This is a genomic window from Micromonospora sp. CNZ285, assembly GCF_004637285.1.
Window position 1 is genome coordinate 1,468,777 of the sequence record NZ_SPQD01000001.1, and the last position, 57,671, is coordinate 1,526,447.

Genomic DNA, 57,671 nt, shown 5'->3' on the forward strand with positions numbered 1-57,671 from the left:
AACTGATCACGATCGGTCGCCCGCCAGCGCGTCGACGAGGCGACGGCACGAGCCGGCCAGGTTCCAGCGCTGCGCCAGCTCCAGCAGCCGGTCCGGGTCGGCGGGAGACGCCGGCAGTGCCGGGTCCAGCTCGGGCAGCGGCACGTCGGTGGCGACCCGGACCACCTTCGGTGCCACGGCCAGGTAGTCGCGGGCGGCGTCGAGCTTGGCCCGCAGCCCCGGCGCGAAACCGGAGCGGGGGTCGTCGAGCGCGGCCAGGATGCCGTCCAGCCCGCCGTAGCGGTCGATCAGCCGGGCGGCCGTCTTCTCGCCGACGCCGGCGACGCCGGGCAGCCCGTCGCTGGGGTCGCCGCGCAGCGCCGCGAAGTCGGCGTACCGGTCGGCCGGCACGCCGTAGCGGGTGCGGACCGCCGCGTCGTCGCAGTCGTCCAGCTTGGCCACGCCCCGGCCGACGTAGAGCAGCCGCACCGGGTGCGCGTCGTCGACGAGCTGGAACAGGTCGCGGTCGCCGGAGACCACCTCGACCGGGCCCGGCTGGGTCACCGCGAGCGTGCCGAGCACGTCGTCGGCCTCGTAGCCGGTGGCGCCCACGGCGGGGATGCCGAGTGCGTCCAGCACCTCCAGGATCATCGGCACCTGCGGGGACAGCGTGTCCGGCACGACCTCGCCGCCCTCGGGCGCGACCCGGTGCGCCTTGTACGACGGCAGCAGCTCCACCCGCCACGCCGGCCGCCAGTCGTGGTCGAGCGCGCAGATCATCCGGTCGGGCCGGCGGGTGCGCACGAGCTGGGCGAGCATGTCGAGGAAGCCGCGCACGGCGTTGACGGGCTGGCCGTCGCCGGTCTTCGCGGCCGACTCGGGGATGCCGAAGTAGGCGCGGAAGTAGAGGCTGGGGGAGTCGATCAGGAGGATCGGCTGTCGGTGTGCCACGGCGACAAGCCTTCCACAGCCCTGTGACGGGATGGGGGAGGCGACCGCCGGACCGGAAACCCGGGCGCGCGACGGGCGTGGCATGAGCAGACTGGCGGGGTGAGCTTCGTACCCGGCCTGACCCTGGCCCGCCGGTTCCACGACGAGGTGGTGGGTCCGCTGCTGGCGCGGCGGCTGCCCGGCCTGCCGTACGCCGCCGGTCTGCTCGACGGCGGTTCCGAGCTGCTCGGCCTCGACACGCCCCGCTCCACCGACCACGACTGGGGTCCGCGTACCCAGGTCTTCGTGGGCAGCGCGCACGACGTGGCGCCGGTACGGGCGGTGCTGGACGCGGAGTTGCCGGCGCGGTTCCTCGGCTGGCCGACCCGGTACGCGGGCGGCCCGGAGGCGCGGCTCGGCACGGTCCACGCCGACGGCGACCGGCACGGCGTCACGGTGGACGAGCTGGGCGGGTGGCTGCGGGAGCGGCTCGGCGCCGACCCGCGCGCCGGGCTGACGGCGGCGGACTGGCTGGCGACGCCGACGCAGCGGCTGGCCGAGCTGACCGGGGGAGCGGTGTTCCACGACGGGCTCGACGCGCTCACCGCCGTCCGCGCCCGGCTCGCCTGGTATCCGGACGACGTGTGGCGGCACGTGCTGGCCGCCGGATGGCAGCGGGTCGCGCAGGCCGAGCACCTGGCCGGCCGGTGCGCCGAGGTGGGGGACGAACTCGGCAGCCGGGTCGTGGTCGGCGGGCTGACCCGGGACCTGATGCGCCTCGGCCTGCTGCTGCGCCGCCGCTGGCCCCCGTACGCGAAGTGGCTCGGCACGGTGTTCGCGGCGCTGCCGGGAGCGGCGCCGGTGGTGGACGGGCTCGCCGCCGCGCTCGGCCCGGGTGAGTGGGCGGCCCGGCAGCCCGGCCTGGTCCGGGCGCTGGAGACGGTCGCCGGCTGGACCAACGACACCGCGCTGGCGGCGCCGGTGGACCCGGCCGCGCGGCCGTTCCACGGCCGGCCGTTCCTGGTGCTGCACGCCGGCCGGTTCGTCGAGGCGCTGCGCGCCGCGATCACCGATCCGGAGCTGCGCGACCGGCCGCCGGTGGGCGCGGTGGACCAGTACGTGGACAGCGTGGACGTGCTCACCCACGCGGACCGCGCCCGCCGGGTGGCCGGGGCGGTTGTCGGCCCGCCGGGCGGGGCCTAGACTCCGATTCGAGTCGCATCGATCCGCGACTGTCTATCTCGTCTCCGAGGGTCCGGGCCGCCCCTCGCAGGCGCCTCGCCGGCGAGGACGCCGCTCGTGCGGCGTTCCCACCACCGAGGAGAACAGCATGCTGTCCAGAATGAGCAGACTCCGGCTGCTCGGCGCGGCGCTCGCCGCCGCCGGGCTCGCCGCCGGAGCGGCGCTCGCCGTCCCCGGGCCGGCCTCGGCCGCCGCGCTGACCGAGGTGACGAACTTCGGCGCCAACCCGAGCAACCTGCGCATGCACCTGTACGTCCCGGACACCGTGGCGGCCCGTCCCGGGCTGCTCGTGGTGAACCACTACTGCACCGGCAGCGGCCCGGCCATGTACTCCGGCACCCAGTTCGCGTCGCTCGCCGACCGGTACGGCTACATCGTGGTCTACCCGTCGGTGACCCGCAGCAGCAAGTGCTTCGACGTGTCCTCGCCGCAGGCGTTGCGCCGCGACGGCGGCAGCGACCCGGTGGGCATCAAGTCGATGGTGGACTACGTGCGGCAGCGCTACCCGGTCGACTCGCAGCGGATCTTCACCACCGGCACCTCGTCCGGCGCGATGATGACGAACGTGCTGCTCGGCGACTACCCGGACGTGTTCCGGGCCGGCGCCGCGTTCGCCGGTGTGCCGTTCGGCTGCTTCGCCACCACGAACGGTTCGGAGTGGAACAGCGAGTGCGCCAACGGTCAGGTGCTGAAGACCCCGCAGCAGTGGGGTGACCTGGTGCGCAACGCGTACCCGGGGTACACCGGCCCGCGTCCGCGGATGCAGCTCTGGCACGGCACCAACGACGAGACGCTGCGCTACCCGAACTTCGGCGAGGAGATCGACCAGTGGACGAACGTGAACGGGCTGAGCCAGACGCCCGCGTACACGGACAGTCCGCAGCCCGGCTACACCCGTACCCGCTACGGCGGTACGGGCGGCACCGCGACCGTCGAGGCGATCAGCATGCAGGGCGTCACGCACAACCTGCCGGTCGACGCGGCGCAGGCCATCCGCTTCTTCGGCCTGGACTCCACCACGCCGCCGCCGACCACGCCGCCGCCCACCACGGCGCCGCCCACCACGGCGCCGCCGACCACGCCGCCGCCGTCGGGGGCCTGCCGGGTCGGGTACGTGGTGAACGCCTGGAACAACGGCCTGACCGCCGCGGTGACCATCACCAACACGTCCAGCACGGCGATCAACGGCTGGAACCTCGCGTTCACGCTGCCGGCCGGTCAGACGATCACCGGGGGCTGGAACGCGACGTACAGCCCGTCCAGCGGCGCGGTGACCGCCCGCAACGTGTCCTACAACGCGTCCGTCCCGCCGGGCGGCTCGGTGGACATCGGCTTCCAGGCCACCCACACCGGCAACACCGGTAGGCCCGCCTCGTTCACGCTCAACGGCAGTGCCTGCACGACCTCCTGATCCGCCGGGGTGGCGGCGTCCCGGACACGGTGACGCCGCCACCCCCCCGGGCACGCCGGGCATGGGTGCCGCCCCGGCGGGTACCCGTGCCGGACGGACACCGGCGGGAACCGAAGGAGCGGATATGAAGGTCCGAAGCTCCCTGCGCGCGCTCAAACGCAAGGCCGACTCGATCGTGGTCCGGCGCCGGGGAAAGCTGTTCGTCCTCAACAAGTCCGACCGGCGGCAGAAGGCCCGGCAGGGCTGAGCCCGATGGCCGGCATCCTGATCACCGGGGCCGGCAGCGGGCTCGGCCGGGGCACCGCGCTCGGGCTGGCCCGGGTCCGCCGGTCGTTCGAGGTGAACGTGTTCGGCCACAGGAGATGATCGACGAGATGGTCCGGGTGGTGCCGGCCGGGGAGCACCCGTACCGCACCGCGTACCCGCCGTCGCTGCGCGACCAGCTCAGGGAGTTCGAGACGCAGGTGTGGGACGCGACGTCGTGACGGCGGCGGCCGGCACGTCGTCCACCTCGGCGCGCCCGGCCAGGCGGGCCAGCGCGGAGGCGGCCAGCGGGCGGTAGATCCGTACCGAGTCGGCGAGCGCGGAGAAGTGCGAACCCGAGTTGTCGCCGTGGTAGCGGGTGGCGATCTCCACCTGCTCGACCGGCAGCCCGGCGCGGACCAGCCGCAGCAGCACCGCCATCTCGTACTCGAAGCGGTCACCGGGGATCGTGGTGAGCCAGCCGAGCAGCGCGGCCGGATAGGCACGCAGCCCGGTCTGGGTGTCACGCACGTCCCGGCCGGTCGCCAGCCGGAACGCCACCCGGGTCGCCGCGTTGCCGAACCGGCTGCGCGCCGGGACCTCCCCGTCGAACGCGCGGACGCCGAGCGTCGGCGTCGCGGTGGCGCGCATCCGGTCCGCCACGGCGCACACGTCGGGCACACCGTGCTGGCCGTCGGCGTCCACACAGATCACGTCGCGTCCCGGGTGGTGCGTCGAGGCGTACCGGAAGCCGGTGCGCAGCACCACGCCCTTGCCCCGGTTGACCCGCCGGCGCAGCACGGTCGCGCCCCGGGCGCGGGCCGCGTCCAGCACCCCGGCGGCGGCCGGGCCGCTGCCGTCGTCGACGACGAGCACGTCCGCCCCGGGCAGGGCGTCCCGCAGGTCACCGACCAGCGGCGGCAGCCGGTCACCCGGTCGGTACACCGGCACGAGCACGATCACGGGACCTCCCGGGTGGACTCGCCCGCCGGCACGGCCCGCCGGGTCGATCGAGGACGCTCGTACCCCGGGCGCGCGGCGGTGAATCACCGCCGGGGCGTGAGGCGTCCGATCCGCTCGGCCGCGCGGGTCAGCGCGCGCTCGCGGCGCAGCGACGCCTCCGGGGTACGCACACCGAGGAGGCCGATCCGGCTGAACGCCCGGGCGGCCCGCTCCCGCCGGACGGGCACCGGGTCGGGCGCGGTCACCGGCACGTCGGCCAGCGCCGGGCCGGACAGCCCGAGCACGCGCGCGGCGAGCAGCCGGACGCGGGGCAGGTGCCACGGGTGGGAGACCAGCCCGAGCGGGCGCCGCGCGGTGAACTCCGCCGCGCCCAGCAGGCCGTCCTGGACGGTGTGCGCCAGGTTCTGCAGCGTGGTGCGGGAGCGGGTCTCGGCCGCCGACCGGGCGTACGCGTCGAGCCCGGCCTCGCGCGCCAGCGCCCGCATCAGCTCCGCCTCCCGGTAGCCGGCGGGCGGGCCGGGCGCGCCGGCCGGGCCGTGCGGCCAGCCGCCGGTGAACACCACCCGGGCGTCCGGCGCGCGGCGGAACGCCTCGGCGTGCGCGCGGACGTAGGCCACCGCGGCCTCGGTGCGCGCGACGCTCTCCGCGGTGAGCCGGTAGCCGTCGTCGCCGGCCACCACCCCACGGCCGAAGACCAGCAGCACGGTGGCGGGAGACGTCATCCCTTCACGGTACGGCGCGGATCACTCGTCGTCCGGCGGCCAGGGTGGCGTGCCGACGCCGGTGATGCGGACGCCGCCCCACGGGTCCACCTCGGCCAGCCGGGCCCGGGCGACCCGTTCGCCGATCCGGACCTCCACGTCGCGGCGGCCGGAGCGCAGCAGCCGGACCAGGCGCGGTTCCGGCTCGACCCGCCCGGCCCAGTGGTAGCGGCCGTCGACCGGCTCGAACCGCCCGCCGCCGTGCAGCCGGACCGTGGTGCCGGCGATCTGGGCCGTGCCCTCCCAGGTCACCTGTCGATCCGTTCGTGCGCGCGGGTCAGCTCCGGTGGCAGGTCCGCGCCCCGGCGGACCCCCTCGATGCCGCTCCACAGCAGCGTGGTCAGGTATTCGGTGAGCGCGGCCCGGTGGATCGGCTGCCCGTGCGTGGTCCACCAGTCGCCGACCGCCTGCACGAACCCGACCAGCCCGTACGCCCACGGCTCGGCCGGGCCGGCGTCGAGGCCGAGCGCGCGCAGCCGGTCGCCGATGACCCGGGCCAGCCCGGTCGCGACCTGCCGGCTGGTGCCTGTCACCACCTGCTGGATGCCGGGATGCCCGGACTCGTGCACGAGGAACCGGTACAGCGACGGCTCGTACTCGACCACGCTCAGGTACGCGTCGATGGTCGCCTCGACCAGCGCGCGCTCCTCGCGTACCTGCTCCACGGCGGGGGCGATGGCGGCGACCACGCGCGCCGCGACCACCTCGCTGACCGCCAGCCAGAGCTGCGCCTTGTCGGCGAAGTAGCGGTAGAGCACCGGTTTGCTGACCCCGGCGGTGGCGGCGACCTGGTCCATGTCGACGCTCGGGCCGTGCTGCAGCAGCGCCTGCACGGCGGCCGCGATCAGTTCCTGCCGCCGCTGTTCGCGGTGGTCGGCCCAGCGGTCGCGCCGCCCGCCGGAGCGGGGTGCGGCCGGCTCCCGGGGGGCGTCGGGGCCATTGACATCGGTGGTGGTCCGTCGCATGCTACCACTCGTAACAGTTACTCGAAGTTACGTCAATATGGAGGGGTCATGGCCGGATTCCCGCGCGAGGCGGTCGCCGACCGCCTGCTCTCCGCCTCGGTACGCACCAGCTACGACCCCGTGGTGGACATCGACTGGTCGGCGCCACCGGTGCCCGGCGCGTACTGGCTGCCGCCGACGCGCAGCAGCCTCTACGGCACGTCCCTGTGGGACGGACTGACCGAGGACCAGCGGGTCGAGCTGACCAAGCACGAGGTCGCCAGCGCCGCCGCCGCCGGGATCTGGTTCGAGACGATCCTCATGCAGATGCTGATCCGGCAGTACTACGACGCCGATCCGACCAGCCGGCACGCCCAGTACGCGCTCACCGAGGTCGCCGACGAGTGCCGGCACTCCGTCATGTTCGGCCGGCTCATCGAGGCCACCGGCGCGCCCGTCTACCGCGCCGAGCCGGTCGACCACCTGCTCGGGCGCTGGCTCAAGTCCACAGCGACCGGTCCGCAGATGTACGCGGCCATCCTCATCGCCGAGGAGATCCTCGACTCGTTCCAGCGCGAGATCATGGCCGACGAGTCGTTGCAGCCGCTGATCCGGATGGTGTCGCGCATCCACGTGGTGGAGGAGGCCCGGCACGTCCGCTTCGCCCGCGACGAGCTGACCCGCCAGGTCGAGGCCGCCGGGCCGGTGGCGCTCGCGTACGCGCGGCTGGTGATCGGCCGGGCCGCGTACTCGATCACGCGACGCCTGGTGCACCCGCGGGCGTACGCGGCGGTCGGGATCGACCCGGCGGCCGGGCGGGCCGCGGCGCGCACGAACCCGCACTGGCGGGCCACGCTGCGCTGGTCCGCGCAGCGGATCGCCGACCACCTGACCGACCTGGGCCTGGTCGCCGGGCCGGGCCTGGTGCTGTGGCGCCGGGCCGGGCTGGTGGAGGGCTGACCGGCGGCGACCCGAAGGGGAAAGGACCGCCGCCGGCCGCCCGGTCAGGAGGTGGGGAAGTCGTCGGCGGTACGGATCCGGTCGCGCATGTACGCGCCGGACTCGGTGAGCACCGACGTCCCGCTGAACGAGCCGGACGCGCAGGTGCCCGGCCGGAGCGCCGCCGAGCCCTCGGGGGCGTCGGAGAACGTCCAGTTCGCATAGCTGATCTTCAGCCGGTCGAGCAGGTCGAGCCAGGCGTTGCTGCTCGCGGTGTCGACGGCGCCGTCCCCGGTGTAGGTGACGGTGCCGAACTCGGTGACGAACAGCGGCAACCGGCTCGCCGCCCGCTGCACCTCGTTGCGGTAGTTGTCCTTGTGCGACGCGGCGTAGAAGTGGAACGTGTACATGATGTTCTGCGCCCGCACCGGGTTGTCGACGATCTCGTCGGAGTTGGCGCCGTCGGAGACGCCGAGCGAGGACCAGCCCCGGGTGCCGACGATGACCACCGCGTCCGGGTCGTTGGCCCGGATCACCGGGATGACCTGCTCGGCGTAGTTGCGGATGGTCGACCAGCTCACCCCGTTCGGTTCGTTGGTGATCTCGTAGATCACGTTCTTCTTCGCGGCGTTGCGCGCCGACACGGTGGCGAAGAACGTCTTGGCCCGCTCCAGGTTGTACATCGGGTTACCGGGCGTCAGCGTGTGGAAGTCGATCAGCGCGTACATGCCCCGCGCCTCGGCCTTGTCCACGAGCGTGTTCACCTGGTTGGTGAAGCCGGCCGGGTTGGTCTCGTAGCCCTGCTCCTGCACGTACATCGAGACGCGCAGCAGGTCGGACCGCCACTCGTTGGCGAGCACGTCGAGCGAGGCGTCGGTGTAGCAGTTGGCGAACCACTGCAGTCCGTGCGTGCTCATGCCGCGCAGCTGGATCGGTCGCCCGTACTGGTTGCAGAGGTTGACGCCGCACACCTGGAGCTGGCCGTTGATCGCCACCGGCGTGGTGCCGGTCGGCGGCGGCGGGGTGGTGGGCGGGGGAGTGGTCGGCGGCGGCGTGGTCGCGGGCGGCGGGGTGCTCGTGCCGCCGGTGCAGACCGTGCCGTTGAGCGTGAACGACGTGGGGTTCGGGTTCGACCCGGTCCACGAGCCGTTGAAGCCGATCGTGGTGCTCGCGCCGGTGCCGAGCGTGCCGTTGTAGTCCAGGCTGCGCGCGGTGACCGCCGAGCCGCTCTGCTGCCAGGTGGCCGACCAGCCCTGCACGACGCGCTGGCCGCCGTCGGGGAAGGTGAAGCCCAGCGTCCAGTTGCTCACCGGATCGCCGAGGTTGCGCACCGCCACGTTCGCGGTGAAGCCGCCGGGCCAGGAGTTGGTGGTGTAGGTGACGGCGCAGCCGGTCGCCGCCATCGCGTCGGGCGAGGGCAGGACGGCCACCGCCGCCAGGGCGAGCGCGCCGACCGCGCCGCCGGCGAGCAGATGCCGCCGGGACGGGCGGGGAATCGAGAACATACGGGAAGGTCCCATCGCTGGATGGTGATCGGACGGTGCCCGTCGTGAACCTGCCCGGAAAGTCCGACGCGGCGGCCTGGGGGAGCGCTCCCACGGCCGAGCGTAGAGTTGGATACCGATGCGTGCAACCGCCGCCGGTCAGCGCCCGCCGCGGCGCCCGCCGTAGAGCCGCAACGCGTTGCAGACGTCGTACACACCCGGCACGTCCCACGCCAGCTCGGCGGCGACCAGGCGCGTCTGCGGGTCGGCCACCAGGCCGGCGAGGATGACCACCCGGTTCTGCACGGTCACGGTGATCTGCTGCCGGCGGGTGGTCCAGTCGGCGCTGAGCCGCTGCGCGACGAGCGACGCGAGCCGGGTGTCCGCGTCGTCGGGCTCCGGCCCGCCGCCGGTGTACGGGAACTCGGGGTACGGCCAGGGCATCACCACGGGGAGGGCTCCTTCTGTTCGGTCAGGACCGGCCGCCGGGTTGCGGGGCCCGGCGCCGGGGCGCGGCCGTCGACGACGGTGAAGACGCCGTCGAGCCGCATGGTGTGCAGCACGGTGAGCACGAACCGCGACGGCGACAGCAGACACAGTTGCCGGCCGTCGCGCCGGGCGTCCTGGTGCGCGCGCACCAGCAGGCTGAGCCCGGCGGAGTCGATCACCTCCAGGCCGGACAGGTCGACCAGTTCCATGTCGTCGCGGAGGGAACGCTCGGCGAGGGCACGGCGGACCGCTGTGGCCGGGTCGACGTCGTGCGCTGCCGGGGTGCCGGCGACCTGTTCCAGATCGTCCATGCCCAGGCCGTCGTCGGCGATGACCGCCCGGGTGCTGCACCGGGGACAGTGGTGCGGTCCGGACGCGAACGGGGAGCCGACCCAGTCGTGCTCGAACACGAGCGTCCACACCACCTCGGCGTCGGGCAGCGTGGCGCCGGTGCCGGTGACGCTGTCGCCGCAGCCGTCGCAGATGAGCATCATCAGGTGGTCCGCGGGTACGACAGTCACACCTCCTCCTTCCGCCGGCCGCCCGCACCGGGCGGCGTCTGGCCCTCCGGCTCCGGCCGGCCCGCGGCGACCACCGCCAGCACGACCGCCACGGAGGCGAAGCCGGTCTGCACCATCAGCGGCAGCACCGGCGATCCGTCGGTGCGGTGGTCCACCAGGCCGACCACGATCGCGCCGAGCAGCGCGGCCGCCACGCCGAGCGCGAGTGTCAGCCACACCGGGACGGCCTTGCGCCCCGGCAGGACGAGACGGCCCAGCCCGCCGACGGCCAGACCCACCACGAGCGCTCCGACGAGCGTGCTGCCGGTCACCACTCCTCCTCAGCGAGATGCGGACGCGACCCGGGCCCGGCCGCGCGCGGCCGGACGGGGCGTGTCGACGACGGGTACGGCACCGAGCCCGGAGTTCTCCAGGATGCGCCGGATCCGTGGATGTGGATTACTCAGCGTGAGCAGGCCGCCCTGCCGCGCCAGCCGGCGGTGCACGTCCAGCAGCAGCGCGACGGCGGCGGGGTCCACATGCCGGCACCCGGCGAGGTCGACGGTCAGCTCGCGGGGCCGTAGCGCGAGGATGCGGTCCAGCACGTGCGCGACCTCGGACAGCCCGGCGAGGTCCAGCTCGTCGGTGATGTCCACGCGTACGTGCGGCACGGCGGACTCCGGCGGGGACGGCAGGCTGGCAGGCATCGGGTCGCTTCCGTGACGGGATCGGGTCAGACCCCACTCTGCGCAGGGATCTTGGAGGTCACCGGACGGTTGTATGACGGTTCGATGACAAAAACCACGAACGGCCCACGCGATTGGGCGACCCGTGCCGGGCCGGTCATGATGCCCATATGACGGCCGTACTGGTGATCGAGGACGACGACCGTATCCGGCTCGCGCTGCAGCTCGCCCTCGAGGAGGAGGGCTACGAGGCCGACGGCGCGCCGACCGCCGAGGACGGGCTGCGCCGGCAGCGGGAGAAGCCGGCGGACTACGTGCTCGTCGACCTCATGCTGCCCGGCATGAACGGGTTCGACTGCATCCGTCAGCTGCGCCGCGACGACGACGTACCGGTCGTGGTGATCAGCGCCCGCGACGACACCCACGACATCGTCGCCGCGCTGGAGGCCGGCGCCGACGACTACGTGGTTAAGCCGGTCGCGATCAAGGAGCTGTCCGCCCGGCTGCGGGCGCTGCGCCGGCGCGTCCGCACGGTGGCCGGGCCGGTGCCCGCCCAGTTCTTCGGCGACCTGGAGATCAGCGCCGAGGCCGGCGAGGTGCGGCGCTCGGGTCAGCCGGTGGCGGTCACCCGCACCGAGTTCCGGCTGCTCTGCGAGCTGGCCGAGCACGCCGGCCGGGTCCTGTCGCGCCAGCAGCTGCTCAGCCGGGTCTGGGGCTACGAGACCGGCGACGAGCGGCTCGTCGACGTGCACGTGGGCCGCCTGCGCCAGAAGATCGAAACCGACCCGGCCAACCCGCGCCACCTGGTCACCCTGCGCGGCCTCGGCTACAAGCTCCAGCGATGACCCGGCCCGGCCTGCGCGCCCGGGTCACCGCGGCGTTCGCCGTCGGCGCGTTGCTGCTGTCGGCGCTGATGGCCCTCTTCTCGTACGACCTGACCCGGCGCTCGCTGCTCGACGAGCGGGAGCGCACCGCGGTCCGGGCCGCCTACTACGACGCCGCGGTGGTCCGCTCCGGCCTGGACACCGGCACCCCGGACGTGGTGGCCGTGCTGCGCTCGCTCGACACCGGCAGCACCCGCCGCCCGCTGCTGCACCTGCCCGACGGCTGGTACGCCCGGACCGCCGACGTGGGCGCCCGCTCGGTGCCGGTGGAGTTGCAACGGATGGTGGCCGACGGCAAGCCGGCCGTCCAGCGGATCCGGCTCGACGGGCAGCCCGTGCTGCTGGTCGGCGTGCCGCTGCCCGGCGCGCTCGGCTACTACGAGCTGACCTCGCTGCGGGAGGTCGAGGAGACGTTCCAGGTGGTGGGCCTGGCGCTGATCGCCGTGGCGATCATGGTCGCCGGCGCGGGCGCGGCGCTCGGCTGGTACGCCACCCGGCACAGCCTGCGGCCGCTCACCGCGGTCGCCGACGCGGCGGAACGGATCGCCGCGGGCGACTTCGCGACCCGGCTCGACTCGACCACCGATCCCGACCTCACCCGCCTGTCCAGCTCGTTCAACGAGATGGTCGACAAGCTGGTGCACCGCATCGAGCGGGACCGGCGCTTCGCCGCCGACGTGAGCCACGAGCTGCGCTCGCCGTTGCAGACGCTGGCCGCCGCCGCGAGCGTGCTCACCCGCCGCCGGGAGCACCAGGACGAACGCACCGCGACGGCGGCGGGCCTGGTCGCCGACGAGGTGACCCGGTTCCAGCGCCTGGTCGACGACCTCATCCAGCTGGCCCGCACCGAGCAGCCGGCCCACCGCGAGACGGTCGACGTGGTGGAGCTGGCCCGGACGGTCTGCCGGGAGCGGTCGCTGCCGGAGAGCCTGGTGAGGCTCGACGGCGACGCCCCGCGCCTGTGGTGGGTCGACCGGCGCCGGTTCGCCCAGACGCTGCTGAACCTGGTGGAGAACGCCGAGCGGTACGGCGGCGGGCCGGTCGCGGTACGCCTCGCCGGGCGCGACGGCGTGGGTGTGCTGGAGGTCGACGACGCCGGTCCGGGCGTGCCACCCGGCGACCGCGAGATCATCTTCGACCGGTTCGTCAGGGGCCGGGCGGCGCACGACCGGGCGGGCACCGACGGCACCGGCCTCGGGCTCGCGCTGGTGGCGCAGCACGCCGCCGCGCACGGCGGTACGGCCGCGGTGCTGGACCGCGAGCCCGGCGCCCGGTTCCGGGTCGAGCTGCCCGGAGCGCTGCGATGAGCCGCCGGCGGCTCCTGCCGGGCCTGCTCGCGGTCGTGCTGCTGGCCGGCTGCGGGGTGCCGGTGGACGACGAGCCCCGGCTGGTGCAGACGCCGCCGGGCGCGTTCCCGACCCCCGCGGTGTCCTCGACCGCCGACGGGGACGGGCGGGTGGACGAGCCGTTCTGCTTCGTCCGCGACGACGGGCTGGTAGTGGTCACGCGCCGGGTGGACGGGCTGCCCGACGTGGACGCGCACCTGCAGCACCTGCTGGCCGGGCCGGACGGTGGCGAGCGCCGTCAAGGGCTGGCCACGGCGCTGCCGGGCACGGTGGCGGTCGCCGGTGCGACGCTGGCCGGCACGCTGGCGACCGTCGACGTGCGCCAGGCGGGGGAGGAGACCGGCCGCAACGACGAGGTGCTGGCCTTCGGGCAGATCGTGTGCAGCCTCACTCAGCGGCCGGACGTGTACAGCGTCGCGTTCCGCCGGGACGGGCAGCCGCTGGAGGTGCCCCGCGCGGACGGGAGCCTCTCCGCGCTGCCGCTCACCGCCGCCGACTATCGGCCGCTGCTACCCCGATGATGGGCCCGTGTCGGCCCTATGTCCGGATATGAGGCTAAATCTCCATCGTCCGTTCGGTTGATTTGGCGGTGTCCTTTGGTCTAGTGTGGCTGGCACGACCGGTGTGGGAGGCCACCCGTTCTCCGAGGACAGGAAGGGCAGCATGACCACGATGACCATGGGATCGACCGCCACCGAGGTGCACCGCGCGCCGCAGACGGGTGAGGAGTCCCGCGCCAGCGAGCTGATCGCGGCGCTCGCCGCACTGCCCGCCGACCACCCGCAGCGGGCCGGCCTGCGCAACCAGGTCATCGAGGCGTGGCTGCCGCTGGCGAACCACCTGGCCGCCCGCTACAGCGGCCGCGGTGAGCCGGCCGGCGACCTGGCCCAGACCGCCGCGCTCGGCCTGATCAAGGCGGTCGACCGGTTCGACGCCTCGCGCGGCGTCGACTTCGCCGGCTTCGCCATCCCGACGATCCTCGGCGAGATCAAGCGGCACTTCCGCGACCGCACCTGGAACATCCGGGTTCCGCGTCGCCTCCAGGAGCTGCGGCTGCGCATCTCCGAGGCCAACAGCACGCTGACCCAGACGCTCAACCGGGCCCCGACCGTGGCCGACATCGCCGCCCACCTCGACGTCACCGAGGAAGAGGTGCTGGAGGGCCTGGAGGGCGCCCGCGCGTACAACGCGGTGTCGCTGTCCACCCCGATCGGCGACGGCGACAGCGCCACCGAGCTGGGCGACACGCTCGGCACCGAGGACAACGAGTACGAGCTGGCCGACCTGCGCGCCTCGCTCGGGCCGGCGCTCGCCACGCTCGACGAGCGCGAGCAGAAGATCCTCACGCTGCGCTTCTACGGCAACCTGACCCAGAGCGAGATCGCCGCCCGCGTCGGTGTCTCCCAGATGCACGTGTCCCGGCTGCTCGCCCGCGCCCTGACCAAGCTGCGCGGCCAGCTCACCGAGGCCTGATCCACCCGCACCGCGACCCCCGCCGGCCCGTCCGGCGGGGGTCGCGTCGTGTGTCGGGGGTCGCGTCGTGTGTCACCAGCGCGAGGGCGGGGGCGGCGGCACCACCGGCGGCCGGTCGGCACAGGTGATCGTGTTCGGCAGCAGCCACGGCGCCAGCCAGCCCCCGTCGTTGCCGCCGAGGTCGGTCAGGCCGAACTCCGACCCGGCCGGGGTGAAGTGGAACGACCCGCAGTTGTTCACGCCGACCGCGCCCACGTCGCGGGCGTCGACGTTCGCGAAGCTCGCCCCGCCCGCCGTACGCGCGCTGACCACCGACGTGCCGGTGCCGTCGACCCGGATGTCGCGGAAGCGGACGTTGTCGATGCGGACGCTGTCCTTCACCGGCCAGTCGCTGACCAGCATGATCGCGTTGTAGGTGCTGTCCAGGTACGCGTCGCCGGTCACCTGGATGTCCGCGCCGTCGATGCTGCGGTCCAGCGCGTAGAACCAGATCGCGCCGAGGCCGATGTTCCAGTTCAGGTCGTACGTGCCGGCCCGCACCGTGGTGTTGCCGGTGATCCGCAGCCGGCCGGTGAACGGCTCCGCCCCGAACCGGGAGCCCACCTGGATCGCGCTGCCCTCGCGTACCGGGTCGGCGATCAGGTTGTGCGCGACGGTCAGGTCGGCGCCGCCGTACAGCGCGATGCCGTTGGCGAGCACCGGCGACTGCACCGTGTTGTACGCGAACGTGTTCGACGCGTTCGCCGTACCCTCCGACCACATCGCCAGCGCGTCGTCGCCGCTGTTGCGGACCACCGAGTTCGTCACCGACGAGTGCGTGACGCCGGTGTGGAGGTTCAGCCCGTCGGCGATCTGGTCGGCGATCACCGTGTTCGTGACCCGCAGGCCGGTCATCGGCCCGTCGAACCACATGCCGACCTTCGTGTGGTGCAGGTAGAGGCCGTCGATGGTGCTGTGGTTCAGCGCCCCGCCGACGGCGTTGACCTGGTCGGTGTCGATCCGCTCCCGCACGTCGCCCTCGATCGCGAAGCCGGACAGGTGCACGTCGCTGCTGCCGCCGTCGGCGGCGTCGCGGCCGTAGAAGCCGACGCCCGTGTGGCGGGAGCCGTCGGACGCCGGGGTGTCCAGGGCGACCTCGCGCCCACGCACGATCGTGTACCAGTTCCCGGCCCCGGCGATCGTCACGTCGTCCACGACGACGTGCCGGTTGACCTGGTAGGTACCAGGCGGCAGGTAGAGCGGGCGGTCCACCCGGCGGGCGTACGCGATCGCCCGGTCGAACGCGTCGGCGGACTCCCGCCGGCCGGTCGGGTCGGCGCCGAAGGACAGCGCGTTCACCGCGCGGGGGACCACCCGGGGCGGCGCGACCAGGTGCGCGTCCACCAGGTCGATCACCGTCCACGCGGCGGCCGTGCCGCGCGGCGCGGTCAGCCGGACCACCTCGCCGGCCCGATGGGTACGCCCGAGCAGCAACCGCTGCTCGTCGTAGAAGTGGTGCGGCCGGAACGGCTTGCTGATCACCGGCGCCGGTGTGGTGGCCGCCGGGACGCAGGAGCACTCGGTGATCCACCAGTCCGGGTGCAGCAGGTCGGCGCCGGGGTCGTTGGTGAACGGGTACTGGTTGTAGAGCCAGGCGTACTGCGAGGTCAGCGTCATGGTGCGGGCGGGCGCGTGCCCGAGGGACACCCGCAGCGGCGCGGTGATCCCGCCGCCGCCCGGCGCGTCCGGGATGCTGTAGCGCACGGTCAGCGCGTTCGTGGGCCGGGGGAGCGTGAGTTCGACGTACTGACCGGGCAGCAGGCGTACGGCCCGGCGGCCGGACGCCTCACCGGCGAGTGTGTACGCCGACCGGTCCGGCCCGATCACGGTGCCGGTGGTCCGGCCGTGTTCCGCCTCCTGTTCGACGTAGTCCACAGTCGCACCGCGACCGGCGACGAGCGCGGGGTCCAGCCCGGCGCGGGTCACCACGGGAGCCGGTCCGCGCGGCGGGCCCGCCGTGGCGGTGCAGGGCGGTACGAGCAGGGCGGCGGCGACGAGCGCCGCCGCGAGGATCCTCGGCACGCTCCGCGACATCGGAGCACCCACTTTCTCGGGGGAGGGGACGGGTGGCCTCGGCGGCGCAGGCCATCGACAAGGTTCCTCATGTTATTCCGGCCCTCTGTTGCCTTTCAAGCATCAATCTGCTCGTATCTTCCGGACCACCTGCCGTCGTTCGCGGCAAGACCTGACCGCTCGGGCTGTTCATTTCTTGCAAGAATCCGACGTACGATTGCCGCCGTGACGAAGCGCCTGACCGAGGTGGCCCGCAAGGCGGGCGTCAGCGAGGCGACCGTGAGCCGGGTGCTCAACGGCCGCGGCGGCGTGTCCGAGGCGACCCGGACCGCCGTGCTGACCGCCCTCGACGTGCTCGGATACGAGCGCCCGACGAAGCTGCGCGGCGAGCGTGCCCGCCTGGTCGGCCTGGTGCTGCCGGAGTTGCAGAACCCGATCTTCCCGGCCCTGGCCGAGGTGGTCACCGGTTCCCTCGCCCAGCGCGGCTTCACCCCGGCGCTGTGCGCCCGCACGATCGGCGGCGTGCCGGAGTCCGGGTACGTGGAGATGCTGCTCGACCACCAGGTCAGCGGCGTCATCTTCGCCGGCGGCTCGTACGCCCTCGCCGACGCCTCGCACGAGCACTACCGGCGCCTCACCGACCGCGGCCTGCCCGTGGTGCTGGTCAACGCCGGCGTCGAGGAGCTGGGCTTCCCGCGGGTGTCCACGGACGACGCGGTCGCCGTCGAGCAGGCGTACGGCCACCTGCGCTCCCTCGGCCACGAGCGGATCGGCATGGTGCTCGGCCCGGCCGACCACGTGCCCTCACGCCGCAAGCTCGACGCCATGATCCGGGCCGCCGGCTGGGGCGAGGACCGCTCCCTGGTGGAGCGGTCCAGCTTCTCCATGGAAGGCGCGCGGGTCGCGGCCACGAAGCTGATCGAGCGCGGCGCCACCGGGATCGTCTGCGCCAGCGACGTGCTGGCGCTGGGCACCATCCGGGCCGCCCGCCGCCTGGGCTGTGCGGTACCGGCCGACGTCTCGGTGGTCGGCTTCGACGACTCGGCGTTCATGACCTGCACCGACCCGCCGCTGACCACGGTGCGGCAGCCGATCGAGACGATGGGCCAGGCCGCCGTGGACCTGCTGGTGACCCAGATCGAGGGCGCCGGCGTGCTGCACGACGAGCTGCTGTTCGAGCCCGAGCTGGTGGTACGCGGCTCCACCGCCCCCGCCCCTCGCCGCTGACCCCCGGCGGCTTCCGCCCCCTGGCCCCCGGGCCCCGCCCTGCCCCGCCGCGTCCGTCGATCTTGGAGTAATGGCGCCCGGAATGCGGCCTACTTCCGGTATCTGAGGTACCACAACTCCAAGATCGACGGACGATCTCCGCCGCAGTCGAGTTCTTGCATTCCTGCGTTCGCATCTTGCTGGGTTCGGTTCGCGTCGCTACAGTGACTCCACTCACACCTGACCCGGGGCGCGGTTTCCGGAGGCAGGGCGCGCGCGGCTGCCGTTCCACCACCAGGGCAGCCGCGCGGTCACCGCACATCAGTGAAGGCCATGGATACACCCGTTCCCGAAGGGATGGACAGATGTCCGTACCGCAGTATCGGAAGGTCGCGGCCGTAGCGCTCGCGGCCGGCCTCGGGCTCAGCCTTGCGGCGTGCTCCACCAAGAGCGACGACAGCAGCGACGCCGGCGGCAAGGTCACCATCACGGTCGACTGCCAACCGGTCGGCGCGCAGAAGGAACTGCTGAAGAACTGGAACGACGACGTCGCCGAGTTCCAGCGGCAGAACCCGGACATCGTCGTCAAGAGCGTCAGCGTCGGCGAGCAGTGCAACAACCCGCCGGACTTCACCGCCCGCCTCGCCGGCGGCACCGTCACCGACGTGTTCTACGGCTACATGACCGACCTCCAGCAGGTGCTGGACTCCGGCCAGGCGATGGACATCGGCCAGTACGCCACCAAGGACACCATCCCCACCTGGGACAGCGTCGACCCGGCGCTCAAGGACGTCTTCACCGACGGCGGCAAGCTCTACGCCGTACCGGTGAAGAACTACTCGATGGGCCTGATCTACAACAAGGCGCTGTTCCAGCGGGCCGGGCTCGACGTGAACAACCCGCCGAAGACCTGGCCCGAGGTGCGGGCCGCGGCCAAGAAGATCTCCGCGCTCGGCGACGGCATCGCCGGGTACGCCGAGTACAGCGCCGGCAACACCGGCGGCTGGCACTTCACCTCGCTGCTCTACTCCCAGGGCGGCCAGGTGCTCAGCGCCGACGGCAAGAAGGCCGACTTCAACAACGCGATGGGCAAGCAGGTCCTGCAGAACCTCAAGGACATGCGGTACGGCGACAACAGCATGGGCAGCCGGCAGCTGCTCCAGTGGGGTGACCTGCTCACCAACGCCGGCGCCGGCAAGGTCGGCATGTTCATCGGCGCGCCGGACGCGACCCAGGCGATCGTCAGCCAGTTCCAGGGCAAGTACCAGGACTGGGCGATGGGCCCGCTGCCCGGCCAGGACGGCCCGGCCAAGGCCACGCTCGGCGGCGGCGAGGGCTACTTCTTCAAGAAGGGCCTGAGCCCGGAGCAGGTCAAGGCCGGCCTGAAGTGGCTCGCCTACCAGAAGCTGACCCCTGGCAAGGGCCAGTTCGACTACGTGCGCGCCAAGCCGCAGAATTACCCGGTCGGCCTGCCCCAGCCGCTGCTGTTCGCAGGCGGCAGCGACGCGCAGAAGCAGGAACTGGAGCTGCGCAAGGCCAACGCCAACGTGGACACCACCAACTTCGCGGTCTTCGAGGCCAACCCGGTGCCGATCAAGGGCGAGCCGCGCAACGCCCAGGCGATCTACGCGGTGCTCGACGCCGCGATGTCCGGGGTGCTGACCAACCCGAACGCGAACATCGACGCGCTGCTCAAGACCGCCGAGGACAAGGTCAACCAGCTGCTGGCCGCGCAGAGCTGACCCGACCGGAGGTGGGGCCGGCGCACCGGCCCCACCTCCCCGAGCACCGCAGGAGTCGCCTTGGCGCTCACCACCGCCCCCGGCGCCACCCGCCGTACCGGCCCCGTCGCGCCGCCGCCGTCGCGTACCGCCGGACGCCGCGCCGGTCTCGGCCGCAAGGTCCGGGACAACCTCACCGGGCACACGTTCCTCATCGGCGCGGTCGTCTGCTTCGCCGTCTTCTCCTGGTACCCGATGGTCCGCGGCGTCGTGATGAGCTTCCAGCGCACCCGCCGGGGCGAGACCACCTGGGTGGGCTGGGACAACTACAGCCGGATCATCGCCGATCCGAGCTTCTGGACCGCCTGGAAGAACACGTTCGTCTTCACCGGCCTGGCGCTGGTGCTCGGCTACCTGGTGCCGTTCTTCGTGGCGATCCTGCTCAACGAGCTGCGCCACGCCAAGGGCTACCTGCGGGTGCTGGTCTACCTGCCGGTGATGCTGCCGCCGGCGTCCGCGCTGTTCCTGTTCAAGTTCTACGCGTACGACCCGAGCGAGGCGGGGCTGTTCAACGCGATCCTCACCGCGCTGGGACTGCCCACGTCGGAGTGGATGCAGTCGCCCACCATGACGATGCCGGCCATGGTGATCGCGTCGACCTGGATGAACATGGGCGGCGCCGTGCTGATCTACCTGGCCGCGTTGCAGAACATCCCCGGCGAGCTGTACGAGGCCGCCGAGATCGACGGCGCCGGGGTGTGGCGGCGCATCCTGCACGTGACGATCCCGCAGACCCGGCTGATCCTGGCGCTGCTGGCGATGCTCCAGATCGTCGCCACCATGCAGCTGTTCATCGAGCCGCTGATCCTCGCCAACGGCGCCGGTACGCAGGACTCGGCGACCTCCGTGGCGTACCTGATCTACCAGCACGGGTTCTTCCAGAACGACCTCAACGGCGCCGCCGCGCTCGGCGTGATCATGCTGGTGGTGCTGGCCGGGTTCTCCGCCGTCTACCTGCGACTGACCGCGAGACAGGACTAGGACATGGCCGCCGACCTCACCACCCGTACCCTCATCTCCCACGCCCAGCTGCGGCGCGGTCGCGGCCGCGTCCTCTACTGGGTCGTGCTGTCAGTGGTCGTGGCCGGGTTCACGCTGGTGTTCCTTGGCCCGCTGTACTGGATGGTCACCGGTGCGCTGAAGTCCGGCCAGGAGATCGCCCAGACACCGCCGACGCTGTTCCCGCGCGATCCGCAGCCGGGCAACTACATCGACGCCTGGACCAACCTGGACCTGGCGAAGCTGCTGTTCAACACGTTCTACTACGCGGCCGGGGCGGTGCTGTTCCAGCTCGTCCTCGACACCGCCGCCGCGTACGCGCTGTCGAAGCTGCGCCCGGTGCTGGGCAAGCTGATCCTCGGCATGATGCTGGCGACGCTGATGATCCCGGCGATGGTGCTGATCGTCCCGCAGTACGTGACGGTGATCGACCTGCCGATCGTGCACGTCAACCTGCTCGACTCGCCGTTCGCGATCTGGCTGCCGCTGGTGGCGAACGCGTTCAACATCTTCCTGCTGAAACGGTTCTTCGACTCGATCCCGGAGGACCTGATGGCCGCCGCGGTGATGGACGGCGCCACCCCGCTGCGCACGCTCTGGTCCATCGTCCTGCCGATGTCCCGCCCGATCCTCGGCGTGGTGGCGATCTTCGCGGTGACGGCGGTCTGGAAGGACTTCCTCTGGCCGAAGCTGGTCATGCCGTCGCCGGAGACGCGGACCGTCAGCGTCGGCATCTACGCCTTCGCCGGCGGCACCCCGATGAACGTGGTCATCGCCGCGTCGGTGATCGCCGCGATCCCCACAGTCGTGCTGTTCCTGATCTTCCAGCGCAACATCATGTCCGGCCTGACCACCGGCGGCCTCAAGGGCTGACCCCGCGCCACCGCCCGCATCCGGGCCGCGAGCCCGCCGCAGCAGAACCGACCCGCAGAAAGCAGGTGCCCGTGTCCATGGCCGACAACAGCCCGTGGTGGCGCTCCGCGGTGATCTACCAGGTCTATCCGCGCAGCTTCGCCGACGGCGACGGCGACGGGATCGGCGACGTCGCCGGCATCCGGTCCCGCCTGGATCACCTCGCCGCGCTCGGCGTCGACGCGATCTGGTTCAGCCCCTGGTACCCGTCGCCGATGGCCGACGCCGGCTACGACGTGTCCGACTACCGTGACATCGACCCGGTCTTCGGCACGCTCGCCGAGGTGGAGGCGCTGATCGCCGAGGCGCACGCGCTCGGCGTCCGCAGCATCGTCGACGTGGTGCCCAACCACTGCTCCGACGCGCACCCGTGGTTCCGGGCCGCGCTCGCCGGCGGGCCGGCCGCGCCCGAGCGGGAGCTGTTCTGGTTCCGCGCCGGGCGGGGACCGGGGGGTGAACTGCCGCCCACCGACTGGACCGGCGAGTTCGGCGGACCGACCTGGACCCGCACCACCGACCCGGACGGCACGCCCGGCGACTGGTACCTGCACCTGTTCGCCCCGCAGCAGCCCGACTTCAACTGGGACCACCCCCGGGTCCGCGCCGAGTTCGAGGACATCCTGCGCTTCTGGTTCGACAGGGGCGTGGACGGCATCCGCATCGACTCGGCCGGTCTGCTGGTCAAGGACGGCACGCTGCCCGAGGTCCACCCGGACCGGCCGCACCCGTTCCGCGACCAGGACGGCGTGCACGACGTCTACCGCGCGTGGCGGCGCATCGCCGACTCGTACCCGGGCGGGCGCGCGCTGGTCGGCGAGGTGTGGCTGCCCGACCGGCAGCGGTTCGCGAACTACCTGCGCCCGGACGAGCTGCACACCGCGTTCAACTTCGACTTCCTCGGCTGCGCCTGGGACGCCACAGCGCTGCGGGAGAGCATCGACGGCACGCTCGCCGCGCACGCCCCGGTCGGCGCACCGGCCACCTGGGTGCTGTCCAACCACGACGTCACCCGCCACGTCACCCGGTACGGCCGCGCCGACACCCGGTTCAGCTTCGCCGCCAAGCGCGAGGGCATCCCCACCGACCTGGAACTGGGCACCCGCCGGGCCCGCGCCGCCGCGCTGCTGTCCCTCGCGCTGCCCGGCGCCGCCTACGTCTACCAGGGCGAGGAGCTGGGCCTCTGGGAGGTCGAGGACATCCCGTACGAGCTGCGGCAGGACCCGATGTGGGAGCGGTCCGGCCGGGTCGACCCGGGCCGCGACGGCTGCCGGGTGCCGCTGCCCTGGCAGGGCGACACCCCGCCGTTCGGGTTCAGCCCCGACGGCGCGAACGCCGCGCCGTGGCTGCCGCAACCGGCCGACTGGAAGGACCGCACGGTCCGCGCCCAGACCGGCGACCCGCACTCGATGCTGGAGCTGTACCGGGCCGCGCTGGCGCTGCGCCGCGCCGAACCCGCGCTCGGCGACGGCACGCTCACCTGGCTGCCCGCACCGCACGGCGTGCTCGCGTTCGCCCGCGAACCCGGCTTCACCTGCCTGGTCAACCTCGGCGGCGCAGCAGTGCCGCTGCCCGCGCACGACCGGCTGTTGCTCGCCAGCGGCCCACTCGACGACGACCGGCTGCCACCGGACACCGCGGTCTGGCTGCGTACCCGATCGGCCTGACCGCGACCCCGGCGGCCCGTCCCGGCCGCCACCACGCGACACACCTGGGGAGGAGGAAGGAGAGGCAACGCCGCACGGGGGGATCTGGCCACCGACGAAAGGGAGCACACCCCGCATGGCCGAGCACCGCACCGCGCACCGCCACCGCAGCACCGGCGTGGCCGCCCTCACCGCCGCCGCGCTCGCCGCCTCGACACTCGTCGTCGTGGCGCTCACCACGACCGCCACCCCGGCGCGCGCCGCCGGACTGTCCCCGTTCGACATCACCGGACGCGGCGCCACCGTGCCGTTCCGGGAGCAGGAGGCCGAGCAGGCCGCCCACACCGGCACGAAGATCGGCCCCGACCGGCGCTACGGCACGCTGCCGTCCGAGGCGTCCGGGCGGGAGGCGGTCACGCTCGACGCCGTCGGCGAGTACGTCGAGTTCACGCTCACCGCCCCGGCCAACGCGGTCACGTTCCGGTACAGCCTGCCGGACAACGCCGCCGGCACCGGCCGCGACGCCACCATCGACCTGCGCGCCAACGGCACGCTGGTCAGGACGGTGCCGGTCACCTCCCGGTACGGCTGGTACTACGGCGGCTACCCGTTCAACAACAACCCGGGCGACACCAACCCGCACCACTTCTACGACGAGACCCGGACCATGTTCGGCACCACCTACCCGGCCGGCACGAAGATCCGCCTCCAGGTCTCCTCGACCGCCCAGTCGCCCACGTTCACCATCGACCTGGCCGACTTCGAGCTGGTCGGCGCGCAGATCACCAAGCCGTCGGGCGTGCTGGACGTGGTGACCGACTTCGGCGCCGACCCGACCGGCGCCACCGACTCGACGGCGAAGTTCCAGGCCGCCGTGGACGCCGGCAAGGCGCAGGGCCGGGCGGTGTGGATCCCGGCCGGCACGTTCACGCTCTGGGACCACGTGGTGGTCGACGGCGTGACGCTGCGCGGCGCCGGCCCCTGGTACTCGGTGCTCGGCGGCCGGCACCCCACCGACCGCAAGCGGGCCGCCGGCATCTACGGCAAGTACGTGCCGGGCGGCGGCTACTCCGGCGAGATCCGGTCGCACGAGGCCGGTGGGCCCAGCCGCAACGTCACGCTGCGGGACTTCGCCATCATCGGCGACATCCGGGAACGGGTGGACGAGGACCAGGTGAACGCCATCGGCGGCGCGATGACGAACTCGGTGGTGGACAACCTGTGGTTGCAGCACACCAAGGTCGGCGCCTGGATGGACGGGCCGATGGACAACTTCACCATCCGCAACAGCCGGATCCTCGACCAGACCGCCGACGGGGTGAACTTCCACTGGGGCGTCACCAACTCCACAGTCACCAACACGTTCGTCCGCAACACCGGTGACGACGCGCTGGCCATGTGGGCGCAGAGCGTGCCGAACGTGGGCAACTCCTTCACCCGCAACACCATCGGCGTGACGATCCTGGCCAACCACCTGGTCACGTACGGCGGGCGGGACATCACCATCGCCGACAACGTCACCGCCGACTCGGTCACCAACGGCGGCGGCATCCACGTGGCGAACCGCTATCCGGGCGTCACCGGGCCGACCGCCGTGGCCGGCACCATCACGGTGGCCCGCAACACGCTGATCCGTAACGGCAACTCCGACTACAACTGGCAGTTCGGCGTGGGCGCGATCTGGTTCTCCGCGCTCAACGAGCCGATCCAGGGCGCCGCGATCAACGTCACCGACACCGACATCCTGGACAGCTCGTACGCGGCGCTGCACTGGATCGAGGGGCAGACCAGCGGCATCTCGTTCGACAACGTGCGTATCGACGGCGCGGGCACGTACGCGCTCCAGGTGCAGGCGCCCAGCCAGGTCCGGTTCACAAACGTCCGGGCCACCGGCATCGCCCAGTCCAACCCGATCCACAACTGCGTGGGCAGCGGTTTCCAGATCACCCAGGGCGCCGGCAACTCGGGCTGGTACACGCCCACCCCGTACTGCGGGCCGTGGCCGCAGCCGCAGTGGGGCAACGGCCCGTCCAGCCCGCCGCCCACCAGCCCGGCGCCGACCACGGCAGCGCCGACGACGGCCCCGCCGACCACCGCGCCGCCGACCACGCCACCGCCGACCGGCGGGAACCTGGCCCTGGGCCGGCCGGCGACCGCCACCAGCACCACCCAGACGTACGCCGCCGGCAACGCCGTCGACGGCAACGCCGCCACCTACTGGGAGAGCGCCAACAACGCGTTCCCGCAGTCGCTCACCGTCGACCTCGGCGCGTCCCGCACCGTCGACCGGGTCGTGCTCAAACTCCCGCCCGGCTGGGAACGGCGTACCCAGACGCTGTCCGTGCTCGGGTCCACCGACGGCTCCTCGTACAGCACGCTCGCCGCGTCGGCGGGCCGCGTGTTCGACCCGGCCGCGGGCAACACCGTGTCGATCGCGCTGCCGTCGGGCGACCGGCGGTTCGTCCGGGTCACCGTCACCGGCAACACCGGCTGGCCGGCGGGCCAGCTTGCCGAACTGGAGGTGTACGGCGGCACCACCACGCCGCTGCCCGCCACGACTGCGCCGCCCACCACCGCGCCGCCGGCCGGGAACCTGGCGGCGGGCCGGCCCGTCGCCGGGACCAGCCACGCCGACGTGTACGGCGCCGCGAACACCGTCGACGGCAACGCGAACACCTACTGGGAGAGCGCCAACAACGCCTTCCCCCAGTCGGTGACAGTCGACCTGGGCAGCGCCCGGCCGGTCGCCCGGGTGGTGCTGAAGCTGCCCCCGTCGGCCGCCTGGCAGACCCGTACCCAGACCGTCACCGTGCTCGGCTCCACCGACGGCTCGTCGTTCTCGACCCTCAAGGCGGCGGCCGGCTACACGTTCGACCCGGCGGGCGGCAACAGCGTGTCGATCGCGCTGCCCGCCGGTGACCGCCGCTTCGTGCGGCTGACCTTCACCGGCAACACCGGCTGGCCGGCCGGCCAGCTGTCCGAGTTCGAGGTGTACGCCTCCTGACCCGGCGCGGCGGGGACCATCCCCGGTCCCCGCCGCGCCACCGCACCCCCACCCCCGAACGCCTCTCCACCTCCCCCGGGAAGAAGGTGTCCGTCCACCATGTCCAGACTCCGTACCGGAATCGTCGCGGTGCTCGCCGCGGTCGGCCTGGTCGTCACCGCGGCCCCCGCCCCACCGGCCCTCGCCGCCGGCGGCCCGAACCTCGCCGCCGGGCGCACCGCCACCGCCAGCAGCGTCAACGGCCCCTACGTCGCGGCCAACCTGACCGACGGCAACCAGGGCAGCTACTGGGAGAGCAGCGGCGCACTGCCCCAGTGGGCGCAGGTCGACCTCGGCACCAGCCGCGCCGTCGACCAGGTCGTGCTGAAGCTCCCGGCCGCCTGGGAGGCGCGTACCCAGACGCTGTCCGTGCAGGCCAGCGGCGACGGCAGCGGCTTCACCACTGTCGTCGCCGCGGCGGGCCGCTCGTTCAGCCCGGCCGCCGGCAACACCGTGACGCTCGGCTTCACCGCCACGAACGCCCGCTACCTGCGGGTCGTGATCACCGCGAACACCGGCTGGGCCGCCGCGCAGCTCGCCGAGCTGGAGGTGTACGGCGCGGCCACCTCCTCGACCAACCTCGCGCTCGGCCGGACCATGACCGAGAGCGGCCACGCCGACGTGTACGGCGCCGGCAACGCCAACGACGGCAACGCGGCCACCTACTGGGAGAGCCCGAACAACGCGTTCCCGCAGTGGATCCAGGCCGACCTGGGCGCCGCCACCAGCGTCAACCGGCTGGTGCTGCGGCTGCCGTCCGGCTGGGGCGCGCGCACCCAGACGATCACCGTGCAGGGCAGCACGAACGGCTCCACGTTCGGCACGCTCGTCGGGTCCGCGTCGTACGCGTTCGACCCGGGTGGCGGCAACACGGTGACTGTGACAGTGCCCACCGCGTCCACCCGGTACGTGCGGCTGCTGTTCACCGCCAACAGCGCGTGGCCCGCCGGGCAGCTCGCCGAGCTGGAGGTCTACGGCCCGGCCACCGGCGATACCCAGGCGCCGAGCGCGCCGGGCAACCTCGCGTTCACCGAGCCCGCCACCGACCAGGTGCGGCTGACCTGGACCGCGTCCACCGACAACGTCGGCGTCACCGGCTACGACCTGTACGCCAACGGCGTGCTGCGCACGAGCGTCGGCGGCACCACGCTGACGTACACCGACACCCAGCCGGCCGGGACCACCGTCTCCTACTACGTGCGGGCGCGCGACGCGGCCGGGAACGTGTCGGCGAACAGCAACACGGTCACCCGCACCGGCAACACCGGGGACACCGTCGCACCCACAGCGCCCGGCAACCTGGCCTACACCCAGCCGGCGAGCGGACAGATCCGGCTGACCTGGACGGCATCGACGGACAACGTCGGCGTCACCGGCTACGAGGTGTACGCCAACGGCACGCTGCGCACCACAGTGAGCGGATCGACGCTGACCTGGACCGACAGCCAGCCGGACAGCGCCACCGTCTCGTACCACGTCCGGGCCCGCGACGCCGCCGGGAACGTGTCGGCCAACAGCAACACCGTCACCCGCACCGGCAGCGGCACCGGCGGCACCAACCTGGCGGTCGGCAAGCCCGCGACGGCGTCGTCGATGGTGCACGTGTTCGCCGCCGCCAACGCCGTCGACAACGACGTCGCCACGTACTGGGAGGGCGCGCCCGGCGCGTACCCGAGCACGTTGACGGTCGCGCTCGGCGCCAACGCGAGCATCAGCGCCGTCGTGGTGAAGCTCAACCCGGACCCGGCGTGGGGCGCCCGCACCCAGACGTTCCAGGTCCTCGGCCGGGAGCAGTCCGCGTCCGGGTTCACCAGCCTGGCCGGCTCCGCCACGTACTCCTTCAACCCGAACAGCGCGAACACGGTGACCGTCCCGGTCTCCGCGACCGCCGCCGACGTCCGGCTCCAGTTCACCGCGAACTCCGGCTCCTCCAACGGGCAGGTCGCCGAACTCCAGGTCATCGGCGTCCCGGCGCCGAACCCGGACCTCACCGTCACCGCCGTCACCGCGTCGCCGTCCGCGCCGGTGGAGACCGACGCGATCACGCTGTCCGCCACCGTGCGCAACGCCGGCACCGCGGCCTCCGCCGCCACCGCCGTCACCCTCTACCTGGGTACGGCGAAGGTCGGCACCGCCGCCGTCGGCGCGCTCGCCGCGGGCGCGTCGAGCACCGTCTCGGCCAACATCGGGGTACGCGACGCCGGCAGCTACCAGCTCACCGCGAAGGTCGACGAGTCGAACGTGGTGATCGAGCAGAACGAGGCGAACAACTCCTACACCAGTCCGACCCCGCTGACTGTCAGCCCGGTCGCCAGCTCCGACCTGGTCGCCTCCGCCGTCACCTGGTTACCCGGCACGCCGAGCGCCGGCGCGAGCGTCTCCTTCGCGGTGACGCTGCGCAACCAGGGCACCATCGCGTCGGCGAGCGGCGCGCACGGCATCACGCTGACGGTGCGCGACCAGTCCGGCGCGGTGGTCCGCACGCTCACCGGCTCGTACAGCGGCACGATCGCCGCCGGTGCCACCGCCGGCCCGGTGTCGCTGGGTACCTGGACCGCCGCGAACGGCCGGTACACGGTGCGGGTGGTGCTCGCCGACGACGCCAACGAGCTGCCGGTCAAGCGGCAGAACAACACCAGCGACCGGTCGCTGTTCGTCGGCCGCGGGGCCAACCTGCCGTACGACGCGTACGAGGCCGAGGACGGTGCGACCGGCGGCGGCGCGCAGGTGATCGGCCCGAACCGCACCATCGGCGACCTCGCCGGGGAGGCGTCCGGACGCCGCGCGGTCACGCTCAACACCACCGGCGCGTACGTCGAGTGGACCACCCGCTCGGCGGCGAACGCCTTGGTCGCCCGCTACTCCATCCCGGACGCGCCGGGCGGCGGCGGGATCGACTCGACCATCAACGTCTACGTCAACGGCGTGCTGCACAAGCCGATGAGCCTCACCTCCAAGCACATCTGGCTCTACGGCGCCGAGGCCGGGCCGAGCGACTCGCCGAGCGCCGGCGCGCCCCGGCACCTCTACGACGAGGCGAACGTGCTGCTCGACGCCACGGTCCCGGCCGGTAGCCGGATCCGGCTCCAGAAGGACCCGGCGAACACCACCACGTACGCGATCGACTTCGTCGACACCGAACTGGTCTCGCCGCGCGCCAACCCCGACCCGGCCCGCTACAAGGTGCCGACCGGGTTCAGCCACGCCGACGTGCAGAACGCGCTCGACGCGGTACGGATGGACACCACCGGCACCCTGGTCGGCGTCTACCTGCCCGCCGGCACGTACGAGACGGCGCAGAAGTTCCAGGTGTACGGCAAGGCGGTGAAGGTCGTCGGCGCCGGCATGTGGTTCACCCGGTTCCAGACGCCGCGCAACCAGCAGAACACCGACGCCGGTTTCCGGGTCGAGTCCTCGGCCAGCGGGTCGACCTTCGCCCACCTGGCGTTCTTCGGCAACTACACCAACCGGATCGACGGTCCCGGCAAGGTGTGGGGCGAACTGAAGGACGTGGACGACCTGACACTCGACAGTGTCTGGGTCGAGCACACCGTCTGCGCGTACTGGGGGGTGAGTGTGGACGGGCTGACCATCCGGGACAGCCGGTTCCGCAACACCTTCGCCGACGCGGTGAACATGACGAACGGCAGCACCGACAACCTGGTCACCAACTCGGAGGGCCGCTCCAACGGCGACGACGCGTTCGCGCTGTTCTCCGCCACCGACCAGGGCGGCTCCGGCGGCAACCACGGCAACGTGTTCGAGAACCTGACCGCCACGCTCACCTGGCGGGCGGCCGGCCTGGCGGTGTACGGCGGGTACGACAACGTGTTCCGCAACCTGTACATCGCCGACCAGCTCACGTACTCGGGCATCACGATCAGCTCGCTGGACTTCGGTTACCCGTTCGTCGGATTCGGCGCCAGCCCGCCCACCCGGTTCGAGAACATCTCGCTGATCCGCTCCGGCGGGCACTTCTGGGGCGCGCAGACGTTCCCGGCGATGTGGTTGTTCTCCGCGTCGAAGGAGTTCCGCAGTATCCGGGTGACCGACGTGGACATCGTCGATCCGACGTACTCGGGGATCATGTTCCAGACCAAGTACAACGGCAGCCAGCCGGAGAACCCGATCACCGACACGGTGCTGACGAACGTGTCGATCTCGGGGGCGCGGCGCAGCGGTGACGCGTTCGACGCGAAGTCCGGCTTCGGCATCTGGGTCAACGAGATGCCCGAGGCGGGTCAGGGCCCCGCGGTCGGCGCCGCCACGTTCACCAACCTGCGTCTGACCGACAACGTCCAGGACATCAAGAACACGACAACAACCTTCACCATCACCCGCAACTGACCCCCGCCCTCGCCCCTCACCCCGCCCTCTTCCGCCCCGCGATCTTGCACTTTCGGCCCCCGCGATGCCGGATTACTCCTGCTATGAGGGGCACCAACCTGCAAGATCGCGGGTGTGGGGCGGGGCGGGGCGGGGCGGGGTCGAGCGGAGCGTCGATCTTGGAGTTGTGGCACCTTCGATAGCGGGGCGAAGCCGACAACATGTGGCACCACAAGTCCAAGATCGACGGCGGCGTCAGTTGCCGTGGTCAGTGGGGGAGGGCTGTGGAGAGGCGGCGGATGGCCTCGTCCATCTGGTCGGGCGGGGCGGCGGCGTACGTCAGGCGCAGGTGGGGGGCGGGGGGTTCTGCGGCGTACCAGGGGCGGCCGGGGAAGACGGTGACGCCGGCCGCGGCGGCCGCCGCCGTCACCGCGACGTCGTCGGTGTTGTCGGGCAGGCGTACCCACAGGTGCAGGCCACCGCGCGGGACGTCGCGCGGGGCCAGGGACGGCAGGTGCCGGTCCAGCGCGGCGAGCAGCGCCTCCCGGCGGGCCCGCAGTTGTACGCGCAGGCTGCGGCGGTGCCGGTCCCAGGCCGGCGCGGTGAGGAACTCCACGGCGGCCTGTTGCAGCGGCCCGGCGACGAAGAGGTCGTCGAGCAGCCGGGCGGCGCGCAGCCGCGCCCCGGCCGGTCCCCGCGCGCCGATCGCGGCGATGCGCAGGCCGGGTGCTGTGGACTTGGTGAGCGAGCGCAGGTAGACGACGTGCCCGTCCGGGTCGTCGGCGGCCAGCGGTGGCGGGGCCTCGCCGTCGATGGTGAGGTCGCGGGCGTAGTCGTCCTCGACCAGGAACGCCCCGGCCTCGCGCACCGTCTCCGCCACCTCGCCACGCCGGGCGGCGGTCAGCGTCGCGCCGTGCGGGTTGGCGTACAAGGGCTGGCAGTAGAACAGGCGGGCGCCGGTGCGGGCGAACGCGGCGGCGAGCTGGTCGGGGCGTACCCCGTCGGTGTCGGCGGGGACGGGCACCACCCGCAGTCCGGCGGCGCGCGCGGCGGCGAGCGCGCCCAGATAGGTGGGGGACTCGACCAGCACCGTGTCCCCGGGCATGGTGAGCGCCCGCAGCGTGGAGGAGAGCGCGGCCTGCCCGCCGGGGCAGATCACCATGTCCTCGGCGCGCAGGCCGCCACCCGCCTCGCGGGCGAACCAGGCGCGCAGGTCGGCGCGTCCCTCGACCGGGCCGCGCTGCCACGCCGCCGGTTGCCGGGCCGCGCGGGCGAGCGCCGCACCGAGCGCGGCAGCGGGCTGGAGATCCGGGTCCAGGTAGCCGCCGGTCAGCGGAATCGCGCCCGACGGCGGTAGTGCCAGTAGCGCCTGCATCTCCTCCTCGCCGCCCCGCCGCGAGCCCAGCGCGACCGTCTGCCACGACAGGTCCGCCCGTGGCGCTCCGGTGCGCCGGGCGGCCACGTACGCGCCGCGCCCCGGCCGTGTCTCGACCAGCCCGTCCGCGACGAGCCGCCGGGTCGCCTCGGCGACTGTCACGGGGGAGACGTGATGGTGCGCGGTCAGTTCCCGCACCGACGGCAGCCGGGTGCCGGGGGCGGCACCGGTCGCCAGCGCCCCCAGATGCCGGACCACACGGTCGATAGCGCTACCATCGTTCATGACGGCACAGAGTAGCGCTACTGCGCGCACGACGGTAACGGTGAGACCGGGCGCCGGGATCGCCCTCGGCGCGCTGGGTGTGCTGGCCTTCAGCATGTCGCTGCCGGCCACCCGCGTCGCGGTGCACACACTCGACCCCTGGTTCGTCGCGTTCGGACGGGCGGTCGGCGCGGCGCTGCTCGCGTGGGTCTACCTGCGGCTGACCGGTGCGCCGCGCCCCACCCGGGACCAGTGGCGACGGCTGTCGATCGTCGCGCTCGGCGTCGTGGTCGGCTTCCCGCTGTTCACCTCGCTGGCGCTCACCACACAGACGTCGGCGCACGGCGCCGTGGTCGTCACAGTGCTGCCCGCCATGACCGCCGTGTTCGCGGTGCTGCGCGCCGGCGAACGGCCGCCGCCGCTGTTCTGGATCGCCAGCGCCGCCGGTCTGGCGCTGGTGCTCGCCTTCCTCGCCGCCGGCGGCTCGATGCGCGGCGCGCTGTCCGCGGCCGACGTGTTCCTGCTCGCCGCCGTGGTGCTCTGCGGCCTCGGGTACGCCGAGGGCGGCAGGCTGGCCCGCGACCTCGGCGGCGCCCGGACGATCTGCTGGGCGCTGCTGCTGTCGCTCCCGGTCACCGTGCCGGTCACGGCGGTGGCCGCGCTCGTCCACCCGCCGCAGGGCGGCGTCGCCGCCTGGACCGGGTTCGGCTACCTCACAGTGGTGTCGATGTTCCTCGGCTTCTTCGCCTGGTACGCCGGGCTGGCCCGGGGCGGCATCGCCAAGGTGGGCCAGATCCAGCTCGTGCAGCCGGTGCTCACGCTGATCTGGTCGGCAGTGCTGCTCGGTGAGGCGGTCACGCCCGGCGCGCTGGCGGTGGCGGGCGCGGTGCTCGCCTGCGTCGTGCTCATCCAGCGCACCCGGGGCGGCGCCACACCGGCGCGCGCCCCGGGCGGGCCGTCCTCAGCGGACCGGCCCGCCCCGGGCGGGGCGTCCTCAGCAGGGCGCGATGGTGCCGGTCACGCCGGAGACGTACGCGTGGCTGATGAAGTGTCCTGACGCGAGGCGGTTCCACTGGGTGGTGGTGCGGTACGGGCCGCTCACCGACTGGCCGACGACCGAGCACTCGATCGGCACGTTGGCGTAGGTGGCGGCCAGGCCGACGACGGGGTTGCTCGTGCCGGGGCCGGAACGGATGTTGAGCGGGCCACTGCCGATCCGGCCCCGGGCGCCGGTGCCGGTCCAGAGGTAGGCGACGTCGACCCAGGCGTTGTCGGTCAGCAGCAGACCGTCCCAGAACGTGCCGTCGGCGAGGTCGATGCCGGCCGGGCTGGCCACCGTGCGCCCGAACTGGTCCCGGCCGCCGTTGTAGCCGCTCTGGTACGCCGCCTGCGCCTCGGGGCGGCCCTGCGGCAGGTCCTTCCACATCTCCCGGCTGCTGCTGGGGTTCCAGTAGTCGTCCCTGGTGTTCCACGGTCCGATGTCCCAGACCGGCGCGTACTCGCAGCGGCTCCGGGTGGTGGTGCACACCCGCACCGTGTAGTCGCCGGTGTTCTTCGGCGCGAGGCCGCGAGCCGACGGCAGCGCGACGAAGTGGTCCCGCGAGACGATCACGTGCCCGTTGGCGGTGGTGCCGCCGACCAGGCCCTCCCGGGTGGCGTACACCCGGTAGGTGAGGCCCGGGGTGGCGGCCGTGACGGCGGCGACCGAGTCGGCGACGAGCCGTACCGTGCGCAGGGTGGGCGCGGCGGACGGCCGTTCGGCGGTGAGCGCCACCCGGATCTGCACCCGGGTGACGGGCTGGTCGAAGACGGCCTCGCCGGACACGGACCGCCACTCGGTCCACGCGCCCGACCGCCAGCCGCGCGCCGCCACCTCGACGGCGCCGCCCCGGCCGGTTGTCGCGGCGATGTCGGCCCGGACCCGGTTGGCCGGCGCGGCGAGCGGGTGGGGTGCGGTGACGAGCATGCCCTCGGCCGCCTGCCGGCGCTGCGCGGCCGGTCGGCTCGCCGCGCCGGCGAGGCGCAGTCCGGCGCCGGACCAGCGGACGTTGACGTCGTCGGAGTCGACGACCGTGAGGTCGGCGTTCCACGTGTTGCCGGTGACAGCCGGTTCCGCCAGGGGTGCGGCGGGCGCCGGCGAGACGGCCAGGACGGCGGCGATCGCGCCGGCGACCGCCGCCAGCGGGCGGCTCGTACGGGGACGGTGCATGGGCGCTCCTCGTGAGGGCATGAAGTAGACGAACTTCGATCTCTGGGTGACGTGCAGGCAATCACCGATCACGCACCCCGTCAAGACGCCGCCCCGCGCGCCCGGACGCCCCGAACAGTGCAAAAAACCTGCAAACGCCAGCTCTTGCCTTCCTGGAAAGCGCTTTCATACGATTGCGTTACATCGATGTTTCATGTGCGATCCGGGCATCGCAGATGAACGACATTCGCCGGCGACGCGCCTGATCGCGTCGCGGCTCCTCATTATTCCCATTCGGTGACTGCCGCTGCTCGGCGGCAATTCCCGCATGCTCGAAAAAGGAATGAGGCGACATGAGAAGAACAGTCGCGCTGCGACTCCACGCGGCACTGGCCACGGCGGTCGTCGGCATCGCCGTCGCCGTGGTGCTGCCGTCCCCGCAGGCGTCGGCGGCGGCCGGAAGCGCCACCGGCTACGCCACCCAGAACGGCGGCACCACCGGCGGCGCGGGCGGGCAGACCGTACGCGCCACCACCGGCACCGCCATCCACGCCGCGCTGTGCGGCCGGGCCAGCAGCAGCACCCCGATCATCATCGAGGTGACCGGGACCATCAACCACGGCAACACCAGCAAGGTCTCCGGATCGAGCTGCAACACCGCCGACGGCGTGATCGAGCTGAAGCAGATCAGTAACGTCACCATCATCGGCGTGGGCAGCGGCGCCGTCTTCGACCAGCTCGGCATCCACATCCGCGACTCCCGCAACATCATCATCCGCAACGTGACGGTGCGGAACGTCAAGAAGTCCGGCTCGCCCACCTCAAACGGCGGCGACGCGATCGGCATGGAGAGCAGCGTCCGCAACGTGTGGGTCGACCACGTCACGCTGGAGGCGTCCGGCGGGGAGTCCGAGGGCTACGACGGCCTGTTCGACATGAAGGACGACACCCAGTACGTGACGCTGTCGTACAGCATCCTGCGCAACTCCGGCCGCGGCGGCCTCATCGGGTCCAGCGAGAGCGACCGCGGCAACGGCTACATCACGTTCGAGCACAACCTGTACGAGAACATCGACTCCCGTACGCCGCTGCTGCGCGGCGGCATCGCCCACATGTTCAACAACCACTACAACGGGCTGCACGAGTCGGGCATCAACTCCCGGGCCGGCGCGCGGGCCAAGGTGGACAACAACTACTTCCGCAACTCCAAGGACGTGCTCGGCACGTTCTACACCAGCGAGCGCGGCACCTGGCAGGTCAGCGGCAACATCTTCGACAACGTGACCTGGTCCTCTCCGGGCAGCGACAACTACCCGGCGGGTCCGAACGTGACCTCGACGACCACGGTGAGCGTCCCGTACTCGTACCGGCTCGACGCGGCGAGCTGCGTGCCGGACATCGTGCGGCAGACGGCGGGCGCCAACACCGGCCTGCGGGTGTCCGACGGCAACTGCACGCCGCAGTCCCCGGCACCGAGCACGCCGGGGCCGACCACGCCCGCACCCACCACGCCGCCGCCCGGGACGACCACCCCGCCGCCGTCCGGCGGGACCAACCTGAGCCTCGTCTCCGGCGCCGGCGCGGACGGGTCCAGCAAGGCCGACGGCACCAGCTACGGCAACGTGCGCGACGGCAACCTGAGCACGTACTGGTCGCCGTCCGGGTCGACCGGCACCGTCTCGATCAAGTGGGGCTCGGCCACCACTGTGTCCCGCGTGGTCATCCGCGAGCCGTCGGGCACCTCGGGTTCGATCGGGTCGTGGCAGCTCGTCAACAACGACACCGGCGCGGTGCTCGCCTCCGGCAGCGGGGCCGGCCAGATCACGTTCGGCGCGACCTCGCTGAAGAAGATCAACTTCAAGATCAACAGCTCCGGCGGTACGCCGAGAGTCGGCGAGTTCGAGACGTACGCCAGTTAGCAGTCACACACGAGCGGGGGCGGCCGATCCGGCCGCCCCCGCCCTCGTGCGTGTCCCCGGTCAGAGGGTGAGCACGACGGTGGAGATGCTCCGCGCGCCGACGTTCACCGTCACCTGGTTGCCGTTCACGCCCACCGGCTGGCTCGCCGCGCTGGCGTTCTGCGACGTGGCCACGTACTCCGCCCGGCTGACGTTCTGCGGCGCCTGGATGACCGCGTTGTTCACCGCGCTGGTCGAGCGGTTGAGGATCACCAGCGTGACCTTCCCGTCGCCGGAGTAGGCGGTCACCTCCAGCGGCGACGCCTTCGAGCTCTTGGTCAGGGCGACCCGCTGGTAGCCGGGCCGCACGTACTTCGCGTACTGCGAGAACGCGTACCCCCGCTTGAGCGGCGCGCCCGCCACGGTGCCGTACGCGGACTCCCCGTCACCGATGAACGAGTAGTAGCGCTTGCCGTACCACCAGACGTACGCGCTCCAGTTCGACTCCATCGACTTGTGCACGGTGCGCATGATGTCGTCGAGCGTCTCGTTCCAGACCGTGGCGTTTGCCGGGTTGCCCCAGATGTTCGAGCCGCTGCCGTCGGCCTCGTGCAGGTTCCACTCGGTCATCCACACCGGCTTGTTGTACTGCTGCGCCAGCGTGTACGGCTTCAGCCGGCCGGACGCCTCGGTGCCGTACAGGTGACCGCCGATGTAGCCGATGTTGTTGCGGGCCGCCGCGTCGTTGAGCGTCGGGTCGGTGTACCCGTAGTTGAGGTTCACCGCCTCGGCGACCATCAGCTTGGTGTTCTGCACCTTGGCGCCCTGCTCCCGCACGAAGGTCTGGAGTTCGGTGCCGCTCCAGTCCATCGAGTCGTAGTCCGGGTGCCAGTCCGGCTCGTTCTGCACTGACGTGACGTCGATCGTCACGCCCTGGTTGCGCATGTACTGGACGTAGCTGTTGAGGTGGCCGGCGTAGTCGTCGTAGTAGTCGGTGCGCAGCTTGCCACCGTTGATCCGGCTGTTGTTCGTCTTCCAGGCCGCCGGGGCGGTCCACGGCGACGCCATGATCTTCACGTTCGACCCGTACGACTTCGCTGTCCGCAGCGCGCTGACCTGGGTGCCCCACTCGCCGGACACCGGCGAGATGCCGGTACGCACGATGGACAGGCCGAGCTGGTTGGGACCGAGCCCGACGAGCGTCTGCGTCTCCGCCGTCGACCAGGCGCCGCCCCAGATCGACACCGCGGCGCCGAACCCGTCGATCGTCTGGTAGCGGCTGGCGGTGTTGACGGTGATGTCCGCCGGCCCGGTGGGCGGCGGGCTGCTGGGTGAGCTGGTCGGCGAACTCGTCGGGGAGGTGGACGGCGACGTGGACGGCGAGGACGTCGGCGTCGTGCCGCCGGTGCAGGTCACCCCGTTGAGCGCGAAGCTGGTCGGTGCGGGGTTGCTGCTGGTCCAGGCCCCGTTGAAGCCGAACGACGTGGTGCCGTTGGTGGGGATGGACCCGTTGTAGTCGACGTTGCGGGCGCTGACCGCCGCTCCGCTCTGCGTCACCGTGGCGTTCCACGCCTGGGTGACCGTCTGACCGGCGGCGTAGGACCAGGTGAGTGTCCAGCCGTTGACCGGGTCACCGAGGTTGGTGACAGTGACGTTCGCGCCGAAGCCGCCCTGCCACTGCGACGACACGGCGTAGGTGACCGCGCAGCCGGCGGCCGCCGCCCCGGCCGGCAGCGCCGCGGCCACAGCGGTCGACGCCAGCAGGACGGCCCCGGCCGACACCATCGCGGTACGGCTTGTTCTGTGCCTTCTCATCGCACCTCTCTCTCCTCGATCGCCCGCTCAGCGCTGGAGGGTGAGTAGTCCGGGTCGGTAGGGCAGGAGGCCGTAGTCGCCGCCGGAGTTGGGGGAGCGGCCTTGGTAGAGCAGTTGGAGGTTGCAGGGGTCGACGGTGAAGGTCTGGTCGGCGGTGGTGCGGATGAGTTCGCCGTGGCTGATGTCGTTGGTCCAGGTGGCGCCGCTGTTGGCCTTGCCGGCGAACGGGTTGGACTCGGTGGCGGCCTGCGGGGTCCAGGAGCCGTTCAGGCTGGTGGCGGTGAAGGAGCGGAAGTAGCGGCCCTGGGAGCCGATCGCTTCGACGATCATGAGGTAGCGGGTCTGGCCCTGGAGCTTGTAGACCTGCACGGCTTCGAACAGGTTGTTCGTCGAGTCCGACATGATGGTGGTGTAGTTGGAGCCGAAGCTGCCGGGGAAGTTCCCGATCGGCATGCTGGAGCGGTAGATCTTGCCGTTGTCGCCGGCGAAGAACAGGTACATGTTCTGGTCGTCGGCGATCAGGGTCTGGTCGATCGGGCCGGTGCCGGAGCCGGAGATGCTGCCGGTGAACAGCGGCTGCGCCGAGGACCAGCCGTTGGGGTTCGTCGGGTTCGTCGACGTGCGGTACGAGAAGGCGGTCGGTCCCCACTGGTAGGCCAGGACCCAGATGTTGCGCGGCGCGAAGTAGAACAGCGTCGGCGCCACAGTCCCCGACGACATCGCGTTCTGGCTGGCCGAGGCCATCTGCGACCAGTTCGAGAACAGACCGAAGTTCATCGACCCCCACGACGAGCCGGTGTCGTGCGTCGTCGCGTACACCAGATGCTGCCCGTTGTACGGCACCACAGTGAAGTCCTTCAGCGACACCCAGCCCGAGCGCGGCTGCGCCAACGCACCAGTGGACGACCACCGGTACGACGACGGCAGGCTGCACGTGTTGCCCGGAGGCGGCGTCGTGGGCGGTGCCGTGGTCGGCGGTGCCGTGGTGGGTGGCGCGGTGGTGGGCGAGCCGGTCGTCGGCGTGGTCGTGCCGCCGGTGCAGGTCACCCCGTTGAGCGCGAAGCTGGTCGGCACCGGGTTGCTGCTGCCCCAGGAGCCGTTGAAGCCGAACGAGGTGGTGCCGTTGGTCGGGATGGATCCGTTGTAGCTGACGTTGCGGGCGGTGACCGTCGCTCCGCTCTGGGTCAGCTCGGTGTTCCACGACTGGGTCACGGTCTGCCCGGCGCCGAACGACCACGTCAGCGTCCAGCTCGACACCGGGTCGCCGAGGTTCGTGATGGTGACGTTGGCGCCGAAGCCGCCCTGCCACTGCGACGAGATCGCGTAGTTGACCGAGCAGCCCGCGGCGGCCGCACCGGCGGGCAGCGCCACGGCGACCGACGCCGACGCGAGCAGCGCGGCGCCGGCCGATGCCCATATGGCATTGACTGACCTGGATCTGGACATGAATTGACCTCCTGCGGGGGCGGCGGCTCTGGCATTGGCGGTGGCGATTGTGTTGTGAGCGTTAACAGCCGCGTCAGGGATGTTACGGGAGCGCTCCCACGCACTCAACAACTCATTCCCGCGCCCACCGAACCAACCCGCGCGCCCACCCCACGCGCGCCCGCGCGCTGTCCGTCCGGGTCGACCCGGTCGATCATGAAGTTGACCGCCCTCAATGCGGACAAAACCGCGGTCCAACGTCATGATCGACGGGGTGAAAGGGGAGGAGGGGAGAGGGAGGGGGTCAGGCGGGGGTGCAGGGGGTGTTGTCGGCGGTGCACGCGGCGGGGGCGTTGTGCTGGGGGTCCGGGTCGCGGACGTCGAAGCGGATGGTGGCGGACTCGCCGCCCGGCAACGCCCCGCCGGTGAACGTGACCACGGTGCCGTCCTGGGTGGCCTCGGCGCCGCTCACACTGCCCACTGTGGCGCCGTCGTGCAGCGTCACGGTGACCGTCCAGCCCGGACGCGGGGACGGGCCGGGATTGCGCAGCACGACCTGGCCCCGGTAGCCGAAGACCCGGTCGGTGACCGTCTCGTAGGTGGCGGTCAGCGGCGCCGTCGCCACCGTCGAGGGCGTCGCGCTCGGCGTACGGCTGGGGGTGGGCGACGGTGTCGGCGAGGGCGACGCGCTGCGGCGGCTGGCGCTGGGCGTGGGCCGCGTGGTCGTGGGCCGGACCGACGGCGTGGCGCTGGACGGCATGACCAGCGACCCCGTCGGGGCCGGCGCGGCCGGTGCGGGCGGCTCGCCGGCGGTGGCCCACACCGTCGCCCCGGCCGCGGCGGCGATCAGCGTCACCGCGCCGACCGCCAGCAGCACCCGGCGCCGCCCGGACCGGCGCTGGTCGTCGCCGAGCAGCCGGACCACCGGCAGTTCGGCGGTCAGGCCGCCCTCGGCGCGGCGCAGGTCGACGTTCTGGAACGCCAGCCAGTCGAGGATCGCGGGCAGCCGGCCGGTGACCGCCTGCTCGTGCTGCTCGGCGCGGGCGTCGGCGTCCCAGTCGCCCTCCTCGAGCACCTCGCGGACGGACAGCCGGGTGCCGTGCGCGGTGGGGGTCAGGTCGCAGGCGAGCCGGGTGGCCCGGCCTGCCTCCCGGCAGCGGACCACCAGCCGGTGCGGCGCGCGCAACTCGACGGTCTCCACCTCGGTGTCGCCGTCGTAGCCGGGCAGCGCGGCGGTGGCGAGGATCCACCTGTCGGACCCGGGCGCGCTGTCGGCGAACCACTTGGCCAGCAGCGCACGTTCCGTGAGCGCCCGCCAGGTCCGGGCGGGCGGGTGGAACAGGTCGACCTCGGTGACGATCTCGATCACGCGGAGACTCTAGGGCCTCTGTCAAGGTCGCTGTGGGGCGCTGTCGCCGCCGTCGCGCCAGCGGGCCCGCCAGGCGGCGTCGCTCTCCTCGGCGCTGGCCTTCTCCTCGTGCATGAGCCGGCGCAACGCGACCCGCGGATCGGCGAAGATCACCAGCTCGGCCGCCACGAGCGCCACGCAGATCGCGGTGAGCAGACCCAGCGCGCCGAGCGCCGGCAGGTGCCGGCCGACCGGCAGCGCCGCGGCGAGCAGCACCACGGTGCCGACCCGGGTCCAGGACAGCGTCCGCAGCGCGCGCCACTGGAACGCCATGTTCGCGGCGAAGTAGACGAGCACGCCACCGAAGAGCAGCGGCACCGCCGGACCGTGGCCGCGTTCCATCGCACCGCCGGCCGGGTCGGTGACGATCCGGACCAGTTCCTCGGCGCCGATCGCGAACAGGATCACCCCGGCGATCATGGGCAGGTAGAGGTAGGCGTACGCGTCGCGGGCCAGCGTCACCCGCGCGTGCCCCCGCGCGGCGTGCAGCGCGATCCGGGCGGCCGGGCCGATCATGTCGAAGTGCGCCCACCAGAGCGCCGCGGTGAACAGGATGCCGAAGATCGCCGCCGGGATCGCCGGCCAGGTCACGGGCTGGCCGAGCAGGTTGCCGCCGACGCCGACCGAGATGACCGACTCGCCGAGCGCGATGATCAGGATCAGGTCGTACCGCTCGGTCCAGTGCTCGGCCGAGGTGATCTTCCAGCCGTCGGTGCCGGCCAGCAGGCCGCTGCTGTACTGGATGGCCACCACCGCGATCCACAGCCCGTCGCGCAGCCAGGGGCCGACATCCGGGGGTACGCGCGGCGGCAGCAGTGCCGCCACCAGCAGCAGGGTGGCGGTGACCAGCGCCTCCGGCAGGAACAGCCGCAGCTTGCGCCGGGCCGGCGGGTCGTCGCGCGTGGCGTACCAGTACAGGGCGGTGTGCACGAACCGGATCACCACGTAGCTGATCGTGACCAAAATCGGCCCTGCGCTGCCCTTGCCCAGGTCGCCGAACGTCTGCGGCAGCGCGAGCGCGAACGTGAACAGCGCGATCATGCCGACCACCATGAGGATCGGCACGAAGCCCTCGCCCAGGCGCAGCCGGGCGGCGACCGCGCTGTGCACGACCCAGCACCACCAGAGCACGGCGAGCACCAGCAGCGCGTGCAGCAGTTGCCGCGGGGTCACGTTGGCGGCGGTGGCGCGCGTGATGATGAAGAAGGACACCACGAAGACGAGGTCGAAGAAGATCTCGAACCGGTCGACCCGGGTGGCGGGGGCGACGCCGGTCGCCGGCCCGAGTCCCTTACGCCACCGGTCGCCGCCCACCGGGCGAGTGTGTCAGCCCAGGTCAGGTCGGGTGCCGCTTTCGCCGGCCATTCCACCGGTCGACCGGGGTGCGCTCAGCCCGCCGCCGGGGCGGCCAGGGCGAGCACGTCGCGCAGCACGTCGCGCAACGACCGCCCCGGGTGCTCCAGCCACTCGTGGGCGGCGATCCGCAGGGACGCGAGGAACGTCGCGGCGACGATCCGGGCCCGCAGCGCCGCGTCCGGTCCGGTCAGCCGGCGGGCCAGCTCCGCGGCCATCTCCCGCTCCAGGGCCGCGTACGCGCCGACCTGGTGGGCGGCCAGGCTGGGGTGGCCGTGCAGCCGGCGGCGCCGGTTGAGCCAGGGCTCGGCCGGGTCGTCGTAGCCGTCCTCGGCCTGGACGAGGGCGGCCCGGGTCAGTGCGGCCCACGGCGACAGCTCCGCCGGTTGTTCCGCGACGAGCCTGAGGAGGCGGCGCAACCGCAGCGTGTCGCCGTGGAAGAGGGCCTCCTCCTTGCCGCCGAAGTAGTTGGAGAACGTCCGCCGGGAGACGTTCGCGGCGTCGGCGATCGCCTCGACGGTGATCCGGTCGGGGCCGTGCTCGACGGCGAGGGACAGCGCCGCATCGTGCAGCGCCAGGCGGGTGGCCGCCTTCTTCCGCTCCCGCAGCCCGGTGCACTCCTCCATGGGCCAAGCGTAGGTGACCCATTTCTCAATGGGCAAACTTGCCTACCGGGCAAGGTTTAGTGTTGATTGCTTGAGGCAACGAAGCGGCCACCCCGTATCGACACACCTGGAGGACGCGCGCATGAGCGCACCCACCATGACGGCTGCGGCCGCCCCCATGACCAAGCGGAAGACGCTGGAGGCGCTCAGCGGTCTGCTGCTGGTGCTCTTCGTGGCCATGCTGAGCAGCACCGTGGTCTCGACGGCCCTGCCGAAGATCATCGGAGCGCTCAACGGCTCGCAGACGCAGTACACCTGGGTGGTCACCGCCACCCTGCTCACCGCCACCGCGACCACCCCGATCTGGGGCAAGCTGGCCGACCTGTTCAACAAGAAGCTGCTGATCCAGATCGCCATCGTGGTGTTCCTGGTCGGGTCGGTCGCGGCCGGCTTCGCGCAGAGCGCCGGGCAGCTCATCGCCGCCCGCGCCTTCCAGGGCATCGGCGTCGGCGGCCTCCAGGCGCTCGTGCAGGTCGCCATCGCGGCCATGATCCCGCCGCGTGAGCGCGGCCGCTACAACGGCTACCTGGGCGGCGTCATGGCGCTGGCCACGGTCGGCGGCCCGCTGCTGGGCGGCCTGATCGTGGACACCTCCTGGCTCGGCTGGCGCTGGTGCTTCTTCGTCGGCGTACCGGTCGCGGCCGCCGCGCTGTTCCTGCTGCAGGTCACCCTGAACCTGCCCACCGTGCGCCGGACCAATGTCAAGATCGACTATCTGGGCGCCACGCTCATCGCCGCCGGCGTCAGCGTGCTGCTTATCTGGATCTCGTTCGTCGACGACTCGTTCGCCTGGGTCTCCTGGCAGACCGGCGCCATGGTCGGTGGCGCGGTGCTGCTGCTCGCGCTCGCCGTCTGGGTGGAGGCGCGGGCCGCCGAGCCGGTGGTGCCGCTGCACATCGTCCGCGAGCGCACCACCGCGCTGGCGATCCTGGGCAGCCTCGCGGTCGGCATGGCCATGTTCGGCGGCGCGGTCTTCCTCGGCCAGTACTTCCAGATCGGCCGCGGCTACAGCCCGACCGAGGCCGGCCTGCTCACCATCCCGATGATGGCCGGTGTGCTGATCTCCTCGATCGTGACCGGCCGGATGATCACCACCACCGGGAAGATCAAGCCCTACATCGTCTTCGGGGCGGTCCTGCTGGTCGTCGGGTTCGCCATGCTCGGCACCATCGACCACGAGACCTCGCTGGTCTTCGTCGGCCTCGCGATGTTCATCGTCGGCGTCGGCGTCGGCATGACCATGCAGAACCTGGTGCTCGCGGTGCAGAACACGGTCGCGCTCAAGGACATCGGCGCGGCCAGCGCCAGCGTCGCGTTCTTCCGCTCGCTCGGCGGCACCATCGGCGTGTCGGTGCTCGGCGCGGTGCTGGCCCGCCGGGTCAGCGACCGGATCACACACGACCTCGCCGCGGCCGGTATCCCCACCTCCGGCGGAGGCGGCGGCAGCACGCTCAACCTCGACGCGCTGCCCGAGCCGGTACGGCAGATCGTGCGGGCCGCGTACGGGGACGCAACGGGGCACATCTTCCTGATCTCGGCCGCCATCGCGGTGGTCGGTATCGTTGCGGCGCTGCTGCTGCGCCCGGTCACCCTGCGTTCCAGCCTCGACCTGCCGGACACCGGCCGATCGGTGGCGGTGGGAGCGGACGCCGTCGACGGCGCGCCCGCCTTCGACGAGGTGAGCGTGGACTCGGTCGGCCGGGAGGAACGTACCCGCCGCTGAGCCCGTACTCCCAGGGCCGTCGCCGACCCCGGCGGCGGCCCTGGCCCATGCGGGGACGAACCGAAGGAGGAGCCGTGGACGTCACGCGGACCGCGCCCACCCGCCTCGCCGCATGGCAGCGGGCCGCGCGTGAGCTGACGCTGGTCGCCGTGCTCTTCCTGGCCTACAAGGCGGGCCGGCAGGTGGTGGCCGGGCACGCCGAGGTGGCCCTGGCCAACGGCGAGTGGGTCTGGCGGCTGGAGCGGCTGCTGCGCCTGCCCGACGAGATGCTCCTGCAGGGTCCGCTGCTGTCGCACGAGCTGCTGGTACGTGTCGCCAACTCCTACTACGCCTACGTGCACTTCCCGGCCACCGTGCTCTGCCTGGTCTGGCTCTGGCTGCGCCGCCCTGCGCACTACCTGCGGCTGCGGCGCGCCCTGGCGTCGCTCACAGCGGTGGCGCTGGTGCTGCACGTCTGCGTCCCGCTCGCGCCGCCGCGGCTGACCGCGCTCACCGGGCTGGTCGACACCGGCACCCGGTTCGGCCCGAGCGTCTACGGTCCGCCCGACACCGACCAGCTCAGCAACCAGTACGCGGCCATGCCGTCGCTGCACGTCGGCTGGGCGCTGGCGATCGCGCTGGCGCTGATGGCGGTCACCACCGGACGCCGCCGCTGGCTCTGGCTGCTCCACCCGCTGGCGACAGCGCTCGTAGTCGTGATCACCGGCAACCACTACTGGCTCGACGGCGTCGTCGCGGTGGTGCTGCTCGTGGCGATCCTGGCCGTCCTGCCGACGGCCGTGCCGGAACCGCCCACGCTCCCGTCCGGACCGGTGCGCCCGCACGTGGTGCCGGCGCCGCGCCGGCCCGGCCGCCGCCGGAACCCGAAGGTCCCGGCGGCGGCCGACGTGCGGCTGCGGCCACCCGGCCGCGGTTGAGGGACGGTCAGCGCAGCGTGCAGACCGTGCCGTTGAGGCGGAACGCCCCCGGCGGCACGTTCGGCCCGCTGTACGCGCCGACGAAGCCCACTGTCGTGCTTCCGCCGTCGGCGGCGAGCCGCCGGTTGTCGGCGGTCGGCGTCACCCGGACGTCGCGGCCCTGCTGGTCCCAGGTGGCGCTCCACCCGCTGCTCACCTGCTGCCAGGCGGTCGGCCAGGTCCAGGTCAGCGTCCAGCCGTCGACGGCCTTCGCGCCCGTGTTGATGATCTCGACGTTCGCCACGTACCCGTTGCCCCAGTCGTTGTCGTCGTTGAACCGCACCGCGCAGGAGCTCTCGGCGGGGCTGCCGGTGGCGAACGTCAGCGGCGGCGACGACCACGAGACCCGCCCGGCGGTGTCCCGGGCCAGCACGTTGACCGTGTAGCGGGCGCCCGGTTCGAGGTTGCCCACGGTGAGCGACGTGCCGGCGGTCTCGCCGAGCTGCTCGCTCACCGCGCCGTACTGCCGGTGCACCTCGTACTTGGCGATCGGCGAGGCACCCGGCGTGGCCGCCGGCCAGGAGATGGTCGCCGCGCGGTCGGTCACCGCGCTCGCCGTCGGCCGGCCCGGGGCGCCGGGCCGCCCGGCCGAGCTGCCGGCCGGTCGCAGCACGAGCGTGGTCAGCGAGTACGGCGGCAGCGTCCGCGCGTCCGCGCTGCCGGAGCGGGCGGTGCTGATCGCGGTCGCGCCGTTGGTGAACGTGTGCACGGTCGGCGCCTCGTCGGCCGGGGTGAATCCGGCGTAGTCGAGCGCCACCGGGTACGCGGTGTCCGGGTCCTTGTTGAGCAGCAGGACCGCGACGCTGCCGTCCGGCCGGCGGACCGCGTGCGCGGCGACCAGCGGCTGGTCGGTCCTGGCGCGGACGAGCTGGTCACCGGGCCGGACGAACAGGTTCATCATGGACAACGCGTGGTACGGCGCGAACGGGGTGTTGAACGCCGGCTGGCACACCTCGCCGTCGCTGGCGCAGTTGCCGCTGGAGAGCAGCCCGAAGTCGCCGTAGTCGGTCTGCCCGGCCACCTCGGAGACGGTGCCGATGCCGTTGTGCACGTTCCACCACTGCACCGTGAACACGCCCTGCTCCAGCAGGCCGCTGTAGGCGTCGGCGAGGAACAGCGCGCCCGGCGCGGTGGTGCGGCCGGCGTCCACGTTCAGCTCGGTGAAGCTGATCCCGATCCGGTCCGCGCCGGGGCCGGCGTACCGGGCGATCTGCTGGCGCAGCAGCCAGGCCGCGTCGGGCAGGTGGTTGGTGCGGGCCAGCGAGTCGGCGGCGCTGCCGCCCGGGTACCAGTGCACGTCCACGAAGTCGATCTTCGGGCCGGCGATGGACAGCACGGTCTGGTTCCACGGCCCCGGATCCGATCCGGCGGTGATGCCGTCCGGCCAGTTGCCCGGCATGGTGAGCACCGCGCCGACCTTGATGCCCGGGTCGACCGCCTTCATCGCGTCGGCGTACTCGACCACCAGCCGCGCGTACTGGGAGGCGCTCTTGTCCGGGTGGTCGTCGGCCTCCCAGGCCGAGCCGTAGTGGCCGTTGCCGTAGTTCTCGTTGCCGACGGTCCACCACTTGGCGCCGTAGCCCTTGGTGACGTTGGCGTAGCGGACCCACGCCGCCGCCTCGGCGGGCGTGCCGGTGCCGTAGTTCGCGATGATCATCGGCTCGGCGCCGACGCGGCGGGCGCCGGCCATGAACGTGTCGAAGTCGGTGTTCGGCGCGACGTAGCCGCCGGGCGCGGTGTGCGTCTCCCAGTGGTAGATGTCGGCGTACGAGCCGCCGGGGTAGCGCAGCATCTTCACGCCCGCGGCCTTGAGCAGGTCGGACGTCTCGGCGCTGCCGAGCTGTGAGTCCCAGATGGCGTGGTTGACGCCGAGCGCGGTGGCCGGGACGGTGGCCAGCCCGGCGCGGGTGTTCACGGTGACGGTGACCGGGTCGGTGGGGTCGGCGGCGGCGACCGGCCCGCCGACGGTGCTGAGCGCGGTGGCGAGCAGCAGCAGGCCGGCCGCGAATGCGGTGGTTCTCCTCATGCGGGGGTGTCCTTCGGAGTGGGACGACGAGGCGATGCCCGGTCTGCGTCGTCCTCCCGGAGCCGTGACGGCGGCGGGTGCCCACGAACGACGATCGGCTCCGCGCGGCGAGCCATCGATGAGGATCATACGCCCGGCGCGGGGGAGTGCAGGGCTTAATTTATAGACAGGAGTCTTTACTGTTAACAATGTTTAATTTATGTTCGGGGCACCTTCCGTTTCCCCCGAAGGAGTTGCCACCATGCGCCGAAGAATCACCCTCCCGCTGCTCACCGCCGGTGCCGTCACCGGGACGCTGGCACTCGCCGCGCCCGCGCAGGCCCACGGCTACGTCTCCTCGCCGCCCAGCCGCCAGGCGCTCTGCGCACAGAACCGGGTCCCCGACTGCGGTCAGATCAAGTACGAGCCGCAGAGCGTCGAGGGCCCCAAGGGCCTGCGCAGCTGCCACGCCGGCATCGCCCAGTTCGCGGTCCTCAACGACGACAGCCGCAACTGGCCGGCCACAGCGGTCGGCAGCAGCGTCACGTTCACCTGGGTCAACACCGCCCGGCACGCCACCGCCAACTGGGAGTACTGGATCGGCGGCACCCGGGTCGCCGTGGTCGACGGCGGGGGACGCCAGCCCGGCGCGACCGTGTCGCACACGGTCAACCTCGGCGGCTTCTCCGGCCGGCAGAAGCTGCTCGCCATCTGGAACATCTCCGACACCGCCAACGCGTTCTACTCCTGCGTCGACCTCCAGATCGGCGGCGGAGGCGGCAACCCGACCCCGTCACCCACCCCGACGGCGGCGCCCACCACCCCCGCGCCCTCGCCCACGCCGACCCGGACCAGCACCCCGGCGCCGGGCGGCACGTGGACCGCCGGGCGGGCGTACCAGGTCGGTGACACGGTCACCTACGACGGCCGCACCTACCGCTGCCGCCAGGCGCACACCGCCATCGCCGGCTGGGAGCCGCCGAACGTACCGGCGCTGTGGCAGCAGATCTGAGCCCGCGTACCCGCGCGGCGGAGCCGGCCGGTCCCCGGCTCCGCCGCGCGTCCGCCCGCCCCGCCACGGCGCTGCTCGCGGTGCTACTGGCCCTGGCCGGGTGCGGCGGCCCACCGGCCGCCGATCCGGTCCCGCCCGCCACGGCCCCGGTCCCGGCCGGCGCGGACACCACCGTCAGCGGGATCGACGCGCTGTTCCTGGCCATGATGGTGGCGCACACCGAGCAGACGCTGGAGATCGTCCGGCTCGGCCTCGACCGCGCCACCGACCCGCGCCTCCGCACGCTCATCGCCGCCGTCCGGGCCACCGAGAAAGACGAACTGGCCACCATGCGCGGCTGGCTGCGCGAGGCCGGCCCGTCGGCCGCCGCCGCGGCCGCCCGGCACGACCACTCCGGACACAGCGACGCCGCCGCCGGACTGGCCCGGCTGCGCGCCGCCGCGCCCGCCGACGCCGACCGGGTGCTGCTCGACGTGCTCAGCCGGCACCAGCGCACCGCGGCCGACCTGGCCCGCGCCCAGGTCACCGCCGGGACGAGCGAGCGGGTACGCGACCTCGCCCGCCGCATCGACCGCTCGCGTACGGCCGAAGTCGACCTGATGGCCGGCCTGGGCTGAGCGTCGGGCCCGGGTACTTCCTGGAGCGTTCGGACGGGCATGACCTTCGTCACGGTCGTGCCCGGCGGCCGCGCCCCGACAAGGCTGGCGAATCGGCGCGCACCAGCCCTTTCCGCGAGCCGCCGGAGCGGATCGGCGCCGGTGGCGCGGCCGGTTCGCGTGCCGCCGCGGTTCTCCCGTCGGCAAAACCGGCCGCGCCTCGTCCCAGGTCATGGCTACGCTGTCGCCCGGACGCCGCCCCGCCGCGCGTTCCGCCCGCGCTCCGCAGACGGCGCGCGGCGCCGCCGCCGACACCCAGTGCCGGACCGGATCCAGGAGACCGTCAGTGACCCAGCAACCCGTAGCGACGTCGACGAAGCTCGACGCCGCCGTACTCAAGGTGGCCGGCGTCGTCGTGCTCGGTGCGATCATGTCGATCCTCGACGTGACAGTCGTCAGCGTGGCGCTGCCGACGTTCCAGAGCGAGTTCGACGCCACGTACGCCCGCGTCGCGTGGACCATGACCGGCTACACGCTCGCGCTCGCCACGGTGATCCCGCTCAGCGGCTGGGCCGCCGACCGGTTCGGCACGAAACGCCTCTACATGGTGGCGCTGGCGCTGTTCACCATCGGCTCCGGGCTGTGCGCCACGGCCGACTCGATCGGCGAGCTGATCGCCTGGCGGGTCGTCCAGGGCCTCGGCGGCGGCATGCTCATGCCACTCGGCATGACGATCATGACCCGGGCCGCCGGCCCGCACCGCATCGGCCGCCTGATGGCGGTGCTCGGCATCCCGATGCTGCTCGGCCCGATCACCGGCCCGATCCTCGGCGGCTGGCTGATCGACGTCGCGAGCTGGCACTGGATCTTCCTGATCAACCTGCCGATCGGTCTGGTCGCGCTGGTCTACGCCCAGCTCGCCCTGCCCAGGGACAACGCCGAGCCGTCCGAGTCGTTCGACTTCCTCGGCATGCTCATGCTCTCGCCGGGTCTCGCGCTGTTCCTCTACGGCATCTCCACGCTGCCCGAGACCGGCACCGTCGCCGACACCAAGGTCTGGCTGCCGATGCTCGCCGGCGGCGCGCTCGTGATCGCCTTCGTGCTCTACTCGTTCCGGCCCCGGCACCCGCTGCTCGACCTGCGGCTGTTCCGCAACCGCAGCCTGACCATCGCCACCGTCACCATGTTCGTGTTCATCATCGCGTTCATGGGCGCGGGCCTGCTGTTCCCCAGCTACTTCCTCCAGGTGCGCGGCGAGACGACGCTGACCGCGGGCCTGCTGATCGCCCCGCAGGGCATCGGCGCGATGCTGACCATGCCGATCGCCGGCATGCTCGCCGACCGCGTGCCGGTCGGCCGGACGGTGCCGTTCGCGCTCGTGCTCATCGCGGCCGGGTTCTTCACCTTCACCCAGCTCGGCACCGACACGTCGTACTGGCTGCTCTGCGGTTCGCTGTTCGTGATGGGCCTCGGCATGGGCGGCACGATGATGCCGATCATGACCTCGGCGTTGAAGACGCTCAGCGCGGCGGAGGTGGCGCGCGGCTCCACGCTCGTCAACATCCTCCAGCAGATCGGCGGCTCGGTCGGCGCCGCGGTCATGTCGGTCATCCTCACCAGCGAGCTGAACGGCTCGCGGCCGATCCCCGGCGTCACCGACCCGGCCACCGGCGCCCCGCTGACCGAGGCCCAGCTCGCCATCGCCTCCCAGCAGCAGCCCGAGCTGATCCAGCAGTTCCCGGTGCCGCCGTCGCTGATCGAGCGCGGGCTCGACTACGCGGCGAACTCCTTCTCCACCACGTTCTGGGTCGCCTTCGGCCTGGTGCTGCTGACCTTCATTCCGGCCGCGTTCCTGCCCCGCCGCCGCGAGCCCTCGCACCTGCTCGACGGCGACCCGGGCGAGGACAAGCGTCCGGTGCCGGTCCCGATCCACTGACCGCCGCCGTGACCCGGGGCCGGACGCAGAGACGTCCGGCCCCGGGTCGTTTCCGGCGCCGCGATCGGCCACCCCGGCGACGACCGGCGCCTAGGATCGGAGACGGAACCGGAGGAAGGCGGGCCAGCGTGAGCGCAGACGACGCGCAGCGGTCGGCGCGACGGCGTAACCGGCTGCTGCTCGCGGGCCTGCTCGCCGTCGTCGGGCTGATCCTGCTGCTGCTCGGCCTCACCGTCGCCACCGGCACCGTCGCCGGCGTCGAGGTGGTCCTCGCGTTGTTGCTGCTGGTCACCAGCTACGCGATCCAGCGCGTGGCCCGCCGCGAGACCGTCTACCGCGACGAGCGGCGCTGACCGGTCCGGCGCTCCGGCCGGGCTAGGCTGCCAGTGTGGATCACGAAGACCGGATCGCGCTGTTCCTCGACTACGAGAACCTGGCCCTTGGCGTACGCGACCATCACGGCGGCCGGCCGTTCGACTTCCGACCGATCGCCGACGCGCTCGCCGAGCGGGGACGCGTGGTGGTACGCCGCGCGTACGCCGACTGGTCGTACTTCGACGAGGACCGGCGCATGCTCACCCGCTCACACGTCGAGCTGATCGAGATCCCCCAGCGGATGGGCGCCTCGCGCAAGAACGCGGCGGACATCAAGATGGCGGTGGACGCGGTCGAGCTGGCGTTCGAGCGCGGCTACATCTCCACGTTCGTGATCTGCACCGGGGACAGCGACTTCACCCCGCTCGTGCACAAGCTGCGCGAACTCAACAAGCGGGTGATCGGCGTCGGGGTGGAGAAGTCTACCTCCGCGCTGCTGCCGCCGGCCTGCGACGAGTTCCTCTACTACGACCGCCTCGAAGGCGTCGACGTACCGCCACCGGCCGCCCGCCGGTCACGTCCGGCCCGGCCCTCACCGGCGGAGCCGGCGCCCGAGCCCGCCGTCGAGACCGCCCCGGCCGAGGAGGAGGCGGCGCGCGACGTCGACACGCTCGCCGTGCAGCTCGTGCAGACGGTGGCCGGCATGCAGGGCAGCTCCAGCGGCGACGTGACCGCCTCCGCGCTCAAGCGCGCGCTGCTGCGCAAGGACCCCACGTTCAGCGAGTCCGACTACGGTTTCCGCACCTTCGGGGAACTGCTGCGCCACCTCGCGGCGCACAACGTGGTCGAGTTGGCCGCCGGGCCCGCCAAGGGCGACCCGGAGGTGTCCCTTCCCGAGCAGGGCGACCGGGAGGTCGCGTTCGGGCTGCTCCGATCCGTGGTGGTGGACCTCGCCGCGGACGGCGGCGCGGTGGCGCTGTCCGGCCTGAAGGACCAGTTGCGGCGGGCCCGGCCCGACTTCAGCGAGAAGAAGCTCGGCTACCGCAGCTTCCTCCAGTTCTGCAAGGCCGCCGCGACGGGCGGTGCGGTGGAGTTGCGCTGGAGCCCCGACGACGGCGACTACCTCCTCACTCCCCGGACCCCCTGACCTGTTCTACCCGCCCGCCCCGCCCCTCGTCTCCGCGATCTTGCAATTGCTGACCTCTGAAAGCGGGATGAATCGCCCATTCCGAGGGTAGTAAGTGCAAGATCGTCGGGGCTCGGGGATTACCCCAGCTTGATCCACGCCAGCTCGCCGAGGTGGCGGGGTCCGGGGCCGTCGCATGCGGCTACCTCGGCGTAATGGTGTCGATCAAGCGGCCGCCACGGCAACCGTCCGGGCACAGCCGATCAGCGGCCCGGGCACGGCCACCTCGTTCGCCATCCTCGGCCGGTACGTCGAGGATGGGCGGCATCCCCGGCCGGCACTCGACTCGGCGGGGTCAGGAGAGGGCCGCGTTCACCTGGACTGTCGCGCCGAGCCTTACGGCCAGGCCGAGCCGTCGGCCCACCTGGCCGACCAGGTCCAACAAGGGGGGCTCGGACGAGGCGGTCGGGCTCGGATCGCCGGTGGGGCCGGGCTCTCCGGTCGGGTCCGGGTCGCCGGTCGCGCTCGCGGTCGGTGCCGGAGTCACCTGGTCGGCGGGAGGGCTGGGCGGCTCGACGGGCGCCGACGGGCGGTCGCCGACCCGAGCCGGCGGCGACCCGGCGACGGGCGGTGCGGTGGTGAGGATCCGCGCCCCGGACTCCGCGGGCGTGTTCGCGTGGCGCTTCGGTGGCGGCGCGGGCCGGGTCGGCCGGACCACCGGCGACGACGGGTCGACCGGGGTCGCCACGGGCGGCAGCCCAGGAGCGGGCGGTGCGGCGGTGGCGGCGGGCGCGGCCGCCGGTCCGTGCGCCGGATCGGTCTGCCCGGCTGTCGCCGTCCAGGTGCCGGCGGAGGTGACGCCCAGCAGCACGGCCACCGCCGCGACGCCCGCCGCGGCGAGCCGCTGGGGGAGTGCCCGGCCGGCCGGGGCGTCCCACGGGCCGAGCGGCCGGGGTGGCCGGGGCCGGGCGGTCCGGTGGGCGGACCGCAGCGCCTCGACGTCCTCGACGACCGCCTCCCGCGTACCGGTGGCGTCGGCGTGGGCCAGCGTGAGGTAGAACCTGGCGTTCGCCGCGCCCGGGGCCGGTACGCGCAGGCCCGCCGGGGTGCCGCCGTCGGCGTCGTGCAGCAGGGTGACCGGACGGTCCGGGTGGTGCCCGAGGCCGCGTACGTCCCGCAGGGGCCAGTCCCGCCGGGCGTCGTGCCCGGCGAAGGCCACCCGCCGGTCGGTCACCACTGCGGCGCCGCTATCGACCACGCGCAGTCCCGCCGGCAGCGGACCGTCGGCCGGGTCGAGACAGCCGGCGAGCGTACGGCCCGGCACCGGCAGCCCGGGCAGGTGCCGGGCCGTGGCCTCGACCAGGTCGACGGTGGGCAGGATGCGGTAGACGACCTCGCCGTCGTCCAGCGTCACCGGCAGCGCGGTGCCGGGCAGCGTGCAGCCACGGAAGCCCGCCGCCTCCATCGACAGCCGGTCGAGGTGGTCGGCGTGACGGCGCCAGATTCGCGCCGCCGTCTCGTACGCCTGGCGCCGGCGCTCGTTCTCGCGCCGCGCCCAGGCCAGTCGCCGCTGCGGATGAGCCCCGATCGCGTCGGGTCGCCTCGCCGTCACACCTGGTACAACGCCCTGCGGAGAGCCCGGATACGTGAGCGCGGCTATCGTCCGTTTTGGCGGTGGTATGCCCGCGATTAGACTTTGGGACATGCCGCGGATCGTCCAGTTGCTGGCCTCGCCCGTGCACCGGTACGTGGGCCGCCCGGCGGACGGACCCGCCCCCGCGCCACCGGGTGAACTGGTCGACCGGGTGGAGCTACGCGCCGGGCTCGGCATCGTCGGTGACCGCTACTTCGGCCGTCCCGCGCACCGGCAGGCGAGCGTCACGCTGATCGCGCGGGAGTCGCTGCCGCCCGGTGCGGACCTCACCCAGCTGCGGCGCAACGTGCTGACCGAGGGCATCCCGGTGGACGAGCTGGTCGGGCGCGTGCTCACGCTCGACTCCGGCGACGGCCCGGTCCGGCTGCGGGTGCACCGGGCCGCGCCGCCCTGCGCCTGGCTCGACGTGGTGGTCGCCCCCGGTACGTGGAAGGCGATGCGCCGCCGCGGCGGCGTCCGGTGCGCCCCGCTCACCGACGGCGTGCTGCGGGTCGGACCGGTCACCGTGTCCGTCGACGACTGACGGCGAGGGAACTTTCCCCGCCCGCCGGCCGACCAACCGGAGGGCGAGCGGCACTGCGGCGCCCGCAGGAGGGACGCGGAATGAACCGAGCGGGGCGCGCATCCGTACCGTCCGGCATGAGCATGCCGGACCGGCGGGCCGGCCGCGGATGAGCCCGGACGCCGACGACGATCAGGTGACCGGGTGGGCGCGCCGCGCCGCCCGGGGTGACCAGCTGGCCGCTGCCGCGTTCGTGCGGGCCCTCCAGGCGCCGGTGTGGCGCTTCCTCGCCCACCTGGCCGGGCCGGCCGAGGCCGACGACCTGGCCCAGGAGACGTTCCTGCGCGCGCTGCGCAGCCTGCCCGGCTTCGCGGGCCGGTCGTCGGCGCGTACCTGGATCTTCACCATCGCCCGCCGCGTCGCGGTGGATCACGTGCGGGCGGCGACCGCCCGGCCCCGGGTGGCCGCGCTGCCGGACTGGCAGGCCGCCGCCGAGGCGGCCGGCGCGGTGACCGGCGGCGGGGACGACGGGGTGGTGCTGCGCGGTCTCATCGCCACGCTGGCGCCGGACCGGCGGGAGGCGTTCGTGGCGACCCAGGTGCTCGGCCTGTCCTACGCCGAGGCGGCCGAGGTGTGCGGCTGCCCGGTGGGCACCATCCGCTCCCGCGTGGCCCGCGCCCGGGAGGACCTGGTCGCCGCCTGGTCCGGCGACGCCCGCGACCGCCGGGCTCGCTGACACCACGACCGCCGCGACCGGCCGGGACCGCGACCGGCCGGGGCCCGACCGCGACCGAGGGCCGCAAAGACGCCGCGACCCGGAGAGCCGCGCGGCGGCCGTCAGGCGGCGCGCCGGTCGCGGGCCTGTGCGGGGTACGGGCCGGGCGGCACCAGCCGCAGCGCCGGCGCGGCCGGTTCCTCGGCCGGCAGCGCCCACCGCGAGCCCTCCGACCGGCGCTGCCCGGGCGGGGTGCCGCCGGGGCGCCGGCCGAGGCGGGACAGCACCAGCATCACGGCCCAGCCGACCAGCAGGAAACCGTGGCTGACCAGCCGGGTCATCGCCACCTGTCCGGTGATCAGGTCGTTGACGGACAGCAGCACGAGCGTGGCGACGAACGCGCTGAGCATCGGCAGCAGGCCGGACGGGGCGGACCGGCGCGCGGCCACGTAGAGGAACCCGGCGCCGACGGCGACGTTCCACGCCGCCGACTCGTGCCACAGGTGCTGGCCGGAGGCGTGCGCGTGGGTGACGACCGCCTCCCGGCCGATCTGGGCCAGGCCGAGGACGAGCTGCACCGCGCCGAGCAGGCCGAGCGCCCCGCGCAGGCCGAGCGTGAGCCGGTGGCGGCGGCTGGGCCGGGGCGGGGGAGCGGCGGCCAGGACCGCGTCGACCAGGTCGGGCACCCGCGGCGCGAGCTGCGTCCGGGCCCGCCGGGTCACCGACGCCGCCGAGTCGAACCAGCCGCGGCAGCCGGCGCAGCTGGTCAGGTGCGCCTCGGCCGCCTCGATCTCCGAGCCGGACGCCTCACCGTCCAGCTGTGCCGACAGGATCTCCCGCCACTGCTCACACGCCATGTAGGGATAGTCGTCGGAAGAGCCCCGCTGGTTCCCGGCGGGGTGCGGGTCACGCCGCGTCACCCGGCGGCGACGGTCACGGCGCGTCGGACGTGCCGGCGACTACCCCGGGCGGGCTCGGGTAAGCCGGCCCGGGAGGGACCGCTGTGACACGCGAATTCGTGAACTGGTCCGGCAGTCTCCGCTTCACGCCGGCGGACCGGGCCGAGCCGCCCGACGAGGCCGAGGTGTGCGCCCTGGTGCGCCGCGCCCGCGCCACCGGCGCCACCGTCCGGCCGGTCGGCTCCGGGCACTCGTCCAGCCCGCTGGTGCGGACCGACGGGATCCTGCTCAGCCTGGACCGGCTGTCCGGCGTGATCTCCGACGACGGGCGACTCGCGACCGCGTGGGCCGGCACCAAGCTCCGGGCGCTCGGCGAGGGGCTCTACGACGCCGGGCTGGCCATGGACAACCTGGGTGACGTCGACTACCAGTCGATCGCCGGGGCGACCGCCACCGGCACCCACGGCACCGGCATCGGCTTCGGGAACCTGAGCACACAGGTGACCGGCGTACGCCTGGTCACGGGCACCGGCGACGTGCTGGACGTGGACGCGCGCCGCAACCCGGACCTGCTGCCCGCCGTCCGTCTCTCCCTCGGCGCGCTGGGCGTGGTCACCCGGATCACGCTCGACGTGCAGCCGACCTACCAGCTGCACCGCCGCTCCTGGTGCGCGCACCTGGACTGGACGCTGGACCACCTCGCCGAACTGCAGCACACCAACCGCAACATGGACTTCTACTGGTACCCGCGCAGCGACCGGACGCAGATCCGGGTGATCAACCGTATCGACACGGACGCCGGGCCGGACCGGGCGGACGTCCGGTTGCCGGACGGGGAGCCCCGGCAGAGCCAGGTCGGGCCGACCCACCGCACCATTCCCCGGGACCGGGAGCTGCGCTTCGAGGAGATCGAGTACATGCTGCCGTCGGAGGCGTTCCCGGCATGCTTCGCCGAGGTACGCCGCCGCGTGCGCGACCGGCACCGCCGGGTGGCCGCCTGGCGGGTGCTGGTGCGCACCATCGCCGCGGACGACATCTGGCTCAGCAACGCCTACGGCCGGCCTACCACCACGATCGCCTGCCTGCAGAACACCTCGCTGCCGTACGAGGAGTACTTCCGGGACGTGGAGGCGGTGTTCCGGCACTACGGCGGGCGCCCGCACTGGGGCAAGAAGCACTGGCTCGGCGCGCGGGAACTGCGTCCCCTCTTTCCCCGCTGGGACGACTTCCAGGCGGTGCGCCGCCGCCTCGACCCGGACGGGGTGTTCCTCACCCCGGACCTGGCCCGGCTGCTGGAGGAGCAGTGAGCGGGCCCGTCGGCGCCCGGGTGTGGGTGGTGCCCGGCGGGCACGTGCCGTTCCCCGCGCACGGCCCGGAACCGGCGTTCACCGCCTTCGACCAGCTCTGCGTCCTCAACGCCGGTGACCGGGACGCCGCTGTGGAACTGGACTTCTACTACCAGGACACCGAGCCGGTGGGGCCGTACCGGCTGCTGGTTGGCGCCCGCCGCATCCGGCACGTCCGGGTCAACGACCTGATCGATCCGGAGGCGGTGCGGCTGGACCGGCCGTACGGCTGCGTGCTGCGCTCCCCGGTGCCGGTGGT

At 72.8% G+C, this 57,671-nt stretch carries 50 protein-coding genes (1 of these 50 running past the window's edge); 29 read left to right on the top strand and 21 right to left on the bottom strand.

The window, feature by feature from the left end; translation table 11 throughout:
* Positions 1-6: 6 nt before the first annotated feature.
* Positions 7-930 (bottom strand): 5'-3' exonuclease, encoded by a 924-nt coding sequence (locus CLT75_RS06670; RefSeq protein ID WP_135239974.1) that lies wholly within the window; start codon positions 928-930, stop codon positions 7-9.
* Between the two features lie 99 nt (positions 931-1,029).
* Here CLT75_RS06670 and CLT75_RS06675 point away from each other — a divergent pair, with 99 nt between their 5' ends.
* The 4 genes from CLT75_RS06675 to CLT75_RS33060 all read left to right on the top strand — a co-directional run bounded on the left by CLT75_RS06675 (position 1,030) and on the right by CLT75_RS33060 (position 4,047).
* A complete protein-coding gene (locus CLT75_RS06675) occupies positions 1,030-2,112 on the top strand; it encodes a DUF4037 domain-containing protein (RefSeq protein WP_135239975.1) in 1,083 nt (360 codons plus the stop codon).
* Between the two features lie 127 nt (positions 2,113-2,239).
* The gene (locus CLT75_RS06680) at positions 2,240-3,562 is read left to right on the top strand and encodes an extracellular catalytic domain type 1 short-chain-length polyhydroxyalkanoate depolymerase (protein WP_135239976.1); all 1,323 of its coding nucleotides are present in this window, start codon (positions 2,240-2,242) and stop codon (positions 3,560-3,562) included.
* Positions 3,563-3,686: 124 nt separating this feature from the next.
* Complete coding sequence (locus tag CLT75_RS06685) at positions 3,687-3,809, top strand: ribosomal protein bL36 (protein ID WP_043324353.1); 123 nt, start codon at positions 3,687-3,689, stop codon at positions 3,807-3,809.
* Positions 3,810-3,924: 115 nt separating this feature from the next.
* On the top strand, positions 3,925-4,047 hold the full coding sequence (locus CLT75_RS33060; RefSeq protein WP_486485076.1) for a hypothetical protein: 123 nt from the start codon (positions 3,925-3,927) through the stop codon (positions 4,045-4,047).
* On the opposite strand, the gene CLT75_RS06690 is transcribed toward CLT75_RS33060, so the two are convergent.
* From CLT75_RS06690 to CLT75_RS06705, 4 genes are all read right to left on the bottom strand, one after another.
* Positions 4,007-4,768, bottom strand: a complete 762-nt coding sequence (locus CLT75_RS06690; RefSeq protein ID WP_135239977.1) for a glycosyltransferase family 2 protein — start codon at positions 4,766-4,768, stop codon at positions 4,007-4,009. The genes CLT75_RS33060 and CLT75_RS06690 overlap by 41 nt on opposite strands.
* Before the next feature lie 83 nt (positions 4,769-4,851).
* Complete coding sequence (locus CLT75_RS06695) at positions 4,852-5,490, bottom strand: YdcF family protein (RefSeq protein WP_135239978.1); 639 nt, start codon at positions 5,488-5,490, stop codon at positions 4,852-4,854.
* A gap of 21 nt (positions 5,491-5,511) precedes the next feature.
* Positions 5,512-5,781: a DUF4873 domain-containing protein gene (locus CLT75_RS06700; protein WP_013286134.1), complete on the bottom strand. Its 270-nt coding sequence runs from the start codon at positions 5,779-5,781 to the stop codon at positions 5,512-5,514.
* Complete coding sequence (locus CLT75_RS06705) at positions 5,778-6,494, bottom strand: TetR family transcriptional regulator (RefSeq protein WP_135239979.1); 717 nt, start codon at positions 6,492-6,494, stop codon at positions 5,778-5,780. The genes CLT75_RS06700 and CLT75_RS06705 overlap by 4 nt, the downstream gene beginning before the upstream one ends.
* A 48-nt stretch (positions 6,495-6,542) precedes the next feature.
* On the opposite strand from CLT75_RS06705, the gene CLT75_RS06710 reads away from it, so the two are divergent.
* A complete protein-coding gene (locus tag CLT75_RS06710; RefSeq protein ID WP_135239980.1) occupies positions 6,543-7,433 on the top strand; it encodes an AurF N-oxygenase family protein in 891 nt (296 codons plus the stop codon).
* 44 nt (positions 7,434-7,477) lie between these two features.
* Here the strand turns inward: CLT75_RS06710 and CLT75_RS06715 are convergent, their stop codons facing one another.
* The 5 genes from CLT75_RS06715 to CLT75_RS06735 all read right to left on the bottom strand — a co-directional run bounded on the left by CLT75_RS06715 (position 7,478) and on the right by CLT75_RS06735 (position 10,592).
* Complete coding sequence (locus tag CLT75_RS06715; RefSeq protein ID WP_135243928.1) at positions 7,478-8,917, bottom strand: cellulase family glycosylhydrolase; 1,440 nt, start codon at positions 8,915-8,917, stop codon at positions 7,478-7,480.
* A gap of 138 nt (positions 8,918-9,055) precedes the next feature.
* A complete protein-coding gene (locus CLT75_RS06720) occupies positions 9,056-9,346 on the bottom strand; it encodes a BON domain-containing protein (protein ID WP_135239981.1) in 291 nt (96 codons plus the stop codon).
* Complete coding sequence (locus tag CLT75_RS06725) at positions 9,340-9,906, bottom strand: STAS domain-containing protein (protein WP_135239982.1); 567 nt, start codon at positions 9,904-9,906, stop codon at positions 9,340-9,342. The genes CLT75_RS06720 and CLT75_RS06725 overlap by 7 nt, the downstream gene beginning before the upstream one ends.
* Entirely contained in the window at positions 9,903-10,217 is a 315-nt protein-coding gene (locus CLT75_RS06730) for a hypothetical protein (protein WP_135239983.1), read from the bottom strand. The genes CLT75_RS06725 and CLT75_RS06730 overlap by 4 nt, the downstream gene beginning before the upstream one ends.
* Before the next feature lie 9 nt (positions 10,218-10,226).
* A complete protein-coding gene (locus tag CLT75_RS06735) occupies positions 10,227-10,592 on the bottom strand; it encodes an STAS domain-containing protein (protein WP_135239984.1) in 366 nt (121 codons plus the stop codon).
* Between the two features lie 149 nt (positions 10,593-10,741).
* On the opposite strand from CLT75_RS06735, the gene CLT75_RS06740 reads away from it, so the two are divergent.
* From CLT75_RS06740 to CLT75_RS06755, 4 genes are all read left to right on the top strand, one after another.
* Positions 10,742-11,416 carry a response regulator transcription factor gene (locus CLT75_RS06740; RefSeq protein WP_135239985.1) on the top strand — a complete coding sequence of 225 codons (675 nt, stop codon included), beginning with the start codon at positions 10,742-10,744 and terminating at the stop codon, positions 11,414-11,416.
* Positions 11,413-12,762: a sensor histidine kinase gene (locus CLT75_RS06745; protein WP_135239986.1), complete on the top strand. Its 1,350-nt coding sequence runs from the start codon at positions 11,413-11,415 to the stop codon at positions 12,760-12,762. Before CLT75_RS06740 ends, CLT75_RS06745 begins: the two co-directional genes overlap by 4 nt.
* Complete coding sequence (locus tag CLT75_RS06750; protein ID WP_135239987.1) at positions 12,759-13,322, top strand: GerMN domain-containing protein; 564 nt, start codon at positions 12,759-12,761, stop codon at positions 13,320-13,322. Before CLT75_RS06745 ends, CLT75_RS06750 begins: the two co-directional genes overlap by 4 nt.
* Positions 13,323-13,464: 142 nt before the next feature.
* Positions 13,465-14,274 (top strand): SigB/SigF/SigG family RNA polymerase sigma factor, encoded by an 810-nt coding sequence (locus tag CLT75_RS06755; protein ID WP_135239988.1) that lies wholly within the window; start codon positions 13,465-13,467, stop codon positions 14,272-14,274.
* A gap of 72 nt (positions 14,275-14,346) precedes the next feature.
* Here the strand turns inward: CLT75_RS06755 and CLT75_RS06760 are convergent, their stop codons facing one another.
* Positions 14,347-16,347 (bottom strand): glycosyl hydrolase family 28-related protein, encoded by a 2,001-nt coding sequence (locus CLT75_RS06760; protein ID WP_135239989.1) that lies wholly within the window; start codon positions 16,345-16,347, stop codon positions 14,347-14,349.
* A 204-nt stretch (positions 16,348-16,551) separates the two neighbouring features.
* On the opposite strand from CLT75_RS06760, the gene CLT75_RS06765 reads away from it, so the two are divergent.
* The 7 genes from CLT75_RS06765 to CLT75_RS06795 all read left to right on the top strand — a co-directional run bounded on the left by CLT75_RS06765 (position 16,552) and on the right by CLT75_RS06795 (position 30,257).
* Positions 16,552-17,553 carry a LacI family DNA-binding transcriptional regulator gene (locus tag CLT75_RS06765; RefSeq protein ID WP_135239990.1) on the top strand — a complete coding sequence of 334 codons (1,002 nt, stop codon included), beginning with the start codon at positions 16,552-16,554 and terminating at the stop codon, positions 17,551-17,553.
* A gap of 344 nt (positions 17,554-17,897) precedes the next feature.
* The gene (locus CLT75_RS06770) at positions 17,898-19,274 is read left to right on the top strand and encodes an extracellular solute-binding protein (RefSeq protein WP_135239991.1); all 1,377 of its coding nucleotides are present in this window, start codon (positions 17,898-17,900) and stop codon (positions 19,272-19,274) included.
* Between the two features lie 60 nt (positions 19,275-19,334).
* The gene (locus CLT75_RS06775) at positions 19,335-20,294 is read left to right on the top strand and encodes a carbohydrate ABC transporter permease (RefSeq protein WP_135239992.1); all 960 of its coding nucleotides are present in this window, start codon (positions 19,335-19,337) and stop codon (positions 20,292-20,294) included.
* Positions 20,295-20,297: 3 nt separating this feature from the next.
* Positions 20,298-21,185, top strand: a complete 888-nt coding sequence (locus tag CLT75_RS06780; RefSeq protein ID WP_135239993.1) for a carbohydrate ABC transporter permease — start codon at positions 20,298-20,300, stop codon at positions 21,183-21,185.
* A 77-nt stretch (positions 21,186-21,262) separates the two neighbouring features.
* The gene (locus tag CLT75_RS06785; protein WP_135243929.1) at positions 21,263-22,888 is read left to right on the top strand and encodes a glycoside hydrolase family 13 protein; all 1,626 of its coding nucleotides are present in this window, start codon (positions 21,263-21,265) and stop codon (positions 22,886-22,888) included.
* 115 nt (positions 22,889-23,003) lie between these two features.
* Positions 23,004-25,871, top strand: coding sequence for a discoidin domain-containing protein (locus CLT75_RS06790; protein WP_135239994.1), 2,868 nt, complete (start codon positions 23,004-23,006; stop codon positions 25,869-25,871).
* A 99-nt stretch (positions 25,872-25,970) separates the two neighbouring features.
* Positions 25,971-30,257, top strand: a complete 4,287-nt coding sequence (locus CLT75_RS06795) for a galactose-binding domain-containing protein (RefSeq protein WP_135239995.1) — start codon at positions 25,971-25,973, stop codon at positions 30,255-30,257.
* A gap of 247 nt (positions 30,258-30,504) precedes the next feature.
* Here the strand turns inward: CLT75_RS06795 and CLT75_RS06800 are convergent, their stop codons facing one another.
* Positions 30,505-31,896: an aminotransferase-like domain-containing protein gene (locus CLT75_RS06800; RefSeq protein ID WP_135239996.1), complete on the bottom strand. Its 1,392-nt coding sequence runs from the start codon at positions 31,894-31,896 to the stop codon at positions 30,505-30,507.
* A gap of 40 nt (positions 31,897-31,936) precedes the next feature.
* Here CLT75_RS06800 and CLT75_RS06805 point away from each other — a divergent pair, with 40 nt between their 5' ends.
* Positions 31,937-32,932 (top strand): DMT family transporter, encoded by a 996-nt coding sequence (locus CLT75_RS06805; protein ID WP_135239997.1) that lies wholly within the window; start codon positions 31,937-31,939, stop codon positions 32,930-32,932.
* Here CLT75_RS06805 and CLT75_RS06810 read toward each other — a convergent pair.
* On the bottom strand, positions 32,870-34,084 hold the full coding sequence (locus CLT75_RS06810) for a hypothetical protein (RefSeq protein WP_135239998.1): 1,215 nt from the start codon (positions 34,082-34,084) through the stop codon (positions 32,870-32,872). The two genes, CLT75_RS06805 and CLT75_RS06810, sit on opposite strands and share 63 nt — an antisense overlap.
* A gap of 332 nt (positions 34,085-34,416) precedes the next feature.
* Between CLT75_RS06810 and CLT75_RS06815 the strand changes: the two genes are divergently transcribed.
* Positions 34,417-35,982, top strand: coding sequence for a pectate lyase family protein (locus CLT75_RS06815; protein WP_135239999.1), 1,566 nt, complete (start codon positions 34,417-34,419; stop codon positions 35,980-35,982).
* Between the two features lie 60 nt (positions 35,983-36,042).
* Here CLT75_RS06815 and CLT75_RS06820 read toward each other — a convergent pair whose 3' ends face one another.
* From CLT75_RS06820 to CLT75_RS06840, 5 genes are all read right to left on the bottom strand, one after another.
* Positions 36,043-37,776, bottom strand: coding sequence for a cellulose binding domain-containing protein (locus tag CLT75_RS06820; protein ID WP_135240000.1), 1,734 nt, complete (start codon positions 37,774-37,776; stop codon positions 36,043-36,045).
* A 27-nt stretch (positions 37,777-37,803) separates the two neighbouring features.
* Positions 37,804-39,222 carry a non-reducing end alpha-L-arabinofuranosidase family hydrolase gene (locus CLT75_RS06825; RefSeq protein WP_135240001.1) on the bottom strand — a complete coding sequence of 473 codons (1,419 nt, stop codon included), beginning with the start codon at positions 39,220-39,222 and terminating at the stop codon, positions 37,804-37,806.
* 283 nt (positions 39,223-39,505) lie between these two features.
* The gene (locus CLT75_RS06830; protein ID WP_135240002.1) at positions 39,506-40,570 is read right to left on the bottom strand and encodes an SRPBCC domain-containing protein; all 1,065 of its coding nucleotides are present in this window, start codon (positions 40,568-40,570) and stop codon (positions 39,506-39,508) included.
* 21 nt (positions 40,571-40,591) lie between these two features.
* Complete coding sequence (locus CLT75_RS06835) at positions 40,592-41,923, bottom strand: low temperature requirement protein A (protein ID WP_135240003.1); 1,332 nt, start codon at positions 41,921-41,923, stop codon at positions 40,592-40,594.
* Between the two features lie 74 nt (positions 41,924-41,997).
* Positions 41,998-42,588 (bottom strand): acyl-CoA-like ligand-binding transcription factor, encoded by a 591-nt coding sequence (locus CLT75_RS06840; protein WP_135240004.1) that lies wholly within the window; start codon positions 42,586-42,588, stop codon positions 41,998-42,000.
* Between the two features lie 121 nt (positions 42,589-42,709).
* Between CLT75_RS06840 and CLT75_RS06845 the strand changes: the two genes are divergently transcribed.
* Positions 42,710-44,350: an MDR family MFS transporter gene (locus CLT75_RS06845; RefSeq protein WP_135240005.1), complete on the top strand. Its 1,641-nt coding sequence runs from the start codon at positions 42,710-42,712 to the stop codon at positions 44,348-44,350.
* A gap of 74 nt (positions 44,351-44,424) precedes the next feature.
* The gene (locus tag CLT75_RS06850) at positions 44,425-45,267 is read left to right on the top strand and encodes a phosphatase PAP2 family protein (RefSeq protein ID WP_135240006.1); all 843 of its coding nucleotides are present in this window, start codon (positions 44,425-44,427) and stop codon (positions 45,265-45,267) included.
* Between the two features lie 7 nt (positions 45,268-45,274).
* Here CLT75_RS06850 and CLT75_RS06855 read toward each other — a convergent pair whose 3' ends face one another.
* Complete coding sequence (locus CLT75_RS06855; protein WP_135240007.1) at positions 45,275-47,332, bottom strand: cellulose binding domain-containing protein; 2,058 nt, start codon at positions 47,330-47,332, stop codon at positions 45,275-45,277.
* Positions 47,333-47,573: 241 nt separating this feature from the next.
* Here CLT75_RS06855 and CLT75_RS06860 point away from each other — a divergent pair, with 241 nt between their 5' ends.
* The 5 genes from CLT75_RS06860 to CLT75_RS06880 all read left to right on the top strand — a co-directional run bounded on the left by CLT75_RS06860 (position 47,574) and on the right by CLT75_RS06880 (position 52,317).
* Positions 47,574-48,323 carry a lytic polysaccharide monooxygenase gene (locus CLT75_RS06860; RefSeq protein WP_135240008.1) on the top strand — a complete coding sequence of 250 codons (750 nt, stop codon included), beginning with the start codon at positions 47,574-47,576 and terminating at the stop codon, positions 48,321-48,323.
* Entirely contained in the window at positions 48,308-48,940 is a 633-nt protein-coding gene (locus CLT75_RS06865; protein WP_135240009.1) for a DUF305 domain-containing protein, read from the top strand. The genes CLT75_RS06860 and CLT75_RS06865 overlap by 16 nt, the downstream gene beginning before the upstream one ends.
* Positions 48,941-49,265: 325 nt before the next feature.
* On the top strand, positions 49,266-50,855 hold the full coding sequence (locus CLT75_RS06870) for a DHA2 family efflux MFS transporter permease subunit (protein ID WP_135240010.1): 1,590 nt from the start codon (positions 49,266-49,268) through the stop codon (positions 50,853-50,855).
* 128 nt (positions 50,856-50,983) lie between these two features.
* Positions 50,984-51,208, top strand: a complete 225-nt coding sequence (locus tag CLT75_RS06875) for a hypothetical protein (protein WP_013286169.1) — start codon at positions 50,984-50,986, stop codon at positions 51,206-51,208.
* 35 nt (positions 51,209-51,243) lie between these two features.
* Positions 51,244-52,317 (top strand): PIN domain-containing protein, encoded by a 1,074-nt coding sequence (locus tag CLT75_RS06880; RefSeq protein WP_135240011.1) that lies wholly within the window; start codon positions 51,244-51,246, stop codon positions 52,315-52,317.
* Between the two features lie 334 nt (positions 52,318-52,651).
* Here the strand turns inward: CLT75_RS06880 and CLT75_RS06885 are convergent, their stop codons facing one another.
* Positions 52,652-53,908, bottom strand: coding sequence for a hypothetical protein (locus CLT75_RS06885; RefSeq protein WP_486485077.1), 1,257 nt, complete (start codon positions 53,906-53,908; stop codon positions 52,652-52,654).
* A 91-nt stretch (positions 53,909-53,999) separates the two neighbouring features.
* On the opposite strand from CLT75_RS06885, the gene CLT75_RS06890 reads away from it, so the two are divergent.
* Positions 54,000-54,473 carry a molybdenum cofactor biosysynthesis protein gene (locus tag CLT75_RS06890; RefSeq protein ID WP_121684925.1) on the top strand — a complete coding sequence of 158 codons (474 nt, stop codon included), beginning with the start codon at positions 54,000-54,002 and terminating at the stop codon, positions 54,471-54,473.
* Between the two features lie 148 nt (positions 54,474-54,621).
* A complete protein-coding gene (locus CLT75_RS06895; RefSeq protein ID WP_135240012.1) occupies positions 54,622-55,188 on the top strand; it encodes a sigma-70 family RNA polymerase sigma factor in 567 nt (188 codons plus the stop codon).
* Positions 55,189-55,289: 101 nt separating this feature from the next.
* Here the strand turns inward: CLT75_RS06895 and CLT75_RS06900 are convergent, their stop codons facing one another.
* Positions 55,290-56,024: a zf-HC2 domain-containing protein gene (locus CLT75_RS06900; protein ID WP_135240013.1), complete on the bottom strand. Its 735-nt coding sequence runs from the start codon at positions 56,022-56,024 to the stop codon at positions 55,290-55,292.
* Positions 56,025-56,170: 146 nt separating this feature from the next.
* On the opposite strand from CLT75_RS06900, the gene CLT75_RS06905 reads away from it, so the two are divergent.
* Positions 56,171-57,373 carry a D-arabinono-1,4-lactone oxidase gene (locus CLT75_RS06905; protein WP_135240014.1) on the top strand — a complete coding sequence of 401 codons (1,203 nt, stop codon included), beginning with the start codon at positions 56,171-56,173 and terminating at the stop codon, positions 57,371-57,373.
* On the top strand, positions 57,370-57,671 hold the 5' portion of the coding sequence (locus CLT75_RS06910; protein WP_135240015.1) for a sensory rhodopsin transducer. Its footprint extends 76 nt past the window's final position; only the first 302 of its 378 coding nucleotides appear in the window; its start codon is at positions 57,370-57,372; the stop codon falls past the right edge of the window. Before CLT75_RS06905 ends, CLT75_RS06910 begins: the two co-directional genes overlap by 4 nt.

What these genes read in the sequence shown, in the direction of transcription:
- CLT75_RS06740 (WP_135239985.1), top strand. Translation starts at nt 10,742, where the DNA reads ATGACGGCCGTACTGGTGATCGAGGACGACGACCGTATCCGGCTCGCG.
- CLT75_RS06845 (WP_135240005.1), top strand. Translation starts at nt 42,710, where the DNA reads ATGAGCGCACCCACCATGACGGCTGCGGCCGCCCCCATGACCAAGCGG.
- CLT75_RS06710 (WP_135239980.1), top strand. Translation starts at nt 6,543, where the DNA reads ATGGCCGGATTCCCGCGCGAGGCGGTCGCCGACCGCCTGCTCTCCGCC.
- CLT75_RS06750 (WP_135239987.1), top strand. Translation starts at nt 12,759, where the DNA reads ATGAGCCGCCGGCGGCTCCTGCCGGGCCTGCTCGCGGTCGTGCTGCTG.
- CLT75_RS06715 (WP_135243928.1), bottom strand. Translation starts at nt 8,917, where the DNA reads ATGTTCTCGATTCCCCGCCCGTCCCGGCGGCATCTGCTCGCCGGCGGC.
- CLT75_RS06760 (WP_135239989.1), bottom strand. Translation starts at nt 16,347, where the DNA reads ATGTCGCGGAGCGTGCCGAGGATCCTCGCGGCGGCGCTCGTCGCCGCC.
- CLT75_RS33060 (WP_486485076.1), top strand. Translation starts at nt 3,925, where the DNA reads ATGATCGACGAGATGGTCCGGGTGGTGCCGGCCGGGGAGCACCCGTAC.
- CLT75_RS06800 (WP_135239996.1), bottom strand. Translation starts at nt 31,896, where the DNA reads ATGAACGATGGTAGCGCTATCGACCGTGTGGTCCGGCATCTGGGGGCG.
- CLT75_RS06680 (WP_135239976.1), top strand. Translation starts at nt 2,240, where the DNA reads ATGCTGTCCAGAATGAGCAGACTCCGGCTGCTCGGCGCGGCGCTCGCC.
- CLT75_RS06685 (WP_043324353.1), top strand. Translation starts at nt 3,687, where the DNA reads ATGAAGGTCCGAAGCTCCCTGCGCGCGCTCAAACGCAAGGCCGACTCG.
- CLT75_RS06855 (WP_135240007.1), bottom strand. Translation starts at nt 47,332, where the DNA reads ATGAGGAGAACCACCGCATTCGCGGCCGGCCTGCTGCTGCTCGCCACC.
- CLT75_RS06860 (WP_135240008.1), top strand. Translation starts at nt 47,574, where the DNA reads ATGCGCCGAAGAATCACCCTCCCGCTGCTCACCGCCGGTGCCGTCACC.
- CLT75_RS06820 (WP_135240000.1), bottom strand. Translation starts at nt 37,776, where the DNA reads ATGAGAAGGCACAGAACAAGCCGTACCGCGATGGTGTCGGCCGGGGCC.
- CLT75_RS06890 (WP_121684925.1), top strand. Translation starts at nt 54,000, where the DNA reads ATGCCGCGGATCGTCCAGTTGCTGGCCTCGCCCGTGCACCGGTACGTG.
- CLT75_RS06770 (WP_135239991.1), top strand. Translation starts at nt 17,898, where the DNA reads ATGTCCGTACCGCAGTATCGGAAGGTCGCGGCCGTAGCGCTCGCGGCC.
- CLT75_RS06695 (WP_135239978.1), bottom strand. Translation starts at nt 5,490, where the DNA reads ATGACGTCTCCCGCCACCGTGCTGCTGGTCTTCGGCCGTGGGGTGGTG.
- CLT75_RS06785 (WP_135243929.1), top strand. Translation starts at nt 21,263, where the DNA reads ATGGCCGACAACAGCCCGTGGTGGCGCTCCGCGGTGATCTACCAGGTC.
- CLT75_RS06900 (WP_135240013.1), bottom strand. Translation starts at nt 56,024, where the DNA reads ATGGCGTGTGAGCAGTGGCGGGAGATCCTGTCGGCACAGCTGGACGGT.
- CLT75_RS06780 (WP_135239993.1), top strand. Translation starts at nt 20,298, where the DNA reads ATGGCCGCCGACCTCACCACCCGTACCCTCATCTCCCACGCCCAGCTG.
- CLT75_RS06810 (WP_135239998.1), bottom strand. Translation starts at nt 34,084, where the DNA reads ATGCACCGTCCCCGTACGAGCCGCCCGCTGGCGGCGGTCGCCGGCGCG.
- CLT75_RS06895 (WP_135240012.1), top strand. Translation starts at nt 54,622, where the DNA reads ATGAGCCCGGACGCCGACGACGATCAGGTGACCGGGTGGGCGCGCCGC.
- CLT75_RS06795 (WP_135239995.1), top strand. Translation starts at nt 25,971, where the DNA reads ATGTCCAGACTCCGTACCGGAATCGTCGCGGTGCTCGCCGCGGTCGGC.
- CLT75_RS06745 (WP_135239986.1), top strand. Translation starts at nt 11,413, where the DNA reads ATGACCCGGCCCGGCCTGCGCGCCCGGGTCACCGCGGCGTTCGCCGTC.
- CLT75_RS06815 (WP_135239999.1), top strand. Translation starts at nt 34,417, where the DNA reads ATGAGAAGAACAGTCGCGCTGCGACTCCACGCGGCACTGGCCACGGCG.
- CLT75_RS06705 (WP_135239979.1), bottom strand. Translation starts at nt 6,494, where the DNA reads ATGCGACGGACCACCACCGATGTCAATGGCCCCGACGCCCCCCGGGAG.
- CLT75_RS06790 (WP_135239994.1), top strand. Translation starts at nt 23,004, where the DNA reads ATGGCCGAGCACCGCACCGCGCACCGCCACCGCAGCACCGGCGTGGCC.
- CLT75_RS06840 (WP_135240004.1), bottom strand. Translation starts at nt 42,588, where the DNA reads ATGGAGGAGTGCACCGGGCTGCGGGAGCGGAAGAAGGCGGCCACCCGC.
- CLT75_RS06825 (WP_135240001.1), bottom strand. Translation starts at nt 39,222, where the DNA reads ATGTCCAGATCCAGGTCAGTCAATGCCATATGGGCATCGGCCGGCGCC.
- CLT75_RS06735 (WP_135239984.1), bottom strand. Translation starts at nt 10,592, where the DNA reads ATGCCTGCCAGCCTGCCGTCCCCGCCGGAGTCCGCCGTGCCGCACGTA.
- CLT75_RS06755 (WP_135239988.1), top strand. Translation starts at nt 13,465, where the DNA reads ATGACCACGATGACCATGGGATCGACCGCCACCGAGGTGCACCGCGCG.